Source organism: Pseudomonas sp. FYR_2, from assembly GCF_043106425.1.
In the GTDB taxonomy this organism is placed as follows: Bacteria; Pseudomonadota; Gammaproteobacteria; order Pseudomonadales; family Pseudomonadaceae; genus Aquipseudomonas; species Aquipseudomonas monteilii.
Window position 1 is genome coordinate 1 of sequence record NZ_JBICMM010000038.1, and the last position, 57,671, is coordinate 57,671.

38 protein-coding genes (1 of these 38 running past the window's edge) are annotated in these 57,671 nt (G+C 62.4%); 27 read left to right on the plus strand and 11 right to left on the minus strand.

The annotated features are described in order from the left end of the window. The 3 genes from ACF8R4_RS15945 to ACF8R4_RS15955 form a co-directional block, all read left to right on the plus strand. A partial coding sequence (locus ACF8R4_RS15945; protein WP_392492878.1) for an amino acid adenylation domain-containing protein occupies positions 1 to 5,133 on the plus strand: 5,133 nt, incomplete at its 5' end. Further along, positions 5,130 to 14,246, plus strand: coding sequence for an amino acid adenylation domain-containing protein (locus tag ACF8R4_RS15950; protein ID WP_392492880.1), 9,117 nt, complete (start codon positions 5,130 to 5,132; stop codon positions 14,244 to 14,246). The genes ACF8R4_RS15945 and ACF8R4_RS15950, both read left to right, overlap by 4 nt. 37 nt (positions 14,247 to 14,283) lie before the next feature. Next, positions 14,284 to 15,255: an alpha/beta hydrolase gene (locus tag ACF8R4_RS15955; protein WP_104834268.1), complete on the plus strand. Its 972-nt coding sequence runs from the start codon at positions 14,284 to 14,286 to the stop codon at positions 15,253 to 15,255. Positions 15,256 to 15,338: 83 nt separating this feature from the next. On the opposite strand, the gene ACF8R4_RS15960 is transcribed toward ACF8R4_RS15955, so the two are convergent. From ACF8R4_RS15960 to ACF8R4_RS15980, 5 genes are all read right to left on the minus strand, one after another. Then, complete coding sequence (locus ACF8R4_RS15960; protein ID WP_392492882.1) at positions 15,339 to 17,753, minus strand: TonB-dependent siderophore receptor; 2,415 nt, start codon at positions 17,751 to 17,753, stop codon at positions 15,339 to 15,341. 118 nt (positions 17,754 to 17,871) lie between these two features. Further along, positions 17,872 to 19,521 carry a cyclic peptide export ABC transporter gene (locus ACF8R4_RS15965; protein WP_104834270.1) on the minus strand — a complete coding sequence of 550 codons (1,650 nt, stop codon included), beginning with the start codon at positions 19,519 to 19,521 and terminating at the stop codon, positions 17,872 to 17,874. A 113-nt stretch (positions 19,522 to 19,634) separates the two neighbouring features. Continuing rightward, positions 19,635 to 20,729: an aminotransferase class I/II-fold pyridoxal phosphate-dependent enzyme gene (locus ACF8R4_RS15970; RefSeq protein WP_060501531.1), complete on the minus strand. Its 1,095-nt coding sequence runs from the start codon at positions 20,727 to 20,729 to the stop codon at positions 19,635 to 19,637. Positions 20,730 to 20,750: 21 nt separating this feature from the next. After that, positions 20,751 to 21,626 (minus strand): formylglycine-generating enzyme family protein, encoded by an 876-nt coding sequence (locus ACF8R4_RS15975; protein ID WP_105946482.1) that lies wholly within the window; start codon positions 21,624 to 21,626, stop codon positions 20,751 to 20,753. An 8-nt stretch (positions 21,627 to 21,634) separates the two neighbouring features. Next, positions 21,635 to 22,999 carry a dipeptidase gene (locus ACF8R4_RS15980; RefSeq protein ID WP_186723319.1) on the minus strand — a complete coding sequence of 455 codons (1,365 nt, stop codon included), beginning with the start codon at positions 22,997 to 22,999 and terminating at the stop codon, positions 21,635 to 21,637. Positions 23,000 to 23,145: 146 nt separating this feature from the next. Here ACF8R4_RS15980 and ACF8R4_RS15985 point away from each other — a divergent pair, with 146 nt between their 5' ends. Beyond that, a complete protein-coding gene (locus ACF8R4_RS15985) occupies positions 23,146 to 24,756 on the plus strand; it encodes a PvdJ/PvdD/PvdP-like protein (protein ID WP_104834272.1) in 1,611 nt (536 codons plus the stop codon). Positions 24,757 to 24,812: 56 nt separating this feature from the next. On the opposite strand, the gene ACF8R4_RS15990 is transcribed toward ACF8R4_RS15985, so the two are convergent. Genes ACF8R4_RS15990 through ACF8R4_RS16000 form a run of 3 tightly spaced genes read right to left on the minus strand, consistent with a single transcriptional unit; the run spans position 24,813 to position 29,378 of the window. Further along, positions 24,813 to 26,231, minus strand: a complete 1,419-nt coding sequence (locus ACF8R4_RS15990) for an efflux transporter outer membrane subunit (protein ID WP_060500793.1) — start codon at positions 26,229 to 26,231, stop codon at positions 24,813 to 24,815. Next, entirely contained in the window at positions 26,228 to 28,195 is a 1,968-nt protein-coding gene (locus ACF8R4_RS15995; protein WP_104834273.1) for a MacB family efflux pump subunit, read from the minus strand. The genes ACF8R4_RS15990 and ACF8R4_RS15995 overlap by 4 nt, the downstream gene beginning before the upstream one ends. Position 28,196: 1 nt before the next feature. Further along, positions 28,197 to 29,378 carry an efflux RND transporter periplasmic adaptor subunit gene (locus tag ACF8R4_RS16000; RefSeq protein ID WP_019096324.1) on the minus strand — a complete coding sequence of 394 codons (1,182 nt, stop codon included), beginning with the start codon at positions 29,376 to 29,378 and terminating at the stop codon, positions 28,197 to 28,199. 139 nt (positions 29,379 to 29,517) lie between these two features. Between ACF8R4_RS16000 and ACF8R4_RS16005 the strand changes: the two genes are divergently transcribed. After that, positions 29,518 to 30,108, plus strand: a complete 591-nt coding sequence (locus ACF8R4_RS16005) for a sigma-70 family RNA polymerase sigma factor (RefSeq protein ID WP_256204580.1) — start codon at positions 29,518 to 29,520, stop codon at positions 30,106 to 30,108. Between the two features lie 37 nt (positions 30,109 to 30,145). Here ACF8R4_RS16005 and azu read toward each other — a convergent pair whose 3' ends face one another. Further along, on the minus strand, positions 30,146 to 30,607 hold the full coding sequence (gene azu / locus ACF8R4_RS16010) for an azurin (RefSeq protein ID WP_016711661.1): 462 nt from the start codon (positions 30,605 to 30,607) through the stop codon (positions 30,146 to 30,148). 299 nt (positions 30,608 to 30,906) lie between these two features. Between azu and ACF8R4_RS16015 the strand changes: the two genes are divergently transcribed. Together ACF8R4_RS16015 and ACF8R4_RS16020 are read left to right on the plus strand one after the other, a co-directional pair. Next, positions 30,907 to 31,386, plus strand: a complete 480-nt coding sequence (locus tag ACF8R4_RS16015) for a histidine kinase (protein WP_183674452.1) — start codon at positions 30,907 to 30,909, stop codon at positions 31,384 to 31,386. Between the two features lie 72 nt (positions 31,387 to 31,458). Continuing rightward, positions 31,459 to 32,784 (plus strand): MFS transporter, encoded by a 1,326-nt coding sequence (locus ACF8R4_RS16020; RefSeq protein WP_025753269.1) that lies wholly within the window; start codon positions 31,459 to 31,461, stop codon positions 32,782 to 32,784. Between the two features lie 178 nt (positions 32,785 to 32,962). Here the strand turns inward: ACF8R4_RS16020 and ACF8R4_RS16025 are convergent, their stop codons facing one another. Continuing rightward, the gene (locus ACF8R4_RS16025; protein WP_080578077.1) at positions 32,963 to 34,645 is read right to left on the minus strand and encodes an electron transfer flavoprotein-ubiquinone oxidoreductase; all 1,683 of its coding nucleotides are present in this window, start codon (positions 34,643 to 34,645) and stop codon (positions 32,963 to 32,965) included. Between the two features lie 532 nt (positions 34,646 to 35,177). Here ACF8R4_RS16025 and ACF8R4_RS16030 point away from each other — a divergent pair. The 9 genes from ACF8R4_RS16030 to ACF8R4_RS16070 all read left to right on the plus strand — a co-directional run bounded on the left by ACF8R4_RS16030 (position 35,178) and on the right by ACF8R4_RS16070 (position 42,105). Beyond that, on the plus strand, positions 35,178 to 35,927 hold the full coding sequence (locus ACF8R4_RS16030) for an electron transfer flavoprotein subunit beta/FixA family protein (protein ID WP_016498683.1): 750 nt from the start codon (positions 35,178 to 35,180) through the stop codon (positions 35,925 to 35,927). Continuing rightward, positions 35,928 to 36,857: an electron transfer flavoprotein subunit alpha/FixB family protein gene (locus ACF8R4_RS16035; RefSeq protein WP_016711657.1), complete on the plus strand. Its 930-nt coding sequence runs from the start codon at positions 35,928 to 35,930 to the stop codon at positions 36,855 to 36,857. A gap of 75 nt (positions 36,858 to 36,932) precedes the next feature. Next, on the plus strand, positions 36,933 to 37,754 hold the full coding sequence (locus ACF8R4_RS16040; protein WP_019096321.1) for an ABC transporter substrate-binding protein: 822 nt from the start codon (positions 36,933 to 36,935) through the stop codon (positions 37,752 to 37,754). A 9-nt stretch (positions 37,755 to 37,763) separates the two neighbouring features. Continuing rightward, positions 37,764 to 38,117: a DUF4398 domain-containing protein gene (locus tag ACF8R4_RS16045; RefSeq protein WP_019096320.1), complete on the plus strand. Its 354-nt coding sequence runs from the start codon at positions 37,764 to 37,766 to the stop codon at positions 38,115 to 38,117. Then, on the plus strand, positions 38,114 to 38,926 hold the full coding sequence (locus tag ACF8R4_RS16050; protein ID WP_019096319.1) for an OmpA family protein: 813 nt from the start codon (positions 38,114 to 38,116) through the stop codon (positions 38,924 to 38,926). Before ACF8R4_RS16045 ends, ACF8R4_RS16050 begins: the two co-directional genes overlap by 4 nt. 174 nt (positions 38,927 to 39,100) lie before the next feature. Then, a complete protein-coding gene (locus ACF8R4_RS16055) occupies positions 39,101 to 40,543 on the plus strand; it encodes a PLP-dependent aminotransferase family protein (RefSeq protein ID WP_012273358.1) in 1,443 nt (480 codons plus the stop codon). Positions 40,544 to 40,607: 64 nt separating this feature from the next. Next, positions 40,608 to 41,081 (plus strand): hypothetical protein, encoded by a 474-nt coding sequence (locus ACF8R4_RS16060; protein ID WP_027608712.1) that lies wholly within the window; start codon positions 40,608 to 40,610, stop codon positions 41,079 to 41,081. Between the two features lie 130 nt (positions 41,082 to 41,211). Further along, complete coding sequence (locus tag ACF8R4_RS16065; RefSeq protein ID WP_009684718.1) at positions 41,212 to 41,466, plus strand: YkgJ family cysteine cluster protein; 255 nt, start codon at positions 41,212 to 41,214, stop codon at positions 41,464 to 41,466. 33 nt (positions 41,467 to 41,499) lie between these two features. Beyond that, the gene (locus tag ACF8R4_RS16070) at positions 41,500 to 42,105 is read left to right on the plus strand and encodes an START domain-containing protein (protein ID WP_025753288.1); all 606 of its coding nucleotides are present in this window, start codon (positions 41,500 to 41,502) and stop codon (positions 42,103 to 42,105) included. A 99-nt stretch (positions 42,106 to 42,204) separates the two neighbouring features. Here ACF8R4_RS16070 and gltA read toward each other — a convergent pair whose 3' ends face one another. After that, on the minus strand, positions 42,205 to 43,494 hold the full coding sequence (gene gltA, locus ACF8R4_RS16075; RefSeq protein WP_016711651.1) for a citrate synthase: 1,290 nt from the start codon (positions 43,492 to 43,494) through the stop codon (positions 42,205 to 42,207). 352 nt (positions 43,495 to 43,846) lie between these two features. On the opposite strand from gltA, the gene sdhC reads away from it, so the two are divergent. From sdhC to ACF8R4_RS16130, 11 genes are all read left to right on the plus strand, one after another. Further along, positions 43,847 to 44,233, plus strand: coding sequence for a succinate dehydrogenase, cytochrome b556 subunit (gene sdhC / locus ACF8R4_RS16080; protein WP_012315350.1), 387 nt, complete (start codon positions 43,847 to 43,849; stop codon positions 44,231 to 44,233). Then, on the plus strand, positions 44,227 to 44,595 hold the full coding sequence (sdhD, locus tag ACF8R4_RS16085; RefSeq protein ID WP_003254214.1) for a succinate dehydrogenase, hydrophobic membrane anchor protein: 369 nt from the start codon (positions 44,227 to 44,229) through the stop codon (positions 44,593 to 44,595). Before sdhC ends, sdhD begins: the two co-directional genes overlap by 7 nt. A 3-nt stretch (positions 44,596 to 44,598) precedes the next feature. Continuing rightward, positions 44,599 to 46,371, plus strand: coding sequence for a succinate dehydrogenase flavoprotein subunit (gene sdhA / locus ACF8R4_RS16090; protein ID WP_392492889.1), 1,773 nt, complete (start codon positions 44,599 to 44,601; stop codon positions 46,369 to 46,371). Positions 46,372 to 46,382: 11 nt separating this feature from the next. Next, positions 46,383 to 47,087, plus strand: a complete 705-nt coding sequence (locus ACF8R4_RS16095; RefSeq protein ID WP_012315348.1) for a succinate dehydrogenase iron-sulfur subunit — start codon at positions 46,383 to 46,385, stop codon at positions 47,085 to 47,087. A 246-nt stretch (positions 47,088 to 47,333) separates the two neighbouring features. Beyond that, complete coding sequence (locus ACF8R4_RS16100; protein ID WP_164524849.1) at positions 47,334 to 50,165, plus strand: 2-oxoglutarate dehydrogenase E1 component; 2,832 nt, start codon at positions 47,334 to 47,336, stop codon at positions 50,163 to 50,165. Between the two features lie 42 nt (positions 50,166 to 50,207). Further along, complete coding sequence (gene odhB / locus ACF8R4_RS16105) at positions 50,208 to 51,431, plus strand: 2-oxoglutarate dehydrogenase complex dihydrolipoyllysine-residue succinyltransferase (protein ID WP_392492891.1); 1,224 nt, start codon at positions 50,208 to 50,210, stop codon at positions 51,429 to 51,431. 93 nt (positions 51,432 to 51,524) lie between these two features. Then, positions 51,525 to 52,961, plus strand: a complete 1,437-nt coding sequence (gene lpdA, locus ACF8R4_RS16110) for a dihydrolipoyl dehydrogenase (RefSeq protein WP_003254207.1) — start codon at positions 51,525 to 51,527, stop codon at positions 52,959 to 52,961. Between the two features lie 172 nt (positions 52,962 to 53,133). Continuing rightward, entirely contained in the window at positions 53,134 to 54,300 is a 1,167-nt protein-coding gene (sucC, locus tag ACF8R4_RS16115; protein WP_003254205.1) for an ADP-forming succinate--CoA ligase subunit beta, read from the plus strand. Continuing rightward, complete coding sequence (gene sucD, locus ACF8R4_RS16120; protein WP_003254203.1) at positions 54,300 to 55,184, plus strand: succinate--CoA ligase subunit alpha; 885 nt, start codon at positions 54,300 to 54,302, stop codon at positions 55,182 to 55,184. The genes sucC and sucD overlap by 1 nt, the downstream gene beginning before the upstream one ends. A gap of 375 nt (positions 55,185 to 55,559) precedes the next feature. Then, on the plus strand, positions 55,560 to 56,873 hold the full coding sequence (brnQ, locus tag ACF8R4_RS16125; protein WP_392492894.1) for a branched-chain amino acid transport system II carrier protein: 1,314 nt from the start codon (positions 55,560 to 55,562) through the stop codon (positions 56,871 to 56,873). 211 nt (positions 56,874 to 57,084) lie between these two features. Beyond that, positions 57,085 to 57,671: the 5' portion of a DUF599 domain-containing protein gene (locus tag ACF8R4_RS16130; RefSeq protein WP_060500834.1), read on the plus strand. Its footprint extends 163 nt past the window's final position; the window shows 587 of its 750 coding nt (coding positions 1–587); its start codon is at positions 57,085 to 57,087; its stop codon lies off the right edge, out of view.

A 57,671-nucleotide genomic window follows, 5' to 3' on the forward strand; every position in this document is an offset into this window, starting at 1 on the left:
GTGCGCGAGGCGGTGGTGCTGGACATCGACGGGCCGGGTGGCAAGCAACTGGCCGCGTACCTGGTCATGGCCGGCGACCTGCCGAGCGACCCACAGCAACAGAGTGCGCTGCGCGGCGAACTGCGCGAGCACCTCAGGCTCGGCCTGGCCGACTACATGGTCCCGACCCACTTGCTGTTCCTCGAGCGCCTGCCCGTGACGGCCAACGGCAAGCTGGACCGCAAAGCCCTGCCCAAGCCCGATGCCAGTGTGCTGCAAGACAGCTACGTGGCCCCGCGCAACGCGCTGGAGCAACAGATCGCGACGATCTGGGCCGAGGTGCTGAAGCTCGATCAGGTCGGTGTGACGGACAACTTCTTCGAACTGGGAGGGGACTCGATCATCTCGATCCAGGTCGTCAGCCGGGCAAGGCAGGCCGGTATCCGCTTCACGCCCAAGGCGCTGTTCCAGCATCAGACCGTACAAGACCTGGCCTCGGTCGCCACGCGCATGGAAGGCAACGGCCCGCAGATCGACCAGGCGCCGGTGATCGGCGAGACACGCTTGCTGCCGATCCAGCAGGCGTTCCTCGAACAGTCGATCGCCGAGCCACATCACTGGAACCAGGCGGTTCTGCTGACCTCGACCAAGGTCATCAATAGCGCCGCGCTGGAGAAGGCCTTGCACACGCTGCTTGAGCATCATGATGCGTTGCGCCTGCGCTTCACGCCACCCCAGGACGCGGGCGCTTGGCACGCCGCTCATTGTGCGCCGGGCGACGTCGAGGCCGGGTTGCTGTGGGCCGAGACCCTGACCGATCCGGACGCGCTACACGCCCTGTGCGAGCGCGCGCAGCGCAGCTTGAACCTGCAGCGGGGGCCGCTGTTGCGCGGTGTATTGGCGACCCTGCCCGATGGTAGCCAGCGCCTGCTGCTGGTGATTCATCACCTGGCGGTGGATGGCGTGTCCTGGCGCATTCTCCTGGAAGACCTGCAAAGCGCCTATGACCGTCACATGGCAGGTCAGCCTGCCGTGTTGCCTGCCAAGACCACCTCGACCAAAGCCTGGGCCGAACGGCTGCAGGCCTACGCGCAAAGCGAAGCGCTGCAGGCAGAGCTCGGCTATTGGCAGTCGCAGTTGCAAGGGGTTGACCCGCAACTGCCTCTGGACAGGGCGGATGGTTCGTTGCATGGCCGCCACGGCGCGACGGTGCATGCACGCCTGGACCGGCAGCAGACCTCGCGGTTGTTGCAACAGGCGCCGACGGCATACCGCACCCAGGTCAACGACTTGCTGCTGACCGCACTGGCCCGGGTGGTTGCCCGTTGGACCCAACGCAGAGACGTGCTGGTGCAACTGGAAGGGCACGGCCGTGAAGACTTGTTCGATGCGGTCGACCTGACGCGGACGGTCGGCTGGCTGACCAGCCTCTTCCCCGTGAAGCTGACCGCTGCGTCGGACCTCGGCGCCTCCATCAAGCGGATCAAGGAGCAACTTCGCGCCATCCCCGACAAGGGCATCGGCTATGGCGCGCTGCGCTACCTGGGGGATTCGCACGCACACGATGTGCTGGCTGGCCTGCCAGTGCCCCCCATCACCTTCAATTACCTGGGGCAGCTTGACAGTACCTTTGCCGAAGGCGCGGGCCCGGGCACCGAGCGATTCCTGCAGCCAGCCAGCGAAAGCAGCGGCGCCAGCCAGTCTGCCGAGGCCCTGCTGGAAAACCTGCTGTCGATCAACGGGCAGGTCTATGCCGGCGAGTTGAGCCTGGCCTGGACGTTCAGCCAGGCCATGTTCGACCGCGCCACGGTCCAGGCCCTGGCCGATGAATACATGACCGAACTCCAGGCGTTGATCGACCATTGCGTCAGCCAGGGCGCGGTCGGCCTGACACCGTCCGATGTGCCGCTGGCAGCGCTGGACCAGGCCCAGCTGGATGCGTTGCCGATCCCGGCGGCTGCCATCGATGACGTCTATCCGCTCTCGCCCATGCAGCAGGGCATGCTGTTTCACACGGTCTTCGAGCAGGGCCAGGGTGAGTACGTCAATCAGATGCGAGTCAACGTCTCGGGGCTGGATATCGAGCGTTTCAAGCGTGCCTGGCAGGCAATGCTGGATCGACACGACGTATTGCGCGCCGCATTCGTCGCCCATCTGGAACGCCCGGTGCAGGTGATTCGCAAGCAGGTCGAGCTGCCGTTCGACGTGCTGGACTGGGGCGACCAGGACCAGGATGACTTCGAGGGGCGTCTGGATGCCTGGGCCGAGGCGGATCGTCGGCGTGGCTTCGACTTGCAGGCCGCACCGTTGCTGCGACTGACGGCCATCCGTACAGGCAGCGGCCGGCATCACCTGATTTTTACCAGCCACCATATCCTGATGGATGGCTGGAGCAATGCGCAGCTGCTGGGCGAGGTGTTGCAACACTACGCAGGCGTTGCCCTGGAGCACCCGGCAGGCCGCTACCGCGACTATATCGAGTGGCTGCAGCGCCAGGACGCGGGGCAGAGCGAGACGTTCTGGCGCCAGCAATTGCTGCACCTCACCGAGCCCACGCGCCTGGCTCAGGCGCTGCGTCAGGATCGCAGCCGCGCCGACACTGGCCATGGCGAACATCATCAGACGCTCGACCCGGCGTGCTTCCAGGCGTTGAGCGCGTTTGCCAGGCAACGGCGGGTGACGGTCAATACCTTGCTGCAGGCTGCCTGGCTACTGCTGTTGCACCGCTATACCGGCCAGGAAGGCGTGGCATTTGGTGCCACGGTTGCCGGACGGCCGGCAGACCTGCGCGGTGTCGAGCAGCAGCTGGGCCTGTTCATCAACACCTTGCCGGTGGCTGGCAGGCTGCAGCCTGACCTGCGGGTGGGGGAGTGGGTCGAACGTCTGCAGGCGCAGAACCTGAGCATGCGCGAACATGAGCACACGCCGCTCTATGACATTCAGCGTTGGGCAGGCTCGGCCGGTGAGCAGTTGTTCGACACGCTGCTGGTGTTCGAGAACTACCCGGTCGGCGAAGTCCTGCAGCAGGGTTCCAGCGCAGGCCTGGTGTTTTCGGGCACGCAGAATCGTGAGCGGACCCACTATCCGTTGACGCTGATGATCGAGTCGGGCAATGCGCTGACGATCCATTACCACTACGACCGCAGCCACCTCGGCGACACCGGCGTGGAGCAGATCGCCCGGCACTTTGCCAATCTGCTGCACGCGTTGGTGCAACACGCCGATACCCCTGTCGGTGAACTGCGGATGCTCGATGACCAGGAACAACAGCGCATCGTCCACGACTGGAACCGTACCCAGATGCAGTACCCGCAGGCGCACTGCCTGCCCGAGTTGTTCGAAATGCAGGTTGTGCGTACCCCTGAGGCCCCGGCATTGCGGTTTGCCGAACAGACCTTGAGCTACCATGAGCTCAACCAGCGAGCCAACCGGCTGGCGAGCAAGTTGCGCACGTTGGGCGTCGGGCCAGATGTGCTGGTCGCGATTGCCGTCGAACGGTCGGTGGAAATGGTCGTGGGCCTGCTGGCGATTCTCAAGGCCGGCGGCGCCTATGTGCCACTGGACCCGGAATACCCCCGCGAGCGCCTGGCGTACATGATGGAGCAGAGTGGGGCGCACTTGTTGCTGACCCTCAGTCATCTGCTGCCGCAACTGCCCACGCACGGCGCGCAGGCCTGGTGCCTGGACAGCGACTGGCATCAGGTCGAGGCCTTCGATGGCGAGAATCTCGGCATCGTGCAGCACCCCGAGCATCTCGCCTATTGCATCTACACCTCCGGTTCCACCGGTCGGCCCAAGGGGGTCGAGGTACGCCACCAGGCACTGGTCAACTTCCTCGCCAGCATGGCTGTCGAGCCTGGGATCGACGCCAGCGACCGGGTCCTGGCGCTGACTTCGCTGTCGTTCGACATCGCCGGCCTGGAGCTATACCTGCCGCTGTTGGCCGGGGCTTCGGTGGTACTGCTCGGCGAGCGCCAGAACAAGGACCCGTCGGCGCTGCAGGCGGTGATCGAGCGCCACGCCATCACCACCATCCAGGCCACACCGTCGACCTGGCGCATGCTGTTGCAGGCGCTGCCGGCGCAGACCTTGCGTGGCTGTAAGGTCATCAGTGGCGGTGAGGCACTGCCTGTCGACCTGGCCGAGCAGCTCCTGCCGTTGTGCGGTCGCATCTGGAACCTTTACGGGCCAACCGAAACGACGATCTGGTCGGCGGCGTACTGCTTGGACAACGAACACCCCTTGCCGTTGCTGGGCAAGCCGATTGCCAACACCACCTTGCAGGTCATGGCGCACGATCTCTCGACAGCCGCGGCCGGCATGGCCGGGGAACTGATGATCGGTGGCGATGGCCTGGCCCGGGGGTATCAGCGCCGCGCCGCGTTGACCGCCGAGCGCTTCGTCCCGGACCCCTACGATCGTAGCGGGCAGGGCGGTGGCAGGCTCTACCGTACGGGTGACCTGGTCAGCTATCGCAGCGATGGCCTGCTCGAGTACGTGGGCCGCATCGACCACCAGGTAAAGGTGCGGGGCTATCGCATCGAACTGGGCGAGATCGAGGCAAGGCTGATTGATGATCCTGCGGTGCGCGAGGCGGTGGTCATCGACATCGATGGGCCTGGCGGCAAGCAACTGGCCGGCTACTTGGTCTCGAACGGCGAAGTGGTCGCGACGGAGGAGCAGCGCAGCGCCTTGCGTCGGCACCTGCGCGAACAGCTGCGCGCGGCCTTGCCGGATTACATGGTCCCCGCGTACCTGACCTGGCTCGATGCGCTGCCGCTGACGCCCAACGGCAAGCTGGACCGCAAAGCCTTGCCCCAGCCCGACCTTGGCGTATCGCAGCAAGGCCATGTCGCGCCGCAGAGCGCGGTCGAGCAGCAGGTCGCTGCCGTCTGGGCACAGCTGCTGAATGTCGAGAAGGTCGGTCTCAATGACAACTTCTTCGACCTGGGCGGGCATTCGCTGCTGGCGCTGTCGGTGCTCTCGCGCTTGCAACTTTCCCTGGGATTGACCGTGGAACCGGCCGTGCTGTTCCAGCACCCGGTCCTGGGCGATTTCGCCAGATACATCGAATCCATCGGCGACGCGTCGGCTTTCGACGAAAAACTGCAGCGTCTGGATATGCTTTTTGAAGAGTTCGAGGTGAATGAATGAGTAATGATGCCGCGCTGAATATCGCCAAGCGTTTTGTCACGCTGCCGTTGGCCAAGCGCAAGCTGTATCTGCAGAAGATGCACGCCGAGAACATTTCTCCGGCCAACTTGCCAGTGCCTTGCGTTCAAACACTGTTCGACGTCATCCCGGTTTCGTTCGCCCAGCAGCGCCAGTGGTTCCTTTGGCAGATGGACCCCCAGGGATCTGCCTACAACCTGCCAGTCGCCTTGAGGCTCAAGGGCGAACTGGATAGCGAGGCGTTGCGCGCGAGCTTCGAGGCACTGCAGGCACGCCATCAGACCCTGCGAACCACGTTTGGTCTGAACGACGATCAGGTGGTGCAGATCATTCATCCACAAAGCGTGTTCACGCTCGATGTCGAGCAGGTCGACCGCGAACCGGCAATCGATCTCGAACAGCGCCTGCAGGCGCTTGTAGAGGCCGAGGCCCGCGCGCCTTTCGATCTTGAGCACGAACGGCCTGTCCGAGTCAGGCTGCTACGGGTAGCAGAAGATGATCATGTGTTGATCATTACGCTGCACCATATCGCCACTGACGGCTCGTCGATGCACCTGATGGTCGAAGAGCTGATCCAGCACTACGGGCATCACTGCATGGGCCAGCCCCTCGCGCTTCCTGAGATGCCGATTCAGTACGCCGACTATGCCATCTGGCAAAGGCACTGGATGGAAGCGGGGGAGCAGGAGCGACAGTTGGCGTTCTGGAAGCAGCACCTGGGGACCGAGCACCCGGTTCTCGAGCTGCCCAGCGACCGCCCGCGCCCAGCGAACCAGTGTTTCGAGGGCGCCAGCGTGCACCTTGAGGTCGAACGCCGTCTGGCCGATGCCCTCAAGCAACTGGCGCAGCAGCAGGGTGCGACACTCTTCACGCTGCTGCTGGCCAGCTTCCAGACCTTGCTGCATCGATACTGTGGGCAGGATGACATCCGCATCGGCATCCCGGTCGCGAACCGCAACCGTGTCGAAACCGAGCGGCTGATCGGCTTTTTCGTCAACACCCAGGTGCTCAAGGCCGAGTTCGGTTCGCTTGTGCACTTCAGCGACCTGCTGGCCCAGACGCGCCAGATGACGCAGGATGCCCAAGCCCACCAGGACCTGCCTTTCGAACAACTGGTCGAGGCGCTGCACCCTGAGCGCAGCCTGAGCCACAGCCCGCTGTTCCAGGTCATGTACAACCACCAGAAAGTCGCCGCAGGTACGCAGCGTAGCCTGCCTGGCCTGCTGGTCGAGCACATTGCCTGGCAACGCAAGACGGCGCAGTTCGACTTGACCCTGAACACCGTCGAGCACGACGAAGGTATCTCGGCAGAGCTCAATTACGCCACGGCGCTGTTCGATGAGCCAACCGTGCAACGCATGGCGCGGCACTGGATCAACCTGCTGCAATCGATCGTTAACCATCCTCGGCAACGGATCGGCGAGCTGCCCCTACTCGCGGCCGATGAACAGCAGGAAATTCTCGAACACTGGAACCACACCCAGGCATCTTATCCCGCTGATCGGAGCGTGCATCAGTTGATCGAGGCGCAGGCAGGCGAAACACCTGATGCCTTGGCCGTTCTGTTCGGCGAACAGCAGCTCACCTATCGACAGCTCAATCAGCGCGCCAACCGCCTCGCTCACGCATTGCGCGAGCAGGGGGTAGGGCCCGACGTGCTGGTCGGCATCGCGGTCGAACGCTCGCTGGAAATGATCGTGGGCCTGCTGGCTATCCTCAAGGCCGGCGGCGCCTACGTTCCCTTCGACCCTGAGTATCCGAGGGATCGGCTTGCTTACATGATGGACGACAGCGGGATCGGGTTACTGCTGACGCAGCGTGCATTGCTCGAACACCTGCCGATCCCTTCCAGTGTGCGCAGCATTGTGCTGGATGACGACGACAGTTGGCTGACGGCTTTCAGCGCCAACGATCCCGTGCACCTCACCCACCCCGAACACCTTGCCTACGTGATTTACACTTCGGGCTCGACAGGGCGACCGAAAGGTGCAGCCAACGCGCACCAGGCATTGGTCAACCGCCTTATCTGGATGCAGAAGGCCTATGGTCTGGGCGCCGCTGATACGGTCCTGCAAAAGACCCCCTTCAGCTTCGACGTCTCGGTGTGGGAGTTCTTCTGGCCCCTGTTGACCGGCGCCAGGCTGGCGCTTGCGCAACCGGGTGACCACCGCGACCCTGAGCGCTTGGTGAGCACCATTCAGCGACACGGTGTGACGACGTTGCATTTCGTGCCATCGATGTTGCAGGCGTTCATGACCTGCGAGCATGTCGAGCGCTGCGATACCTTGCGACGTGTCGTCTGCAGTGGCGAGGCGTTGCCTGCCGATCTGTCGGAGCAGACCTTGGCCCGATTGCCACACGCCAGCCTGTACAACCTTTATGGCCCTACCGAAGCTGCGATCGACGTAACCCACTGGACCTGCCGGCCATCGTGTCCGGGCAGCGTCCCGATCGGCACGCCCATCGACAACCTCAAGACGCACATTCTCAGCCGCGATCTGCTTGCGCTTCCTCATGGCGCAAACGGCGAGCTCTACCTGGGCGGCGTCGGCTTGGCGCGAGGCTACCATCGCAGGCCGAGCCTCACCGCCGAACGGTTCGTCCCGGACCCTCACGATGCCAGCCAGCAGGGCGGGGGGCGGCTTTACCGCACCGGCGACCTGGCGCGTTATCGAACAGGGGGCGTGATCGAGTACGTGGGGCGTATCGATCATCAGGTGAAGATCCGCGGCTTGCGCATCGAGCTGGGCGAGATCGAATCCAGTCTGCTTGAGCATGCGGGTGTTCGCGAGGCGGTAGTGATCGACATCGATGGGCGCCATGCCAAGCAGCTGGCTGCGTACCTGGTGCTTGATGAAGGGGCGGCCAGTCATGAGGAAATCCTGCAACATCTCAAGGCGGCATTGCCCGACTACATGGTGCCGAGCTACCTGGTGGCGCTGCAGGCCTTGCCGCTTACCCCCAATGGCAAGCTGGACCGCAAAGCGCTGCCCAAGCCGGATGTGAGCCAGCAGCAGAGAGCCTACGTGCCACCGCAGAGCGCGCTGCAAGCGAAGCTCGTGAGCATCTGGGCCGATGTGCTGAAGCTTGAAAGAGTGGGCATCACCGACAACTTCTTCGAGCTTGGAGGCGACTCGATCGTGTCGATCCAGGTCGTCAGTCGGGCCCGTCGGGAAGGTATACGTTTCACGCCCAAGCAGTTGTTCCAGCACCAGACCATCCAGGGGCTGGCGTCCGTGGCAGAGCAGGATGACGGCGGCACGTCGACGTTCGACCAGGGGCCGATCATCGGCAAGGTGCCCTTGCTGCCCGCCCAGGCACGCTTTTTCGAACTGCAGGGCAATGGTGATGCGCCTGGCAGCGTGGTGATGACGCTCAGACCTACCCGTGCGCTTGACCCCGACACGACGGAAAAGGCCTTGCAGGCCGTATTGGCGCACCACGACGGGTTGCGGTTGGCGTTCAATGCCGCGCAGGAGGCGCACGGCGCGCCGCTTTGCGAACACCAGGCGCTTTGGCAGAAGGAGCCCGTGCTTTGGCATGCAGCCGTGCAGGACCCGGCACAGTTGGACGCGTTGGCCAGGCAGGCGGGTGCCAGCCTCGATGTCCATAGAGGCATCCTGGTCCGGGCAGTCCTGGCGACGCTGGCAGATGGCAGCCAACGGCTGCTGCTGGTAAACCATGCGCTGGCGATGGACGAGGCATCCCGGGACATCGTCCTGCAGGATCTGCGCCTGGCCTGCGAGCAGCTCGACGCAGGGCAACCTGTGGCGCTTCCCGCCAAGTCCACCTCGGTTCAGCGCTGGGCGTATTCCGTGCATGACTCGCTCGAGGATGCTCCGAGCGTATTGAGCCATTGGCAGAAGGCACTGGCCGGGATCAGTGACGAGCTGGTTGGCAGCCCACGAGAAGCAGGGGCGCCCGCCGACAGTGCAACGTTGGGTACCTGGCTGGACCTCGACCTGACCCGACGCCTGACAGAGCAGGCCGCCGCAGCCTACCGCGCCGAGCCCGGCGACCTGCTGCTGGTCGCGCTGACGCGTGTCTTGGCCCGCTGGACAGGCCAGGACAGGGTCTTGCTTGGCGTGCAGGCTGATACCCGTCGCCAGACATGCTCGGGTATCGATCTGAGCCGCACGGTTGGCTGCCTGGATTATCCGTTCCCTGTCGTTCTCGACATTGACAAGACCACGCTGGATGGCGCGATCAAGGGGCTCAAGCAACAGTTGCGTACGGCTGCAGACAAGCGCCTGTCGTTCGCCGCGTTACGCTATCTGGGAGACGAAGCCAGCAGGGAAACCTTGGCCGCATTGCCGGTGCCGCAGTGCTCCTTCAGCTACCGGAAGGCGCTGGCCAACGTGCTGTTCGAGCCATTGCAGAACGGGGAAGGGCGTGAATCGTCGTGCGGCAACGGTCTGTCGGTCGATGCTCGGGTATGGCCGGAGGGGTTGCGCATCGACTGGCGCTTCAGCTCACGGCGTTTCAGCGATTCCACCATTCAAGGCCTGGCTGAAGCGTTCCATCTGGAGCTTGTGGCGCTGATCGAGCACTGCACCCTGCCAGGCGTCGCAGGGGCCACCCCGTCCGACTTCCCGCTGTGTTCGCTCAGCCAGACGCAACTGGACGAGCTGCCGGTTCCGATCGCCGAGATCGCCGACATGTACCCGCTGTCGCCTGCACAGAAGGGCATGCTGTTCCATTCGATCGAAGACAGTGGCAATGATCTCTACATCAACCAGGTCAGCCTGCCAATCAGCGGGCTCGATATTGAGGCGTTCGTCGGCGCATGGGCAGCGGTCATCGCACGGCACGAGGTATTGCGCACCAGTTTCCACTGGGTCGGGCTGGATGAGCCGGTACAGATCGTGCACGCCCAGGCGCACATGCCGATGCGCGAAATCGACGCCCGGGCGGATGCAGCGCCGGACAGGTTGGCCGGTGAGGTCGCGCGTGAGGAGCTGGTGGCAGGTTTTGACCTGACGCAGGCGCCGTTGCACCGCATGGTGCTGGTTCGACTGACGTCGTCGAGTTACCAGATGATATGGACGAGCCATCACCTGTTGATGGATGGCTGGAGCAAGTCCAGGCTGTTTGCCGAACTGATGCAGCATTACGCCGGCCAACCGGTCACTGGCTCCAGCGGCCGCTACGGCGATTTCATTGCCTGGTTGCAGGCGCAGGACAAATCTCGTCAGGAAGCGTTCTGGCGCGCCAGCCTGGCGCACAGCGAGGTGACGTCGCTCAGTCAAGCCGTGTACCCACGGCACACTTCGGATGAACCGGGCCACCACGCGCTGTATACCCGGCGTGACGCCGCATGGACCAAACGTCTTCAGCAGTACTGCCGAACGTTGCGTATTACCCCTAACACCCTGATCCAGGGCGCCTGGCTTCTGCTGCTGCAGCGCTACACGGGCAAGCGCAACGTCACGTTCGGCGCGACCGTGGCCGGGCGCCCAGAGTCGCTGCAGGATGCCGACACCACCTTGGGCCTGTTCATCAATACCTTGCCTGTGTCGCAGACGCTGGACCCTCTGATGCGCCTGGCGGACTGGCTGCAGGCCTTGCAGGCCTACAACGTCGAGCTGCGCAACTGGTCGCATACGCCGTTGAACGAGGTTCAACGCTGGTCGGCCGTGCCGGGGCAGAAACTCTTCGACAGCATCATCGTCTTTGAGAACTACCCCATCGACGAAGGTTTGCGTGAGGCGCCCGAGGCAGGTCTGGAGTTTGGTGATTCCAATGATGTGGGGGTCACCAACTTCCCCATGGACCTTGCGGTTCACCTCAACGATACGCTGATGATCGAGTACCTTTACCTGCGCAATGCGTTCAGCGAACAGGCGGTCGACGGTATTCGCCAGACCATGGAGTCGGTGCTTGAAACCCTGCTGCAGGATGCGCAGGTACGCCTTGGCAACCTGGACATTGTGCCCGCTGCGCAGCGCGCCCCTGTCGCCGACACTGCCACGCAAGCGCTGGCAAGCTACCGCCCGGAACGGATGGCAGAGCTGATCATCGAGCACGCCCACGATCGCCCCGATGCCATCGCCCTGGTCTGCGGTGATGAGCGCATCAGTTATGCGGAGCTGGACCGCCGTTCGGGGCGCCTGGCACTTGCCTTGCAGGCAAGCGGTGCCGGACCTGAAACGGTGGTTGGGGTGGCATTGCAACGCTCGGCGGAGCTGGTGGTCGCGCTGCTCGCCGTAATGCGCACAGGCGCTGCCTATGTGCCATTGGACCTGGAGTATCCGATGGAGCGCCTGGCCTGGATGATCCAGGATTCAGGCATGTCGTTGATGATCACTCGGCCAGAGTGCCGCGACGCTCTGCCGGAGCATGGCCACCTGCCCGTTCTCGCGCCTGATGCGCAGCCTGCCGATGCAGGCCCGGCGTTCGTCGACATTGCCGTGGACGAGCGTTGCCTGGCCTATCTGATCTATACATCGGGATCGACCGGCAGGCCCAAGGCCGTGGCGGTGTCTCAAGGCCCTCTGAGCCGGCATTGCCAGGCGATCATGCGGCTCTATGAAATGGGGCCTGCAACGCGAGAACTGCACTTCATGTCCTTCGCCTTCGACGGGGCCCAGGAGCGCTGGCTCAGCGTACTTGCGAGCGGGGGCGCTCTGGTTATTCGCGATGGCGAGATGTGGACCGCCGAACAGACGCTTCAGGCACTTTGGCAGCATGAAATCACGATCGCCTGCTTCCCTCCCGCCTACCTGAAACAGCTGGCAGAAGCAGTGCATGACGCGGGGCACGAGCCACCGCCAGTGGATATCTACTGCTTTGGCGGCGATGCCGTGCCCGAGCAGACCTTCGAGCAGGTCAAGGCTGCACTCAGGCCACGGCTGTTCACCAATGGCTATGGCCCGACCGAGACCGTGGTCACGCCGTTGCTCTGGAAGGCGGGCGGCGGCGCACGCTGCGAGGCTGCCTATGCACCCATCGGCCATGCGGTCGGCTGCCGTACGCTGCACATCCTCGACAATGACCTCAATCCGTCTGGTATTGGCTTTGCCGGTGAACTGATGATCGGCGGTGATGGCATCGCCCGTGGTTACCATGGCCGTGCGGGCCTGACGGCGGAACGATTCGTGCCGGATCCGGCTGGCGAGGGCGGGCGCATGTACCGCAGTGGCGACGTCGTCCGACAGCGCCTGGATGGATTGGTCGACTACGTGGGGCGTGCCGACCATCAGGTCAAGCTGCGTGGCTTCCGGGTCGAGCTTGGTGAAATCGAAGCGTGCCTGCGGGCGCAGCCTGGCATCCGCAATGCCCTGGTGGTGGTCAGGGAAAGCCCGGTAGGCAAACAGCTTGTAGGCTACGTTGTCAGTGAGCAGGCGGGTATCGCTGGCGAACTGAAGGCGCGCCTGGCCGACCACTTGCCCGATTACATGGTGCCTGCCTACCTGATCGAGTTGGCGCAATTCCCTGTCACGCCCAATGGAAAGATCGACCGCCTGCGATTGCCCGAACCCGAGTTCGTTTCGACGCAGTTCCAGCCAGCGAGAAACCAGCGGGAATCGATCCTGGTGGATATCTGGGAGCAGGTTCTGCAGGTCGACGATTTGAGCATTACCGATAATTTCTTCGAGCGGGGAGGGGACTCCATCCTCAGCCTGCAAGTCGTCTCTCGTGTCAGAAACCATCCGCAGCTTGACCTGGACCTCAAGCTGCGCGACTTGATGCGTTATCAGACGATCGAGGCGATCGTTGCCCATTGGGAGGCCGCGCCTGCGGTGGTTGAGGCGCAGCTGTCGACAGAGGTCGACCAGCGCCTGTTCAACCTGCTGCCTATCCAGCAGTGGATGTTCGAGCAGCAGCTGCCCGATCCGGCCCATTTCAACCAGGCATTGATGCTCAGGCCCCGGGCGGCCCTGGACCTCGTCGCCCTTGAGCAGGCGCTGCAGCATATCGAACTGCATCACGACGCGCTGCGGCTGCGTTTCTCCCAGCCGCACGGGCAGTGGATGCAGTGCTATGGCGAGCCTTCCGGTAGCACGACGCCCAGGCTGAACCTGCACCGTGTCGAGAGCATGGAGGCGATGACGGCACTGGCCAACCAGGCGCAACGCAGCCTCGATCTGGAGCAAGGCCCACTCTGGCGCACCCTGCATATCCAGCTGCCGGATGGGCAGGCGCGGTTGCTGTTGATCCTTCACCACTTGGTCATGGACGGTGTGTCATGGCGCATTCTCCTCGAGGACCTGCAGACTGCCTATGCGGCGTGCTGCCTTGGAACAGACCCTGTGCTGCCTGCACGGACCAGCAGCTACCGGTCATGGGTCGAGCGCCTGCAGGCCGAGGCAACATCCATTGAAGCGCAGCAGGGCGACTGGTGGCTTGATCAGGTTCGTCCTTGCGCCGGGAAGCTGCCCTGCGACAACCCGCGCGGTCGCAATCACTCCAGCCAACAGGCGGTGAGCCATTTCCGGCTGACGCCGCAACAAACGACGCAGCTCCTGAAGCAGGCGCCGGCTGCCTATGGCACGCAGGTCAATGACATCTTGTTGACGGCGCTCGGGCGTGCACTGGGCCGCTGGACCGGCCAAGAGGCGGTGATGGTGCAACTGGAAGGCCATGGCCGCGAGGACCTGTTCGAGGGCGTCGATGTCTCGCGTACCCTCGGCTGGTTCAACAGCCTGTTCCCGGTCCGCCTCACATCACGCCTGGACGACACGGCAGCGCAAGCCATTCGCAGCACGCAGCGGCAGCTGGCAGCCATCCCCGAAAAGGGTATCGGCTACGCGGTCTTGCGCCAGTTCGGTTCGGGTGAGATGCGTCGGCAACTGCTTGAAGGTGCCCAGGCCGAGGTCACCTTCAACTACTTCGGGCAGTTCGATCAGCACTTCGACGAGCATGCGTTGCTGGAGCCAGCCGCCGACGATCCGGGCGATTGCTACCACGCCGATGCCAACCTGGTGAACCAGCTGCAGACGGTAGGGCAGGTCTATGACGGGGTGCTCTCGTTCCGCTGCATCTACAGCAAACGCCGCTACAGAGCCGAGACGATAGAGCGGCTGATGGAACAGTTCCAGCGCGAGCTGGTGGCACTGATCGAACATTGTGTGGACGTGACTGTCCCGGCCTGAGGCCGAGGACAGCAGCGCCGAGCATTTAGGGAGTTTCATGTTGAATAACGCGTTGGAAGCCTTCCTCGACCTGGCTGGCTTGAACCTTGATATCAAACCGCTGCACACGCTTTCTCCGGCCCAGGCACGGGCAACCTTCGAGTCGTCTTCGCAACGACTGCGCTGGCCCGTGCCTTGGGATCTGCGGGTCGAAGACCTGTCGGCTGTCGTGCGCGATGGCAGTTCGCTTGCGTTACGGCTTTACCGACCCTCGGTTGACGCGGGCGAGAACTTGCCGGTGGTGCTGTATTTCCACGGTGGGGGCTACGTGGTAGGCAGCCTGGACTCGCACGACGGCGTATGCCGAGAGCTTGCCGGGCGTACCCGTTGCGCGGTGCTTTCGGTCGGTTACCGGCTTGCCCCGGAACACCGGTTCCCGACGGCCCACGAGGACTGCGCAGACGCCGTGCAGTGGCTGGCGACCCAGGGGCGCCGCCTGGGGCTCGACCCGGCCCGGGTCGTGTTCGCCGGCGACAGCGCAGGGGCCACCTTGGCCGCTGCGCTGGCGATCGAAGCGGCAAGGCAGGGCCCGCAGGCGGCGATAACACCTGTTGGCCAGCTGCTGTGCTACCCGATAACGGATGCAAGCTGCAAGCGTTCGTCGCACACCGTGTTCGGTGAAGGGTATTTGCTGGAAGACGAGACACTCGACTGGTTCTACGCGCAGTACGCGCAGTCCGACGAAGACCGCCGGGATTGGCGTTTCTCACCGTTGCTGGCGGATGAGCTTGCGGGGCTTGCACCTGCGATCATTCTGTTGGCAGGCCTGGACCCGCTGCTGGATGAAGGCAAGGCCTACGCGGCGCGGCTTGAGCAGGCCGGGGTGAACGTTGAATGTATCGTGGCAGAGGGCCTGACTCACGATCTGCTGCGAACACTGTCCATCGTGCCGGAAGTCACGGAGGTCTACGACCAGCTTGCCGTCGGCGTGCGCCGTTGGTTGCAGGCCGAAGGTACCGGCAGCCGATAACGCTGGCCGGGACGCAAAAAAATCCGATGCCCGTTTCCGGGCATCGGATTTTTTGCATTGCGGGCTAAGGTCAGCCCAGCGGCTCAGTTTTCGTAGCGCAGGGTAAGGCCGAAGTTACGCGGCGCTCCGAAGTAGTTGCCCAGGTTGCTGTTGAAGACAGACGAATAGTACTTCTTGTCGAACACGTTGTTCAGGTTGAGTTGCACGCTCAAGTTGTTGTTGATCTTGTACTGCGTGTTGAGATCGACAAGGTTGTAGGCGCTCTGCTTCACATCGCCCAGGTAGATCTTGCTCTGGTGGTAGACGTTGCCACCGACTCTCCAGTCCTGGAAGCGGCCAGGCAACTGATAGTTTGTCGCGACCTTGAACAGTCGTTGTGGGGCCGTTTCGGTCGAGTAGTCAGTACCTTTCCTGGCGCCGGCGACATACTCGGGATGGCTGTAGGTGTACCCCGCCATCACGTTCCACTGCGGCAGGACCTCACCCCCGACCTCGATGTCGAAACCACGGTTGCGTACCTTGCCGCCTTCCTCATAGCAACTGGAGGCACGGGTTGGTCCGCAGACGCGCTGTGCCCCGCTGATCACCTGAGGCATGTGGCTCTGGTCTACCTGGAAGAGCGCAATGGCGGTGTTGACGCGGCCACCCAGAAACTCGTTCTTGATCCCGACTTCGTAGTTGGTGCCGGTGATCGGGCTGAGCAACTTGTTATCCAGGCCATAGTTGGCCTGCAGTTGGTAGATTTCGGTGTAGCTGGCATAGACCGAGGTGTTGTCGGTGACATCGTAGACGATGCCGCCATACGGGATGATCTTGTTCTTTTCCTCGAACGGTTCCATCTCGTCCGGTGACTCGTACTTCACCGAGCTCAGGCGGCTGCCCAAAATCACGTGCAGGTCGTCGGTAGCGTTGAGGCGCGTCGCGGCATAAACCCCCTTGTCCTTGCGCACCGCCCGGTACTGCTCGCGCTCGCCACTGTACGTAGGGGTGGCGACCAGGTGAGGGTCGAAATCGAGAATGTCGACGGTCGTGGGGTTGTTGTTGTAACGCGATTCGTTGATGAAGCGATCCTTGCGTGCCGTGGCACCGAAGACCAGCTCGTGCTTGCGACCGAACAGGTCGAACGCACCATTGAGCGCCGCATCGAGGCTGATCTGCTCGTCGTCGTACTTGGTATCGTTGGTACGCAGTTGGAGCTGGTCGTTGCCCACGTTGGTGCCGTACAAGGCCAGGAAGTCAGCATTGGACCAGGTCATGCTGCCGTTCACGGTCAGCTTCCAGTCCTCGTTGAATTCGTGGCGAACGTCGCCGAACACGGTGCGGTTGATCTTGTTCAGGTGTGCCCAGCCCGGCGCGAAGGAAGTCGATCGGGAGAAGGGGTAAAAGCTGCCGCTTTTCTGAGTTGGCAAGCCGCCCCAGTCATATCCGCCATTGTTGTCCTTCTGCAACACGGTACCCAGGCTGACGGTTGTCCAGTCGCTCAGGTCGGCTTCGCCGATCGCATAGAACAGCTGGTTGTCCTTGTTGGCCCTGTCCACGAAACTGTTGCCGGCACTGTAGAGCATGACCGTGCGCCCGCGAAGGGTGCCTTCGGCATTGAGCGGGCCACCAACGTCGATCTGGCCGCGGTAGTTGTCCCACGACCCTGCGCCGATCTCGGCCTTCATCTGGTAGGTATCGCCCGGGCGCTTGCGCACCAGGTTGATCGCTGCCGAGGGCGAGCCGGCGCCTTGCATCAGGCCGTTCGCGCCGCGAACGATCTCGACCCGATCATAGATCGCCATGTTGTTCACCGAAGTGACGTCCATGGAAAAACTTTCCGAGATGCTGCTTGGCACACCGTCGTACTGCAGGTCGTTGACCTGGAAGCCCCGCGAGAAGTAACGCGAACGCTCGGTACCGAAGTCCTTCACGGTATTGATACCGGTGGCAGCGCGCGCGACATCGTCGAGTGACTGCATGTTCTGGTCGTCCATCTGGCGACGCGTCACCACACTGACCGACTGTGGGGTTTCGCGAGGCGACAGGGCCAGCTTCGTTGCGGTATTGGTGGAACCGGTGATGTAAGACCCTGTTCCCTCGGTCGTGGCACCCAGGGTTCTCGACTGGATACTCGTGGCATCGAGCAGCATCGCGCTGCCACCTTCGTAGGCCGCCTGCAAGGTCAAGGTGTTGTCGCGCAACTGATAGCGCAAGCCACTTTCCCTGAGCAGCACGCGTACCGACTCATCCAGATTGTAGCGGCCGCTCAACGCACCTGAGCGCAGGTTCTGTACGGCATCGGGCTCATACAACACCTGCACGTCGGTCTGCTCCGCAAATGCCTTCAGCGCCGCGCTCAAGGGCTGTGCCGGGATATTCAAGGTCAGTTGCTGATCTTGCGCCTGGACGGCCAAGGGCAGGGCCAGGCTCAGGGCCAGTGCTGGCAGTTGGGCGTTGAATGCGCGTCGAAGGCCAAGCGCCCGGGTCAAGTGATTCAATCGAAGGTGGGTGGGCATTTCGGTGCTCGTTGTAGAGGTTGAGTGGATAGGCTGGGCAGATCTTTTTTTAGGGTGACTAGGGGTATGACGCACGGCTGATGACAAACCGGAATGCAAATGTTTCGCTTTTATTGCATCAGGCGACGCACGCCTCGACGACCACCTTGCCGGCCGCCATGCGCACCAGCTGGTCGGCGACATCGAAATAGCGGTCATCGTGGCTGATGACGATGATGGTCTTGCCCAGGCGCTTCAGCTCGGGCAGCAGCTCGGTGTAGAAGATGCGCCGGAAGGTCGGGTCCTGGTCTGCAGCCCACTCATCGAACACCAGCACCGGGCGCTCTTCGAGCCAGGCATTGATCAGCGCCAGCCGCTTGCGTTGCCCGGTCGAGAGGTCGGTGGTGGTGAAGCTGCCGTCGCGGATGCTGACCTTGTGTGCGATTTCCAGCCGCTTGAGATAGACCTCGGCGCTCTCCGGCACCTGCTTGGCGCCCAGGAAGGGGTCGTCGAACAGGTAGTAATCGGAAAAGATGGTGGTGAAGAGCTGGCGATAATCGTCGCGATCTCGCGCGGTGATGGGCTGGTCGTTGATGCGAATCTCGCCTTGTTGCGGCGGGTACAGGCCTAACAGCAGCTTGATCAGGGTGGTCTTGCCACAGCCGTTCTCGCCAACGATGAAGACGATATCGCCCTGGCGGATCTGCAGGTTTACCGGCCCCAGGGTAAACGGTGCGTTGCCGTCGACCGGGGGGAAGGCGAAGCGCACATCACGCAGCTCGAGGGTGCGCAAGGCGGGCAGCTGGCTGGCCTTGTCTTCGAGCAGCAGGTGCGGCTCTGGCGAGGAGAACCGTTCGGACAGCTCGGCAACCCGGCGGAAGGCGATCTGGGCGCGGCTGATGATTGGCAGCGTGCCTATCAGGTATTCCAGTGGGCCTTTCATGTACAGCAGCACCAGGACGAAGCCGCTCATGACCGCTTTGTCGCTGTTGGGCCATAACGATTGCAAGGCGAGTGCCAGGCCGATGACCACGAAGAACAGCATCGAGCCGAAGGTCTTGGCGATGACGAAGGTATTGATGGAGCGGATCTGGGTATCGCGAATCAGGTCGGCCGTGCCCTGGATGTTGCGGCTGAACATGCGTTGACGGCGAGCGCGGTGGATGCGCAGCTCCTTGGCGCCACCGGCGATCGCATTGTAGTGTCGTTGCAGCTCATCCTCGGCATCACGCGCCGCGACGAACCCCTGCATGCCCCGGGCCCGTGCGATGTACTGGACGACGGTGCCGAGGGCGATAGCGGTCAGGATCAGCAGGAACATGGGCAAGGACAGCATGGCCAGGTAGCCCAGGCAGCCCAGGGTGACGGTCAGGGCGATCGCCAGGGGCGCGAAGGCGAAGGCGAAATCGCTGATGGTGTCCACGTCGTGCGTCAACACCGGAATCAGCCGATGGCTGCGATAGCGCTCGATTTGTTCGATGGGGGCCGACAGCACCTTCTCGCCCAGCGTTTTGCGCAAGGCGGCAATGATGTGCTGGCCCACTCGGTTGCTACCGATGTCGGAAAACACCGAGCTGGCCAGGGCCACCAGGCAAAGCCCGGCGAAGCCCCAGACCACACCTTGGGTCAGGCCGGAATCGTCGTGCAGGGCCCGGTTGATGGTGGCCAGCAGGAAGGTGATGCTGAGGCCGCCGACCATGCCCAGGATGACGGAAAGCGCGACGGTGTATTTAAACGGCTTGAGCAGGGCGAAGAGGTCCTGCACGGCGCCGCGGGTGGGCTGGGACATGATGTGCTCCTGAGTAGATCAGCCGACGCTGGCGGGGGGAGCAGCGCCTTGCGTGCGCTGCTGTTGGGTAGGTGTTAAACGAAGCCGCGGAGGGTGGATTTAGGCGGCTGCCTTCAGCCGTGCATGACGTCAAGAAACGCCTTCAGGAAGGTCTGCATCTGCGCCGGTGTGCCGACACTGACACGCATCCATTGCGGCCACGCCTCGAATACCCGCCCGACCCGGATGTTGCGTTGCGCGAGCGCCTCGATCACAGGTTTGGCGGGGCGGCCGAGGGCCACCATGAAGCAGTTGGCCTGGGCGTCGGTGCAGCGGTAGCCGGCCTTTTGCAGGGCGTCGATCGTGTTTCGCAGAATGCCTCGATTGATGTGTTTTCGTTCGCTGACCAGGTCTTCTTGTTGCAGGCTGGCGATGCCGCCCATGGCAGCGGCAAGTGGCACGAAGTTGTAGCCGTTCAGGCGTTGCAGGTCGGCGAGCAATGCCGGTTTCCCGACCACCAGCCCCAGGCGGGCACCGGCCATGCCATAGAGCTTGGAGAACGTTCTCAGGACCATGACGTTGTCATGGCTGACCGCCAGGTCCAGGCAGGATGGCGCGTCGGTAAAGTGGATATAGGCCTCATCGATGATCGCCAGGCTGCCTGCCGGCTTGTGGGTGATCAGGTGCTCGATGTCGGCGCGTGGGGTCAGCGTGCCCGTGGGATTGTTCGGGTTGCACAGGTACAGCACCCCGGGTTGCCGGGTGGCGGCGAGCATGCCGCGTACGTCATGGGCGTGACGAGCATCGAGCTGCACCTCATGCACGGTTGCGCCGACAGCCCTGGCGCCATTGGCCACCGAGTCATAGGTCGGCGCGGCGGTGACCACGGTGCGCTTGTCGGCGTGGCGAGCCAAGGCGTATTGCAACGGCGAGCGGGAGCCGCAGAAGACCGCCACATGGTCTTCGGGTACCTGGTTTTGCCGGGCGAACAGCTCAGCCAGGCGGTATTCGTGTTCCGGAAAGTAGTGCCCACTCTGGCGAGCGCCCTGGTGCATTGCTTCGAGTGCCGAAGGGCAGGGGCCATACGGGCTCTCGTTGTAATCCAGGCGGATGATGGCGTCGTCCGCCGGTGGATCGCTCGCTGCGCCCGCCGCCCAGACGGGCATGGCGGGGGCAAGGCCGGTCAAGGTAGCGGCGGCGACGAAACGGCGTCTGCTCAAGGTGGGCATGGTCACTCTCCCTGTGGATTGTCAGTTGGGTTCACCGTCCTGAAGGGCGCGGGCTACTCGAAAGCCCAGCCAGTCGCCGCGCACGTCGGGTTCGCGCTCGTTGCGGTTGCCCGAGCGGGAGAAGATGGGCGGTTCCAGGTAGTCGTTGCCGCGAATCTGCCGGTGTGTGCAGGTACCACCGGTGGTCCAGGCGCTGCCGTCGGTGGGCGCGCCAACATAATCGGTATGCCAGCAGTCCTCGACCCACTCGTAGACGTTGCCATGCATGTCGTACATGCCGAATGCATTGGCAGGGAAGCTGCCGACCGGTGCCGTGTAGGTGAAGCCATCACGCGGCCCGTAGGTGTTGGCATGCTTGCTGATCTGATAGTCCCCTTCCTGGTCGAAGGGGAACGGGAAGGGGCCGGTGGAGCCGGCGCGGCCGGCGTACTCGCGTTCGGCCTCGCTGACCATGCGGTAGGGCTTGCCGGTCTTCTTGGCGAGCCAGGCGATGTAGCCGCGCGCCTCATCCCAGGTCATGCAGACCGCAGGCTGCGTCGGGCCTTGCGGGTAGCTGGGCTTGCCGTTCTTGCACAGCCGCCCCGGGCGGTCGTCGCCGTCGGGCAGCACCGTGTGGGTCTCCTTGGCATAGGCCTGCCATTGCCCGGCAGTCACATGGAAGCGACTCATGGCGAAGGCCTTGGCGAAGGTCACGGTGTGCAACGGACCTTCATCGTCCTGTTTGCCCAGTTCGTCATCGGGGGTGCCCATCACGTAGCTGCCGGCAGGCAGCACGACCATTTCCGGGCAATCCTTGCAGTCTTTGAAAACCTTGCCCGGTGCAGCCGGGTCGGCAGCGAGGGCTTCGAGCGACAGCGAGAGACAACCGAGGGCAATCAGTGAGGTCAGCCGTTTCATGGGTTTCCTTACGGGTAGTGGGCAACGGGAGGAGGGGCCGGCCTGGCGGCCTTCTGGGCGGCTTCCCACACACGCAGGAAGTTGGCGCCCCAGAGCTTGGCGATGTCTTCGTCGGAATAGCCGCGCTGCATCAGTTCGGCAGTGACGTTGCGGCTCTGGCTGACATTTTCCCAGCCAACCACACCGCCGCCGTCGTTGAAGTCGGAACTGATGCCGACATGGTCGATACCGATCTTCTTCACCGCGTAGTCGATCGAGTCGACGTAGTCGGCCAGGGTCGCTTCGGGCTCGGCGCCGAGGATGTCGTAGAACGGCGTGAGGTATTCACCGAACTTTTTCTCCGACCAGATCGAGAACACCGGGTCGGTGGTGGTGCCCATCTGGGTCTGGTTCTGTACGTCCGGCAGGCCATACTTGGCGCGTAACGCGTTCATCTTTTCGATGGTCGGACGCGAGAACGGCTTGAGGTAGTGGGAGTAGGCCACGATGTTGACCAGCCCGTCGGTGGCCTTGATGTGTGCCAGGTCCGCGTCGCTGAGGTTGCGGCGAATGTCCATCATGCCTTGCACCCCCGTGTGCGAGGCCATGACCGGTGCGCGGCTCAGCTGGGTGACCTGGGTCAGGGCCTGGCTGGACATCTGCGAGACGTCGATGACCACGCCAAGGTCGTTGAGCCGGGTGATGGCGCGACGACCGATGTCGGAAAGACCGCCCAGCGGGTCGACCGAATCGCCCAGGAAGGGCAGTGGGCGCGCCGAGTCGACCCAGCTGTTGTTGCCAACGTAGCCTGGCCCGAACACCCGCATGCCGCGTGCGGCCCAGTGGTCCAGCTTGTCGATGTCGTCGCCAAGGGGGGCGGCGTTGAGCAGGCTGATGATGATGGCGAACTTGCCTTCACTGACCAGCCGGCGGAAGTCGGCAGGGGTGTAGGCGATGCCGGCCTGCGCAGGGTAGTCCTTGGCGATGCTGGTGATGATCCGATAGCGAACTTCCAGTTCGTTGGCCATCGCCGCCTCGAACCCGGGTGTGGGGCGGTGCGGCCAATTGGGCCCACTCCAGAACTCCGGCCATGACCAGATTGCGATCGAGGCGCCGCTCAGACGGCCTTTGGCGGCTTTCACCAGGTCGAACTGGGTCGGGCCATCACGGTTTGCTTCCTCGCCATCGGTGCCATAGCTCAGCGGCACGTCAAGGTGCGCATCCAGGGCCGGGATGCGCGCCTGCAGGGCGTTGGCCCGCTGTTCGATTTCCCGGCCGTAGGGGTGTTTGGCAAGGTAGACCCAATACCACCAGGCGCCTGCGGCCGCCAGGAGCAAGAGCAGAAGGGCCAAAGCCCATGGCCATCTGCGCGAAAAAAAAGCCTGTTTCTTCATTGCGTACTCGACCGCCTGCACGACGGCCCCATGCCGTTCGAACTTGCTGGGTGAAACGAGCCGAGCCCAAGAGAATTTAGCAACCCTCTAAATCGCTTCCTCAACCATTCGTTTTCGCAGCAGGAGTCACGTCATGAGTACAGTGGATGAAAGTGTCACGTCGTAAGATCCTGGCGGGCCTGGTGGCCGCCGGTGTAGCACTGCCTGCCGGGTATTACGCACGGCAGGCGTGGCAGCGGGCCGAGGAAGCGGAGCTGAGCAGTGACGAGCCTGCGGTGCCGGTCGATGACCTGCCCAATGCGCTGTTGGGTGAACGGCTGGTCGGGATCTGGGACTGGCGCATGACGAGCGATCACCCGGCGCTGGCCGGGCTGGCCCGACCGCAGCAGCTGCTGCTCGACGTAGGGCAGGGTGCCCGTGCCTTGCGCGGCTACCTGGGTACTGCGCCCTATGGCGGTCAGGGTTTGCAGGTATACGGCCCGTTGGCTGCCGACCGGCTGCCGAAGGTGCAACTGAAGATGATGGCGGGTTCTGGCGAGGCCTATGACTGCGATGCCGTGCTGGATGAGATATGGGGCGACTGGAGCGAGGGGGGAGGCAGCGCGACCCTGAGTGGGCACGTGCGCCTGGCAGGGGCGCAGGCAGGGCATTCCGGGGCGCAGGCGAGCTTTGTCGCCGTCCGCCGACCGTTCGTGCTGGCACGTGAGCGGCTGCCGTACGTGGCGGCGCTGCACGAGGACCTGATTTCACCGCAGCGTCGCTACTATCACCAGCTCTGGCACGCCAGCCGCGATCGCTGGCACCGCATCGATGAATCCCGGCGGCAGATGGTGCGTGCGCTGGGTTGGCAGGTCGGCCCGTTGGGCAAGGAGCGCAACGCACGCGGGCATGATCGCCATCGCAACGGTTCCGGCGAGGATTTTCTGTTCATGCATCGGCACATGCTGCATGGCGTGCGCGAGGTCCAGGACCTGCGTTCCTGGGCAAGCCTGCCTGCGGCACGCCCATCGATCGGGCAGGGCGTTCAGGCGTTTTTCGATTACCTCGACAACCGCGACGGCTACAGCGTCCCGCCCAACTGGCAGGCGGCCGGCGATGAAGCCTTCAGCCAGTGGCTGTACTACGTCAAGAGCAGCCAGGGGCTGCACGCCAACTTCCAGCTGTGGGAAGCCCAGCTGCATGATCCGCAATACCTCAGCACCCTGTGTCTGGGAGAGTTGGGTTCACGCATCGAATTGGGCATCCATGATTGGCTGCACATGCGTTGGGCATCCCTGGGGCGTGACCCGAACTCGGATTACCCGATGCCTTACGGGCGTCGCAACTACGATTTTTCCGAACGCTGGTTCCGCGCCGAGAACGACTTCCTAGGCGATCCGTTTTCCTCCCACGTCAACCCGGTGTTCTGGGCCTTTCATGGCTGGATCGACGACCGCCTGAACGATTGGTACCTGGCCCACCAGCAGGCGCACCCGGGGGAAGTGAAGCCGAAGATGATCGATGGCATTCCGTGGTTTGCGCCAGGGCGCTGGGTGCGTGTGGCCGAGCCTTGGCTGGGGCCTACGCGTGAAGGTTGCGGTGCCTGGGGGCTGGGCAATGGCGGCGGCACCGGGAAACTGGACATCGAGACCATGAAGCTGGCCTTGCAAGTCATTTTCAGCCCTGAAGAAGACGGCGATCGCCTGGCCGGCAGGGTGCCTCAGCGGCCTTGGTATGCCCGCCATCTGGCACCCGGCCCGCGACGTGACGGTTTGTAGTGGTGACGATTTTGGGCCGGTGTTGCAGCAGGTAGGGCTCCCGTCGGGGGGCTTGCCTACCTCGCTGTCATCAGTGTGTCCGACGCTGTCCAGCCGCCGCCCAACGCCTTGTAAAGCGCAACACTGGCCTGCAAACGCGCCTTGCGCAGCCGTACCCGTTCGGCCTGTGCTGTAAACAGGCTGCGTTGCGCTTCCAGCACGCTGAGCAGGTCTTCGGCCCCGGCCCGGTAGCGGTTCTCGGCCAGATCGAACGCGCGTTGCGCTTGGGTGAGCGCTTCATGCTGCCAGTGTGTCTGGCGGTCCAGGCCGTCGACGCTGTTCAAGGCCTTCTCGACTTCGCCGAAACTGGTGATCAGCACGTTGCGATAGGCCTCGAGCAGCTCGTCCTGGCGAGCGATGGCGCGATCACGCTCGGCGCGCAAGGCGCCATTATTGAAAATGGGCGCCGTCAGACCGGCACCGAGGTTGAGCGCCGGATTGCGCAGCAGGTCGATGGCTTTTCTGTCGCCAGTGGCCAGGCTGGCCGTCAAGCTCACCGTGGGGAACAGTGCTGCCCGCGCAACGCTGACATCCGCCTGAGCCGCAGCCAGGCGCGCCTCTGCGCCAGCGATATCCGGGCGGCGCGTCAGCAGTTGGCTGGGAATGCCGGCGGCAATGCTCGGGCCGCTCAGTTGATCGAAAGGCTGATCGGCCAGTTCCAGCGCCTGCACCGGCGCGCCAAGCAGGGTTGCCAGGGTGATCTGCGCATCGCGGGCCTCTTGTTGGTAGAGCGGTAACTGTTGTCGCTGGTTGGCCACAAGGCTCTCTTGCTGTGCCAGTTCCAGGGCAGTCGACGACCCGGCCTGGAATCGTGTGCGCACAAGGCTCAGGACCTTCTCGGCGTTTTCCAGGTTAAGCGCGGCGATGCGTGCCTGCTCACGAGCGGCGAGGGCGCTCAGGTAAGTATCGGCAACGCTGCTCGTCAGGCTCAGTTCGAGCGTGTCTCGGTCACGTGCAGTGGCTTGCAGGCCAAGGCGGGCACTGTCACGCGCAGCGGCATTTTTACCCCAGAAGTCCAGCTCGTAGCGGGTCGTCAGGGCCGTGTTGAAGTAGCGGTAGGTCCGCTCGCGGTTCGACGTGTCCTGCTCGCTGTACCCTTGGCCTCGTAGCAAGCGCTGGTGATAGGCGTCGGCGCTGGCGTCGAGGCGCGGTAGCAGGGGGGCGCCGGCAATACGCAGGTCGGCCTGTGCCTGCCTGACCCTGGCCATGGCGGCGCGCAGGTCATGGCTGCCCTGGCGAGCCTGCTCGATCAGTTGGCTCAGTTGAGCGCTATTGAACGTTGTCCACCACTGCGCGGAGGCCGCCGTGCCGCCAGCCGGACTTTGCCAGCTGGCAGGTGCAGCGATACCGCTGTCCAGTGGCGCGGGGGTGTGGCTGCAAGCACTCAGGATGGTCAGCAGCGGTAGCAGTAAAAACGGGGTTCTGGTCATGGTCATTCACTGGTCAGGGCGGCGACAGGGTCGAGGGCGGCGGCTTTGCGCGCGGGCATGAAACCGAAGATGACGCCCGTGGCTACCGAGCAGGCGAAGGCACCCACTATCGCCAGGGCAGAAAACGCCACGGCCACCTTGGCCAGGCTGAGAACCACGCCGATCAGCAACGCCAGGCAGACGCCGATCAGGCCGCCGGTCAGCGAAAGCACCACGGCTTCAGTCAGGAACTGGCGCAGGATGTCGCGCTGTCGGGCGCCGGTGGCAATGCGGATGCCGATTTCGCGGGTGCGTTCGCGGACGGTCATGAGCATCACGTTCATGACGCCGATCCCGCCGACCAGCAGCGAAATGGCGGCAATGGCGCCAAGCATCAGGGACAACCCGTTGCGTGTCGCCGCCTCGGCCTGGATCATCGCCGCGCTGTTGTCGATCTCGAAGTCTTCAATGCCACCGTGCAGGCTCAGCATCAGTTGGCGTATTGCGCGTTCGGTGTCATGCACCTGGGTGCTGTCGGCGGCACCGATGATCACGTATTCCGGGTGTTGCGTGCCGGAAAGACGTATGGAAACCGCTGAGTACGGCACGGCGATGCGCAGGTCGTTTCGCTGGTTGGCGCCACTGGAGCCTTTGCTGGCGAGCACGCCGATCACCTGAAACGGCACGTTCTCGATGAGGATGTACTGGCCGATCGGGTCCTGGCCGTCGACGAACAGCTTCTTGCGCACCTCCGAGCCGATCACCGCCACGGTCGCAGCCGTGGCCAGGTCGTTGTCGGTAAAGAAGCTGCCTTCGCTGACGGGCCAGCTCATCAGCGTCGGGAACACAGGCGAATAGCCACCGATGGTCGACTCCAGGTCACGATTGCCAAAGCGCACCTGCGCCTCCACTGTCATGGCCGGCATGATGGACTTCACTTGCGGTAGCTCGGCCAGCGCCTGCACGTCGCTGAGGCGAACGTTGCCGGGCGGAGCGCGCGGTGTTGGAGGGGCACCGTTCATGAAGATGATGTTCGAGCCGAACGCGCCCATCTGGGCCATGACCTGGCGCTTGCTGCCTTCACCCACCGCCAGCATGACGACCACCGACGCGACGCCGATGATGATTCCCAACAGGGTCAGCGCGGTGCGTGTGCGGTTGCTCCACATGACCCGCCAGGCGGCTTGCAGGGCGTCCCAGGTTTCGCCCAGCCATGGGCTGCCCTGGCTGTCGGCACGCACCAGGCGCCCGGCCAGATCGACGGCTTGCAGCGCACCTGGGCGACGCGGTGGCGGCGCCTGGTCGGCGCCGCTGTCACTGATCACTTCGCCGTCGCGGATCTCGATGATGCGCTGCGCCCGAGCGGCCACATCGCGGTCGTGGGTGATCAGGATCACCACATGGCCTTGCTCGGCCAGTTCATCCAGCAGGCGCATGACCTCGGTGCCACTGTGGCTGTCCAGCGCACCGGTGGGCTCGTCCGCCAGGATGATGTGGCCGCCGTTCATCAATGCCCGGGCGATGGACACCCGTTGTTGCTGGCCGCCTGAAAGCTGGCGCGGGCGATTGCCGGTGCGCTCGCCCAGGCCCAGGCGTTGCAGCAGGGCCTTGGCCCTTTCGGCGCGCGGGGCCGCCGTGGTTCCGGCGTAGATCGCCGGCATCTCCACGTTCTCCTGCGCCGAGGCGGAGGGGATCAGGTGATAACCCTGAAACACGAACCCGAACGCTTCGCGGCGCAACCAGGCCAGTTCGTCATTGCTCAGGCCGGCAACATCCTGGCCGGCGAAGCGATACTGCCCGGCGCTTGGGCGGTCGAGGCAACCCAGGATGTTCATCAGGGTCGACTTGCCAGAGCCTGAGGTGCCGACGATGGCGATGAATTCGCCGGCATGGACTTTCAGGTCGATGCCGCGCAACACATCGACCTTGGGGCTGTCGCCGCCCCCGTAGGATTTGCGGATGCCGACCAGCTCTATCAGCGGAGTGCTCATGTCAACCCTCACCGCCGACAGGGCCGATCAGCAGTTTGTCACCTTCGGCAAGCCCATCGAGTATCTGCACGCGCAGGCGGTCGCTGAGCCCGGTACGTACCTGGCGCGTCTGTACGTCGCCTTTGCCGGTCAGAACATGGGCAGTCTGCAGCCCCTCGCCCTGGCCGCGTCCCTGAAGCGCCGCGATGGGCACGGTCAACACATCCTTGGCAGATCCGGCGACGAAGAACACTTGGGCAGTCATGTCGGCCATCAGCGCGTTGTCATCGTTGTCGACATCCAGCAGCACGGTGTAGAGCACCACGCGGCCGGTCCCGCTGCCGCTTGCCGTACCGGCGGCAACCGGGCTGCCGCCGCCCTGGCTGAGCTGATCCAGCGGTTTGGGCGGGATCGGCAGAATCTGCCTGACGGTGCTGGTCCAGCGCCTGCCGCCGCTGCCCAGGGTGGTGAAGTAGGCTTGCATGCCGGTCTTGACCTGGCCGATGTCGGCTTCAGAGACCTCGGCCCATACCGTCATCGGCGACAGCTTGGCGATCCGCAGGATCAGCGGGGTGCGCTGTTGCGCGTTCAGGGTTTGCCCTTCTCGGGCATCGACAGCGACCACGGTACCGCCGATCGGGGCGTAGATGCGGGTGTAGCCGAGCTGAGCCTGCGCGCTGCGCAACGTGGCCTGCGCCTGGAGAATCTGCGCCTCATACATGTCGATGCGCGCCTGGGTTGTCAGCACCTTGGCCTGGGCCGTCTGCACATCCTCTTCACGCGTGGCGCCGTCGCTGGCCATCCGCTGCTGGCGACGCAACTGTTGTTCGGCCAGGACATGCTCGGCACGCTGCTCCTTGACCTGCGCTTTCAGGGTCTGGATGGCATAGCGCTCGGCATCCAGCTGGGCCTGTTGCGTGGCAGGGTCGATTTCCACCAGCAACTGCCCCTGCTCGACGGTGTCACCGACTTCTACGTGCAACGTGCGGATCTGCCCGGAGGCCTGTGCGCCCACGTCGACGTACTGACGGGGCTGCAGGGTGCCCAGCGCGGTGACACTGGATTCGATGTTGCCACGGCTGACGCTGACGAACGGCCGCTGCTCGGCCGCGGCGGGCAACAGTTGCCAGGTGGCGAATGCGGCCACGGGGATCAGGCACAGCGCGAGCGTTAAGGCACGACGGGTAAGGCGTTGAGGGATCATGCAGGATTTCCGACCATGAGTGGGCCGCTGTCACCAAGGATCAGCTAGGGAGGCTGCCGATTAAACGAAAGCGATCAGGGCGGATTTAGCGGGGAGCACGCGTTGCGGGCGTGGAAATGTAACAACGTCTTTAAGCTTGATGAGAATTATTATATTTTATGCGCTCGCGGTGCCACTACTTGGCCTGCAGCGGTCTTCTACCATCATCGACAACAGGGAAAGCGCTTCGATGCCGTCTTCGGGTGTACTGCTCGAGCATTACTACCGTGAACTGGTCGGGTTCCTTCGTTCGCGTCTGGGTAGCCGCCATGCTGCCGAAGATATCGCGCAGGAGGCGTATCTGCGGGTACTCGAGCGGTGTGATGACACGCAGATCTCCCATCCGCGCGCTTTCCTTTACCGCACCGCCCTGAACCTGGTCACCGATGGTCATCGGCGCAATCAGCTTCGTCGCGCCGAGCCTCTGGAGGTTCTGGAAACCGATGAGCGATTCTTCGTCGCCCCCGTGCACGGCGCCTGTCGCCAGGAAGAGCGCCTGGAGTTGCTGCAGCGTGCAGTGGCGGAGCTGAGCGAAACCTGCCGGGCGTGTTTCTTGCTGCGCAAGCTCGAAGGCCTGTCACATGGGGAGATTGCCGCGCGTCTGGGCCTGTCCAAGGCCATGGTGGAGAAGCACATCGTCAACGCCATGAAGCATTGCCGGCTGCGTATGCGCGAGTGGGCCGAGGCCTGAGCGCACGTTCGGCTGTGCGGCCCACTTTCCGATAGCGTCAGCTGCCTGACGAGGTACCGAATGTGAGGGTGCCCTTCATCATGGTGGAGTGGAAAGGGTAGGAGCAGAAAAACGCGTACGCCTGGCCTGCCTGCAGCATGCCGGTGTCGAAAGTGACCGAATCTTTTTCGCCACCCCCGATCAGTCGGGTATGGGCGAGCACGCGCTTGTCGCCCGGCTGGAGGTAGTTATCGGCCTCACCTGCCGCAGCGCCATCGGTGGTCACGCCTTTGATGTCGTCCTTTTTGGCCAGCACCCAGTTGTGGCCCATGATGTTCCTGGGCAGTGTGCCGGTGTGCAGCAAGTTAACGGTAAAGCGTTGGCAGGTCTGCGGTACGGTGATCGTTTTCAGGTCGTAGGTCATCTGGTCAGTACTGTGAATGTCTACCGAACAGGGCTCGGCGGACCATGCGACGCTGGACAGGGTCAGGGCGAAAAAGGCTAGGGCCGGGCGAAACATCTGGGTTCTCCGCGAATGTAAGAGGCGATGCCTTGGGGCATGAGCCTCCTTTAAACGAAGTGCGAGCGTCGGGGTTTAGGCGCGCGGTTACCTGAACGGCTTGACGGGGTGAGCGCAAGTGGCAAACCGGAGTACCGGGCTAAAGGCAAATGCAAATTCCGTCAGTCAATCACTTGATTTATGCGGCTTTCCCGACTTCTATCAAAGTAGACCGCTGCCAGGCATGGCCTTGGCAGTCGCCATAACGGGCGCAGTAAGGTCATGGAATGTACCCATTACCCAGCTGCCCAGGCCCGACCATGGCAAACAAGACCCTGCGCATTCTCATTGCCGACACCCACCCCTGCCAGCGGCTGCAGTTGGAGCGGCTGCTCAATGGCCTGGGCTACTATCGGATCGCCCCCGTTGACAGTTTCGAGGAGCTGCAGCGTTTGGTGCAGTGCGCCTTGCAGCCTTTTCACTTGCTGCTGGGCAATATCGAACTGGCCAGCCATGCCGGGGTTGACCTGGAGCGTTTTTGTCGCGTCAGTACCCAGATCCAGCACGCCCTGCTTTACCATTCCAGCCAGTTGAAAGTGCCTGCGGTGCCGCAGGCCGAGCGCCAGGCGGTCAGCCTGAGCCTGCCGCAGGTGCCCGATAACGAGGCGCTGGAGTCATTCATGGCGATCATCGACGGACCGGTGCTGGTCGGCAAATTGCCGCTGCCGGGCGCCATGCCGGCGGCTACGGCCAGGCCACGGCCGCGCGCCAACTTCGCGCATACGGTGTTCCACCGCTAGCCGCGCAGCAGGCGGGGCAACGGGGCAGCTATTTGCTATCCTCTTGCCCTTTGCCGATTTGCGGACCCTGCCATGACTGCCATCGATACCGCTCGCCCGCCCCGGTTCAGCCGCGGCGACCATCGGACCCTGGGCCTGGCGGCACTGGGCGGCGCGCTGGAAATCTACGACTTCATCATTTTCGTATTTTTTGCGCTGACCCTCAGCCAGCTGTTCTTCCCGCCCGAGATGCCAGAGTGGCTGCGCCTGCTGCAAAGCTTCGGGATCTTCGTCACCGGCTACCTGGCGCGGCCGCTGGGCGGCATCTTGATGGCGCACTTCGCCGACCACCTGGGGCGCAAGCGGGTGTTCAGCCTGAGCATCCTGATGATGGCCCTGCCATGCCTGCTGATCGGGGTAATGCCGACCTATGCCGACATCGGCTACGCCGCACCGTTGATCCTGCTGGCGCTGCGCATCCTCCAGGGCGCGGCCGTGGGGGGCGAGGTGCCAAGTGCCTGGACCTTCGTCGCCGAGCACGCGCCTGCCGGGCGGCGCGGGTATGCGTTGGGCTTCTTGCAGGCCGGGCTGACCTTCGGCTACCTGCTGGGGGCATTGACCGCGACGTTGCTGGCGCAGGTGTTCACGCCGCAGGAGATCCTCGACTACGCCTGGCGCTACCCGTTCCTGCTGGGTGGCGTGTTTGGTGTGATTGGCGTGTGGCTGCGCCGCTGGCTTAGCGAAACACCGGTGTTCCTTGCCCTGCGTGCGCGCCAGGAACAGCCGGTGAAATTCCCGCTGCGGCGGGTGCTGGGCGAGCACCGTCGGGCGTTGATTCCGGCGGCATTGCTGACCTGTGTGCTGACCTCGGCCGTGGTGGTGCTGGTGGTGATCACCCCCACGGTAATGCAGCAACGCTTTGGCATGAGCGCCGGGCACACCTTCGCCCTGAGCAGCGTGGGTATTGTTTTCCTCAACATCGGCTGCGTGCTGGCCGGGTTGCTGGTCGACCGCGTAGGGGCTTGGCGTGCGCTGATGCTCTACAGCGTGTTGCTGCCGCTGGGGATCGGTGCGCTTTACGCCAGCCTGGTGGGGCAGTGGGAGATGACCTGGCTGGCTTATGCGCTGGCGGGGCTGTCCTGCGGCGTGGTCGGTGTGGTGCCGTCGGTGATGGTTGGATTGTTCCCGGCCGAGATCCGTGTGTCGGGGATTTCCTTCACCTACAACGTGGCCTACGCGCTGTGGGCCAGTACCACGCCGCTGGCGCTGATTGCGCTGATGCCGTGGAGCCCGTGGGTGTGTGTCGGGTTTTGTCTGGTCATGGGCACGGTGGGGCTGCTGACGGCCTTGTATTTCGGGCGGCGTGAGCCATTGGCGTTTGCGGCGGAGCCGATGCCGATCATGTGCGGTGACAAATGAGCCGGTGCATGTCTTGGGTTGTGCAGCAGGGCATAAACCGAGCGCCGCCCGCGCGGCGCTCGATCTGATAAGCGCTGAGCCTCTCACGGCGAACACCTCGCAGCCCAGACGCAATTCACAACAAAAAGCCCCCGGCTCGTGAGAGCCGGGGGCTTTTTGTTACGGCAGGGCCGGGGCCTTACATGTTCGGGTAGTTCGGCCCGCCTGCGCCCTCAGGGGTAACCCAGGTGATGTTCTGGGCCGGGTCCTTGATGTCGCAGGTCTTGCAGTGCACGCAGTTCTGCGCGTTGATCTGGAAGCGCTTGTTGCCGTCTTCCTGGGTGACCACTTCGTACACGCCGGCCGGGCAGTAGCGTTGTGCCGGCTCGTCGTACAGCGGCAGGTTGCTGGCGATCGGCACGTTCGGGTCGGTCAACTTCAGGTGGCAGGGTTGTTCCTCTTCGTGGTTGGTGCTGGAGAGGAATACCGAGCTGAGCTTGTCGAAGCTGAGCTTGCCGTCCGGTTTCGGGTAGTCGATCTTTTTCGAGTCGGCCGCGAGCTTGAGGCAGGCGTAGTCCGGCTTGGTGTCGTGCAGGGTGAACGGCAGCTTGCCGCCGAACCAGTTCTGGTCCACATAGTTGAACGCAGCGCCCAGCAGTGGGCCGAACTTGTGCATGGCCGGGCCGAAGTTGCGGCTGGCGAACAGTTCTTCGTACAGCCAGCTGGCCTTGAAGGCGCTGACGTAGCCGTTCAGCTGGTCACCGCCCTCGCTGCCGGCGAGCAGCGCGTCGGCCACCGCCTCGGCGGCGAGCATGCCGGACTTCATCGCCGTGTGGCTGCCTTTGATCTTGGCCACGTTCATGGTGCCCAGGTCACAGCCGATAAGTGCGCCGCCGTTGAACACCATTTTCGGCAGCGAGTTGATGCCGCCCTTGGCCAGGGCGCGGGCGCCGTAGCTGATGCGTTTGCCGCCTTCGAGATACTGGCTGATCACCGGATGGTGCTTCAGGCGCTGGAACTCGTCGAATGGCGACAGGTACGGGTTGGCGTAGGACAGGTCGACGATCAGGCCGACCACCACCTGGTTGTTTTCCAGGTGATAAAGGAACGAACCCCCGGTGTTGTCCTTGGCCATCACGTCCAGCGGCCAGCCGGCGGTGTGCACCACCAGGCCCTGCTCGTGCTTGGCAGGGTCGATTTCCCAGATTTCCTTCAGGCCGATGCCGTAGTGCTGCACATCGGACTCGCTGTCCAGGTTGAAGCGCTTGATCAGCTGCTTGCCGATGTGGCCACGGCAACCTTCGGCGAACAGGGTGTACTTGCCACGCAGCTCCATGCCCGGGGTGTACATACCGTCTTTCGGGTTGCCTTCACGGTCCACACCCATGTCGCCGGTGACAATGCCACGCACCACGCCGTTTTCATCGAACAGCGCTTCCTGGGCGGCGAAGCCCGGGTAGACCTCCACGCCCAGGTTCTCGGCCTGCTGGGCCAGCCAGCGGCACAGGTTGCCCAGCGAGATGATGTAGTTGCCTTCGTTGTGCATGGTTTTGGGCACGAACAGGTCAGGCACCTTGGTGGCGCTGCCGGCATCCTTGAGCACGTAGATGTCGTCGCGCTTCACTTCGGTGTTCAGGGGCGCGCCGAGTTCCTTCCAGTCGGGGAACAGCTCGTTCAGGGCGCGGGGCTCGAACACTGCGCCGGAGAGGATGTGGGCGCCCACTTCAGAGCCTTTTTCCACCACGCAGACGCTGATTTCGCTACCGGCTTCGGCGGCCTTCTGCTTCAGGCGGCAGGCGGCGGACAGGCCCGCCGGGCCGGCGCCGACGATGACCACGTCGAATTCCATGTATTCGCGTTCCACTGGTTCTCTCCTACTCATCAAGGCTCGTGCTGTTGCTTTGTCTTATGGGTGCTTGCGCGCAGTGGCTCATCACGGGAGCGGAACTGTAGCTGCGCAAATGACGGACTACACCGTTTTGTCTTGGCCGCGCATTATATCTACACCACTTGGCGGGTCCAATACAAACGTTTGTTTGAATTTGCCGCAGGCCAGTAAAATCACAGGAGCGCGGCTGGAGGGTGACCGATTTGCCGTATTGACCGGATGGGGTGTTACGGTCAAGATACGAGCGGTTTTACGTTCGCCGTAGGCTTGCAGCCGGGCGCAGGTACACCTCTAAAGACCAGGTGTGGAGCAGGGTTTTGCGGCCTTTGGCCGGTTTGTAGTGGAGTTTACACGCCACGACAGAAAATGACCCGTGAGGATTTGTCGCAATGGTCCGAACAAGACTGTTCGGTCACTGTGAAGTTATTGCCTCCCGATACGTTTTTAGAGGTGCCCTTGTACCCACGCGCATCGCAGGGCTCAGTCCCAGGCGACTATCTATTCACCGGAGAGTAACGAGGAATCCATGAAGGTTCTTGTAGCTGTCAAACGAGTGGTCGACTACAACGTCAAGGTTCGCGTCAAGGCGGACAACTCCGGCGTCGACCTTGCTAACGTCAAGATGTCCATGAACCCCTTCTGCGAAATCGCCGTGGAAGAGGCTGTCCGCTTGAAGGAAAAGGGCGTTGCGACCGAGATCGTCGTCGTTTCCGTCGGCCCGACCACTGCCCAGGAGCAACTGCGTACCGCCCTGGCCCTGGGTGCCGACCGCGCCATCCTGGTAGAAGCCGCTGACGAACTGAACTCCCTGGCTGTGGCCAAGGCGCTGAAAGCCGTTGTCGACAAGGAGCAGCCACAGCTGGTCATCCTCGGCAAGCAGGCCATCGACAGCGACAATAACCAGACCGGCCAGATGCTGGCTGCGCTGACTGGCTACGCGCAAGGCACCTTCGCCTCCAAGGTCGAAGTGGCTGGCGACAAGCTGAACGTCACCCGTGAAATCGATGGCGGTCTGCAGACCGTATCGCTGAACCTGCCAGCCATCGTCACCACCGACCTGCGCCTGAACGAGCCGCGCTACGCGTCGCTGCCGAACATCATGAAGGCCAAGAAGAAGCCGCTGGAGACCGTTACTCCGGACGCGCTGGGCGTTTCCCTCGCCTCCACCAACAAGACCCTGAAGGTTGAAGCCCCGGCTGCCCGCAGCGCTGGCATCAAGGTCAAATCGGTGGCCGAACTGGTCGAGAAGCTGAAGAACGAAGCGAAGGTAATCTAAATGACTATCCTGGTTGTCGCTGAATACGAAGCCGGTGCCGTAGCTCCGGCCACCCTGAACACTGTTGCCGCTGCCGCCAAGATCGGTGGGGATGTGCACGTACTGGTCGCTGGCCAGAACGTCGGCAGCATTGCCGAATCTGCTGCCAAGATCGCTGGCGTGGCCAAGGTGCTGGTTGCCGATAACGCTGCCTACGCCCATGTGCTGCCAGAGAACGTCGCGCCGCTGATCGTCGAGCTGGCCAAGGGTTACAGCCACGTGCTGGCTCCGGCCACCACCAACGGCAAGAATATCCTGCCGCGCGTTGCCGCGCTGCTGGACGTGGACCAGATTTCCGAGATCATCTCGGTTGAGTCCGCTGACACCTTCAAGCGCCCAATCTACGCCGGTAACGCCATTGCCACCGTGCAGTCGAGCGCTTCGGTCAAGGTCATCACCGTGCGTACCACCGGCTTCGACCCTGTCGCCGCCGAAGGTGGCTCGGCCGCTGTTGAGGCTGTTGGTGCTGCGCACAACGCTGGCATTTCTGCCTTCGTTGGCGAAGAGCTGGCCAAGTCCGACCGCCCAGAGCTGACCGCTGCCAAGATCGTCGTATCCGGCGGCCGTGGCATGGGCAACGGTGACAACTTCAAGCACCTGTACAGCCTGGCCGACAAGCTTGGCGCTGCAGTCGGTGCCTCGCGCGCCGCAGTCGACGCCGGCTTCGTGCCGAACGACATGCAGGTCGGCCAGACCGGCAAGATCGTTGCGCCACAGCTGTACATCGCCGTCGGTATCTCCGGCGCGATCCAGCACCTGGCCGGCATGAAAGACTCCAAAGTGATCGTTGCGATCAACAAGGACGAAGAAGCGCCGATCTTCCAGGTAGCCGACTACGGCCTGGTCGCAGACCTGTTCGAAGCGGTTCCGGAGCTGGAAAAGCTGGTCTGATCCGCCTGCTTCACTTATAAAGAACCCGGCCCTCGTTTCGAGGGTCGGGTTTTTTTATGGGTTGAGGAGTGAGGGATGACGTTGCGTGAAACGGGCAGGGCGCTGGCATGCATGGCGGCGCTGTTCTCACCGCTGGTCATGGCGGCAGGCAAGTGCGAACGCCTGGTGGCAACCGGCAGCCCTGATGCACCGCCCTATTCATGGCAAGACCCACAAGACCCTGAACACCTGATCGGCGCCAACGTAGACCTGTTGCGTCAGGTGGCTGGCGAGTTGGGTGTAAAAGTTGAAGTACTGAGCGCAGGTCGTCGCGACCAGGCACTGGAGGAAGTGCGCAGTGGCCGCATGGATCTGCTACTCGACACCCCCATGCAGGTGGAGCAATTGACCGCGCTGGACTACATCCACCCGCCGTTGCAGCTCAACGAGTACCTGGTGTGGACGCGTCATGATGCCCAGCTGACCTTCGACGGGCCGGCGGACCTGGCCAGGTATCAGGGCAGCTTGTCCGAGCGCGCACGGCTGACACCGGCCTTCACCGCCTTCGCCAAGGCCCAGCTCAAGCTGGTGCCGGCGCAGAACCTTACCCAGGCCTTCCAGAAACTGGTGCTCGGCCAAGTGGACTATGTGCTGGCTGGCCGCTATTCAGGCATGGCCATGGCCCAGAGCCTGGGTATGAGCAATGACCTGATCGCCCGTGGCCTGCCGGTGGACCGGCCAGGCCTGTACTTGGCCCTTTCACACAACTCGGCCTGCAATGACAGCTGGTTGCGTGGGCAATTGGCGAAAAAACTGACAGAATTGCCGATCTCCGGTGCGTCCGAGGCGGTCCTGCAACGAAATGTCGAGCGCTGGAAAGCGCAGTTGCAGGTGCCGGCGGACGCCCCCAAACACTAGGAAGATTGCGTGAGAACCCAACCACTAATCCTTGCCTTGGCCATGCTTGGCCTGGCTGGCTGCGCCAATGATCCGGCCCCTGACGAGCAGATGCGCATTTCCGAACAGGCCCTGGAGCAGGCCAAGGCCGTAGGTGCCACCGAGCAGGTCGAAACGCTGAAGCTGGCTGAAGACAAGCTGGCCCGGGCCAAGGCCAACATGCTGAGCGAAGACTATCGCGATGCGCGCATGCGTGCCGAACAGGCCGAGCTGGATGCGCGTCTGGCCGAGGCCCAGGTGCTGAACCAGAAGAGCGAAGAGCAGCTCCAGCTGTTGCAGTCGCGGGTCAAGCGCCTGCGCAAGCAACTGGAGGTGCAGCCATGATCCGCCGCACACCGTTGGCTGCGCTGGTAGTGCTGGCGCTGGCCGCAGGCTTGCAAGGCTGTGCCAGCCAGCGCAGTTCTGCAGCGCTGGATGAAGCCAGTGCCGCCTTCGCCAAGGTCAAGGATGATTCCGATGTGCTGCGCAGTGCGCCGCGCGATGTGATCCGCGCGGGCGAGTCGCTGGCCCGTGCCGAGCGTTTGTCCAGCTACATCGGCACCGGTTCCGATGTGCGCCATTACGCTTACCTCAGCCAGCGCTACAGCGAGATTGCCCGTGAGCATGCCAAGCTGGCGCTGAACCAGGAGCGCCAGACCAAGCTCGATCTGGAGCGCCAGCGCCTGCAGCTGGCCTTGCGCGAGGCCAAGCTGGCCAGCGTGCAGCAGCAGGGCAAATGGGTCGAGTCGCAAATCGCGGCACTGGCCTCCGAGCAGACCGACCGTGGCTTGGTGATGACCTTGGGCGACGTGCTGTTCGATACCGGCCGTGCCGACCTGAAGAACTCGGCCAGCCGCACGGTACTCAAGCTGGTGCAGTTCCTTCAGCTTAACCCGCGTCGGGTGGTACGTATCGAAGGCTATACCGACAGCACCGGCGCGGCCGAGGACAACCTGAAACTGTCTCGCGATCGGGCGCAGGCCGTGGCTGACATGCTGGTGGACCTGGGCATCGACGAAAAGCGTTTGCAGGTCGAGGGCTATGGCGACCAGTACCCGATCGAGGCCAACGCCTCTGAGCGGGGCAGGGCGCAGAACCGTCGGGTAGAAATCGTGTTCTCCGACGACAAGGGCAGGCTCGCGCCTGCGCGCTGAGTTCGACTCAAAGAAGGGCCGCCATGCGGCCCTTCTTTTTGTCGGTTTAATCGTTTCGATAGTTATCACGCTGTTGTATTGTCGACTATGTTGCATTCTGTCCCAGTACACTTTGCAACTGTTACGGTATCCTTTACCGTCATCGAGCCGCACAAGAACAACGAGCCTGCCGCCATGACCAACCTGCTGCTGTACCAGCGTATCGCCCAGCAACTGGCCGATGACATCCGCCGCGGTGTCTACCAGCCAGGCGAGCGGGTACCCTCCGTGCGCAAGATGAGCGCCCAGCTCAATGTCAGCCATGCCACGGTGCTGCAGGCCTATGCCAACCTCGAAGATCAAGGCCTGATCCGTGCGCGGCCGCAGTCTGGCTACTATGTGCACCAGACGCCGGCCCTGACTGCGCAAACCCCCGACATTGCCCGGGTGGAGCGCCCTGGTCTGGTGACCCGTGCCAGCATCATCCAGCAAGTGCTCACCGAAGCGCGCCGCGATGGTGTATTTCCGTTCGGCGCTGCGGTGCCGCATGTCGACTACCTGCCGGTGCGTGCCCTGCACCAGCAAATTGCCAAGGTCACCCGCTTTCACAGCCCGCGCGCGTTCAGTTACATGTTCAGCCCGGGTTTCGAGCCGTTGCGCCGGCAGATTGCCATTCGCATGCGCGATGCCGGTGTACTGGTCGACCCGCGTGAAGTGATCGTGACCCACGGTTGCGTCGATGCGCTGCAAATGTCATTGCGTGTGCTGACGCGTCCGGGGGACTTGATCGCCGCCGAGTCGCCGACGTATTACGGCTTGCTGCAGCTGGCGGACCTGCTGGGCCTGAAGGTGATTGAAATCCCCAGCGACCCGTCCACGGGCATCAGCCTTGAAGCTTTGCAGCTGGCGGCCAACCAGTGGTCGATCAAGGCCCTCGTGCTCACCGCGCGGCTGAGCAACCCCTTGGGTGGCACCGTCCCGGAAGAGCGGCAGAAACAACTGCTGCGCCTGGCATCGGACTTCGATATCCAGATCATCGAGGACGATATCTATGGCGAGCTGATGTTCGAGCAGGGCAAGACCAAGGCGCTGAAGGCGTTCGACCGGCTGGACCGGGTAATCTATTGCTCAAGCTTCTCCAAGACGCTGTCCCCCGGCGTACGTGTTGGCTGGATGATTGCCGGGCGTTACCAGGACGAAATCCAGCGGCTGCAAACCTTCACTACCCACTCGGCGTGCAGCGTCACGCAAATGGGGGTGGCGGCCTACCTGGAGAATGGCGGCTACGACCGGCATCTGCGCTACATCCGTCAGGAGTATCGCAAGAACCTCAGCGCCTACCAGTTGGCAGTGCAGCAGCACTTCCCCGAAGGCACCCAGATGACCCGGCCTACGGGCGGTTTCATTCTGTGGGTGAGCCTGCCCGGGCGGGTCAACACGCAGGAGCTGCATGTGCGGGCGCTGGAGCAGGGCATCAGCATTGCGCCGGGGTTAATATTCAGTAATACAGAGCAGTTCAACCACTGCATCCGCCTTAATTGCGGTATTCCGTGGAACAAGGAGGCCGAGCGTGCCGTGATTACCCTCGGCTTGCTGGCTCAGCAGTTGTGCCGGGAGCCTGCGCTCACCCTTTTGTAAGGCTTGCCAGCTGCCTGTGGAACAGGGAGCATACGCACTTTTCCTGCCAGTCTGTCCATTTGCCATGAATGCTTTACGCCGTTTTGCCCTGATCTTGTGCCTCGCACCGTTCTGCTGTGCGCCAGCCATGGCTGCGCAGCCGGCCAGCCAGGCTCCGGTCACCCAGGGCAAGCCAGTGCAGAAAAAGGCGGCAGCCAAGCCTGTCCAGAAGCAGGCGGTAAAAAAAGCCGCCAACAGCAAGGCCAAGGCGCCCAAGCCGGTCAGCAAGGCGGTGGCCAAGCCGCTGCCAAAGGCAAAGCTTGACCTCAGCCTGCCGGTCGATATGGTCAACTCACTTGAGCCGAACGTTGGCACCCCGTCGCCGATTCAGCGACGCAAACCCTTGCTGCCGCCCATGTTCACCGAGAAACCAGAAACCAACGACAGCCCGTTCCAGCTCAATGGCCGGCTGATCAACAACGAAATGCAGTTGCAATTGCGCAACGACAGCCGTCATGACGTTGAAGGGGCGGCCATCGATTTCGAGTACCGGCAGTAGCAGTCAAACTGACTGCCGGGTCACTGCACATTTCATCGTGCCAGTAATTTCAAACGCCTGTTTGAGCGGTTACTATCCAGGGACGTTCGTCCCGTTTTGTTCCAGGGAGTCCTGATTTTGGTGAATAGCCATGAATTGTCGTGAGGGCTGCGGTGCCTGCTGCATCGCCCCGTCCATCACTTCTGCGATGCCGCGCATGCCCAATGGCAAGCCGGCGGGTGAGCGCTGCCTGCACCTGACGGCTGCCAACCTCTGCGACCTGTTTGGCAAGCCCGAGCGGCCGGCGGTGTGCGGTGGCTTCAAGGCGGATGTCGAGGTGTGCGGCAGCGACCGTGACGAGGCAATCAGGATTCTGGGTTGGTGGGAGCAGATGACGGCGGCGTGAGAGGCTGGATCTTCGACAACAAGGATAAACATGATGAGATCGTTCAAGCGTATTGCACTGCTGTGTGGCATGGGTGTTTTGCTGTCGCCGGTGGCCTGGGCCGAAAACTGGCAAGTGGCCAAGGACGAGGAGGGGATCAAGGTATCTCTCAGTGAAGTAGCCGGTTCCAAGTACAAGGCCTATCAAGGCGTTACCGTGATCAAGGCGCCGCTGGCCAAGGTGCAGGCGTTGCAGGAAGACGTGGTCGGCGCCTGTGCATGGATTCACGAGTGCAAGTCGCAAAAGCTGCTCAAGCATGAAGGCGACCAGAGCTGGACCTACACCCAGTTCAACACGCCGTGGCCAGTGACGCCGCGTGATTCGGTGTTGCATATCACCACGGTCAAGGGGGCTGATGGCAGCTTGACCCGTAATCTGGTCGAAGAGCCGACCTATGTCCCGGAAGAGAAGGGCTTTGTGCGGGTGGCGAAAGTGGAAGGCTTCTGGAAACTGGTGCCCAAGGGTGACAGCACCGAAGTGACCTACCAGGTGCACACCGAGCCGGGTGGTAGCGTGCCGGCGATGGTGGCCAACAAGTTCGTGGTGGATGCGCCGTTCAATACCCTGAAAGGGCTGCGGGAGCGGGCTGAGAAGAACTGAGGTTTGGTGTTGCCTGTGCCGGCCTCTTCGCTGGCACAGGAAAAAGCCAATAAAAAAAGGCTGCCCAAGGGCAGCCTTTTTGCGTTCGGCCAGTAAAGCTTACTTGCGGTCCTGCAGCGCAACGATGTCGCGCTTCTGCTCGCCGGTGTACAGCTGGCGCGGGCGGCCAATCTTGTACGGGCTGGAGAGCATTTCTTTCCAGTGCGAGATCCAGCCCACGGTACGTGCCAGGGCGAAGATCACGGTGAACATGCTGGTCGGAATGCCGATCGCCTTGAGGATGATCCCCGAGTAGAAGTCGACGTTCGGGTACAGCGAGCGCTCGATGAAGTAAGGATCGGTGAGGGCGATCTCTTCCAGGCGCATGGCCAGTTCCAGCTGCGGGTCGTTCTTGATGCCCAGCTCGCGCAGGACTTCGTCGCAGGTCTGCTTCATCACGGTGGCGCGCGGGTCGCGGTTCTTGTACACGCGGTGACCGAAGCCCATCAGCTTGAACGGGTCGTTCTTGTCCTTGGCCTTGGCGATGAACTTGTCGATGTTCGAAACATCGCCGATTTCATCGAGCATGGTCAGTACGGCTTCGTTCGCACCGCCGTGGGCCGGACCCCACAGTGCGGCGATACCGGCGGCGATACAGGCGAACGGGTTGGCACCCGACGAGCCGGCCAGGCGAACGGTGGAGGTGGAGGCATTCTGTTCGTGGTCGGCATGGAGGATGAAGATCCGGTCCATTGCCTTGGCCAGTACCGGGCTGATCGGTTTGATCTCGCACGGGGTGTTGAACATCATGTGCAGGAAGTTTTCCGCGTACGACAGGTCGTTGCGCGGGTACATCATCGGCTGGCCCATGGAGTACTTGTAAACCATCGCGGCCAGGGTCGGCATCTTGGCGACCAGGCGCACCGCGGAAATTTCGCGGTGTTGCGGGTTATTGATATCCAGGGAGTCGTGATAGAACGCCGACAGGGCGCCGACCACGCCACACATCACCGCCATCGGGTGAGCGTCGCGACGGAAACCGTTGAAGAAGGACTTCAGCTGCTCGTGAACCATGGTGTGGTTCTTGACGGTGCTGACGAACTGGGCCTTCTGCTCGGCATTCGGCAGTTCGCCGTTGAGCAGCAGGTAGCAGGTTTCGAGGTAGTCGGATTGTTCGGCGAGTTGTTCGATCGGGTAGCCGCGGTGCAGCAGGATCCCTTTGTCGCCGTCAATGTAGGTGATCTTCGACTCGCACGAGGCAGTCGCCATGAAACCAGGGTCGAAGGTGAAGTGACCAGTGGCCCCCAACCCGCGGACGTCGATTACATCAGGACCAACGGTGCCGGTTAAAATGGGCAGCTCGACGGGGGCAGCGCCCTCGATGACCAACTGCGCTTTTTTGTCAGCCATGTGGCCTCCTATTAATGCTAGAAATCATCAGACAGACCCCCCACGCAGGGCCCGCACCACTATAGAGGGATAAATTCAGATGTCAATTTGCCTAAAGGCTTGTTGAATCAAGCATTCAAGCCTGATTTTTCCCGAAATTCTCGCCCATTTACGCCTTTTGTTCGCTAAAGGCAATGCGCTATTTGGGCTACCCCGTCACGTTGTCATAAGCAGCCTAACTGTCTATACTCGGCACCCGACCGCCAGGGGCTTGCAAGCCCGAACTGCTGGGGGTCGCCGTTCCCTGGGTGGTGGGTACCTGACCAGTACACTTACCAACAACTTTGCCCTGATTCGCTAGGGGCTCTTCAGTGTGAAAAAAGCCGTGAAAAGCCAACGACCTGTAAACCTAGACCTAAGGACCATCAAGCTCCCCGTCACTGCGTACACGTCCATCCTGCACCGTATCTCCGGCGTCATCCTGTTCCTCGGCCTTGCCATCATGCTTTATGCACTGGGCAAGTCGCTGGGTTCCGAGGAAGGCTTCGGTGAGGTGAAGGCGTGTCTGACCAGCCCGCTGGCCAAATTCGTGACCTGGGGGCTGCTGTCTGCCCTGCTTTATCACCTCGTGGCAGGTGTTCGTCACCTGATCATGGACATGGGTATCGGTGAGACGCTGGAAGGCGGCAAGCTGGGCTCGAAAATCGTGATCGTCATCTCCGTGGTGCTGATCGTTCTGGTGGGAGTTTGGGTATGGTAACCAATGTCACGAACCTGTCGCGTTCGGGCCTCTATGACTGGATGGCGCAGCGCGTTTCTGCGGTCGTTCTCGCGGCTTACTTCCTCTTCCTGATCGGCTACGTGGTCGCCCACCCAGGCATCGACTACACCCAGTGGCATGGTCTGTTCTCCAACAACGCGATGCGGATCTTCAGTCTGCTGGCCCTCGTTGCCCTGGGCGCTCACGCCTGGGTCGGCATGTGGACCATTGCAACCGACTACCTGACGCCTATGTCGTTCGGCAAGTCGGCAACTGCGATTCGTTTCCTGTTCCAGGCGGTATGCGGCGTTGCGATGTTCGCTTACTTCGTCTGGGGTGTGCAGATTCTCTGGGGTATCTGATCCATGGCTAGCATTCCAACCATTTCCTTCGACGCCATCATCATCGGTGGCGGCGGCGCCGGCATGCGCGCCGCGCTGCAACTGGCTCAAGGCGGCCACAAGACTGCCGTAGTCACCAAGGTCTTCCCGACCCGTTCGCACACTGTATCCGCCCAGGGCGGCATCACCTGTGCCATCGCTTCGGCCGACCCGAACGACGACTGGCGCTGGCACATGTACGATACCGTCAAGGGCTCCGACTACATCGGTGACCAGGACGCTATCGAATACATGTGTCAGGAAGGCCCGGCTGCGGTCTTCGAACTGGACCACATGGGCCTGCCGTTCTCGCGTACCGAAACCGGTCGTATCTACCAGCGTCCGTTCGGTGGCCAGTCCAAGGACTTCGGTAAAGGTGGCCAGGCTGCCCGTACCTGTGCCGCTTCCGACCGTACCGGTCACGCGCTGCTGCACACCCTGTACCAGGGCAACCTGAAAGCAGGCACTACCTTCCTCAACGAGTACTACGCGGTTGACCTGGTGAAAAACCAGGACGGCGCGTTCGTCGGTGTGATCGCAATCTGCATCGAAACCGGCGAAACCATGTACATCAAGTCCAAGGCCACCGTTCTGGCCACTGGCGGTGCCGGTCGTATCTACGCCTCCACCACCAACGCCCTGATCAACACCGGTGACGGTATCGGCATGGCCCTGCGTGCAGGCGTACCGGTGCAGGACATCGAGATGTGGCAGTTCCACCCGACCGGTATCGCCGGCGCCGGTGTACTGGTAACCGAAGGTTGCCGTGGTGAAGGTGGCTACCTGATCAACGCCCACGGCGAGCGCTTCATGGAGCGTTACGCGCCGAACGCGAAAGACCTGGCCGGCCGCGACGTGGTTGCCCGTTCCATGGTCAAGGAAATCATCGCCGGCAACGGCGTGGGCCCGAACAAGGACCACGTACTGCTGAAGCTGGACCACCTGGGCGAGGAAGTGCTGCACAGCCGCCTGCCAGGTATCTGCGAACTGTCCAAGACCTTCGCCCACGTCGACCCAGTGGTCGCGCCGGTTCCGGTCGTGCCGACCTGCCACTACATGATGGGCGGCGTTGCCACCAACATTCATGGCCAGGCCATCACCATGGACGCCGAAGGCCAGGATCACATCATCCCGGGCCTGTTCGCCGTAGGTGAAGTGGCGTGCGTGTCGGTTCACGGTGCCAACCGCCTGGGCGGCAACTCGCTGCTCGACCTGGTGGTATTCGGCCGTGCTGCCGGCCTGCACCTGGAGAAGGCGCTGAGCGACGGCATCGAGCATCTCGACGCCAGCGACACCGACATCGATGTTGCCCTGAGCCGCCTGAACAACCTCAACGGGCGTACCACGGGTGAAGACGTTGCGAGCCTGAAGCGCGAGCTGCAGAGCTGCATGCAGAACTACTTCGGTGTATTCCGTACTGGCGAATACATGCTGAAGGGTATCGAGCAGCTGGCTGGCCTGCGCGAGCGTATCGCCAACGTCAAGATCAACGACAAGTCCCAGGCCTTCAACACCGCGCGTATCGAAGCGCTGGAGCTGCAGAACCTGCTGGAAGTCGCCGAAGCGACTGCCATCGCGGCCGAAGCCCGTAAAGAGTCCCGCGGCGCTCACGCCCGTGAAGACTTCGAAGACCGTGACGACGAAAACTGGCTGTGCCACACCCTGTACTACCCGGGTGAGAAGCGCGTTGCCAAGCGCGGCGTCAACTTTGCGCCGAAGACTGTTCCAGCCTTCGAACCAAAAGTCCGGACTTACTAAGGGTGGCTGCTATGTTGAAAGTCGAAGTTTATCGTTACAACCCGGACACCGACTCGGCGCCCAAGATGGAGTCGTTCGACGTCGATACCGGCGGCAAGGACCTGATGGTTCTCGATGTATTGGCGCTGATCAAGGAAAAGGACGAAGGTTTCTCGTACCGTCGCTCCTGCCGTGAAGGCGTGTGCGGTTCTGACGGCATGAACATGAACGGCAAGAACGGCCTGGCCTGCATCACCCCGCTGTCGGGTGTGGTCAAGGGCAACAAGCTGGTTCTGCGCCCACTGCCAGGCCTGCCGGTCATTCGTGACCTGGTGGTCGACATGAGCATCTTCTACAAGCAGTACGAGAAGGTGAAGCCGTTCCTGCAGAACGATACCCCGGCACCGGCCATCGAGCGCCTGCAGTCGCCGGAAGACCGTGACAAGCTGGACGGCCTGTACGAGTGCATCCTGTGCGCGTGCTGCTCGACGTCCTGCCCGTCGTTCTGGTGGAATCCGGACAAGTTCCTGGGCCCGGCTGCACTGCTGCAAGCCTACCGCTTCCTGGCTGACAGCCGCGACACCAAGACTCAGGAGCGCCTGGCGTCCCTGGATGACCCGTTCAGCGTATTCCGCTGCCGCGGGATCATGAACTGCGTAAACGTTTGCCCGAAAGGTCTGAACCCGACCAAGGCAATCGGTCACGTACGTAACATGCTGCTGCAAAGCGGCACCTGATACAACGTGTTGTACCTGCAGTAAGCCGAGGTGCGGGTGGTGAGCCCGCACTGAGGTAAAACCCGAACAAGGGCCCACAAAGCCTGCGTTCATTACCTATGAAGATATGAGACCAGCAGGGGCTTTCCGGGCTGGTACCCGGAAAATCAGCAGGATCCTAGTGGCGTGGTTCAGTCGCTGTATTCGGACTTTTCCAGGTTTGCTGTGGCTCTCGCCGATCAGTCCCCTAATCGAGGGTGACCAAGCATGCAAGAAAGCGTGATGCAGCGCATGTGGGAAAGCGCCCACCTTTCAGGTGGTAACGCTGCATATGTGGAAGAGCTCTACGAGCTCTACCTGCACGACCCTAACGCTGTGCCAGAAGAGTGGCGCACCTACTTCCAGAAGTTGCCCGCCGACGGCAGCACCGCTACCGATGTATCGCACTCGACAATCCGCGACCATTTCGTACTGCTGGCAAAGAACCAGCGCCGCGCCCAACCGGTATCCGCCGGGAGCGTGAGCAGTGAACACGAGAAGAAGCAGGTTGAAGTTCTGCGACTGATCCAGGCCTATCGTATGCGCGGCCATCAGGCTGCCAAGCTCGACCCGTTGGGGTTGTGGCAGCGTCCTGCGCCCGTAGACCTGTCGATCAATCACTACGGCTTGACCAATGCCGATCTTGATACGACCTTCCGTGCCGGCGACCTGTTCATCGGCAAAGAGGAGGCGAGCCTACGCGAGATCTTCGAGGCGCTCCAGAAGACATATTGTCGCACCATTGGCGCCGAGTTCACCCACATCGTCGATTCCGAGCAGCGCAGCTGGTTCCAGCAGCGCCTGGAAAGCGTGCGCGGCCGTCCGGAGTTTTCCGCTGACGTGCAGGCTCACCTGCTCGAGCGCGTGACTGCCGGTGAAGGCCTTGAAAAATACCTGGGCACCAAGTACCCAGGCACCAAGCGTTTCGGCCTTGAGGGCGGCGAAAGCCTGATCCCGATGCTGGACGAGATGATCCAGCGCTCCGGCTCCTACGGCACCAAGGAAGTCGTGATCGGCATGGCCCACCGTGGCCGTCTGAACGTCTTGGTGAACACCTTCGGCAAGAACCCGCGCGAGCTGTTCGACGAGTTCGAAGGCAAGAAGATGAACGAGCTGGGCTCCGGTGACGTGAAGTATCACCAGGGCTTCTCGTCGAACGTGATGACCGCCGGTGGCGAAGTGCACCTGGCCATGGCGTTCAACCCGTCCCACCTGGAAATCGTATCGCCAGTGGTCGAAGGTTCGGTGCGCGCCCGTCAGGACCGCCGCAACGACACCGTTGGTGACAAGGTACTGCCGATCTCGATCCACGGCGACGCAGCGTTCGCCGGCCAGGGCGTGGTCATGGAAACCTTCCAGATGTCGCAGACCCGAGGTTTCAAGACCGGCGGCACCGTGCACATCGTGATCAACAACCAGGTGGGTTTCACCATCAGCAACCCGCTGGACGCGCGCTCTACCGAGTACGCCACCGACGTTGCCAAGATGATCCAGGCGCCGATCCTGCACGTGAACGGCGATGACCCTGAAGCGGTGCTGTTCGTCACCCAGCTGGCGATCGACTACCGCATGCAGTTCAAGCGTGACGTGGTGATCGACCTGGTCTGCTACCGTCGTCGCGGCCACAACGAGGCCGACGAGCCAAACGGTACCCAGCCGCTGATGTATCAGCAAATCAGCAAGCAGCGTACTACCCGTGAGCTGTACGCCGAGGCACTGATCCAGGCCGGCCGCATTGATGCCGAGCGCGCCCAGGCCAAGATCGACGAGTACCGCAACGCGCTGGACAACGGCCTGCACGTTGTGAAGAGCCTGGTCAAGGAGCCGAACCGCGAGCTGTTCGTTGACTGGCGCCCGTACCTGGGCCATGCCTGGACCGCACGTCACGACACCCGTTTCGACCTCAAGACCCTGCAAGACCTGTCGGCCAAGCTGCTGGAAATTCCGGAAGGCTTCGTCGTTCAGCGCCAGGTGTCAAAGATCTACGAAGACCGCCAGAAGATGCAGGCCGGTGGCTTGCCGATCAACTGGGGTTATGCAGAGACCATGGCTTACGCCACCCTGCAGTTCGAAGGTCACCCGATCCGCATGACCGGCCAGGACATCGGCCGTGGCACCTTCTCGCACCGTCACGCGGTGCTGCACAACCAGAAGGACGCCAGCACCTACGTACCGCTGAAGAACCTGTTCCCGGGCCAGCCAATGTTCGAGCTGTACGACTCCTTCCTGTCGGAAGAAGCGGTACTGGCCTTCGAATACGGCTACTCGACCACCACGCCGAACGCGCTGGTGATCTGGGAAGCCCAGTTCGGCGACTTCGCCAACGGTGCGCAAGTGGTGATCGACCAGTTCATCACCAGCGGCGAGCACAAGTGGGGCCGTCTGTGTGGCCTGACCATGCTGCTGCCACACGGTTATGAAGGGCAGGGCCCGGAGCACTCCTCCGCGCGTCTGGAGCGTTACCTGCAGCTGTGCGCCGAGCACAACATCCAGGTGTGCGTACCGACCACCCCGGCTCAGATCTACCACCTGCTGCGTCGTCAGGTCATCCGTCCGCTGCGCAAGCCGCTGATCGTGCTGACGCCAAAGTCGCTGCTGCGCCACAAGCTGGCCATCTCGACCCTGGAAGACCTGGCCGAAGGCTCGTTCCAAACCGTGATCCCGGAAATCGACACCCTTGATCCGGCCAAGGTCGAACGTCTGGTCCTGTGCGGTGGCAAGGTTTACTACGACCTGCTGGAAAAACGCCGTGCCGAAGGCCGCGAAGACATCGCCATCGTGCGTATCGAGCAGCTGTATCCGTTCCCGGAGGACGACCTGGTCGAAATCCTGGCGCCGTACACCAACCTCAAGCATGCGGTCTGGTGTCAGGAAGAGCCGATGAACCAGGGCGCCTGGTACAGCAGCCAGCACCACATGCGCCGTATCCTGGGCCGCCACAACAAGGCGCTGGTCCTGGAATACGCCGGCCGCGACGCTTCTGCCGCGCCAGCCTGTGGTTACGCTTCGAAGCACGCCGAACAGCAGGAAAAACTGCTGCAAGACGCCTTCACTGTCTAACGCCTTCGCGCACCTGAAACCGAATTTAAGGAAACACTGATAATGGCTATCGAGATCAAAGCCCCAACCTTCCCGGAATCGGTTGCCGATGGCACCGTTGCCACCTGGCACAAGCAGCCGGGCGAAGCCGTCAAGCGTGACGAGCTGATCGTCGACATCGAGACCGACAAGGTCGTCCTGGAAGTACTGGCCACCGCCGACGGCGTGCTGGGCGCCATCGTCAAGGGCGAGGGCGACACCGTCCTGTCCGACGAAGTACTGGGTTCGATCGTTGAAGGCGGCGCTGTCGCCGCTGCACCTGCTGCTGCCCCGGCCGCTGCTGCTCCGGCTGCCGCTGCTGCCGATGCTGGCGAAGACGACCCGATCGCTGCCCCGGCCGCGCGCAAGCTGGCTGAAGAAAACGGCATCGACCTGGCTGCCGTTGCAGGCACTGGCAAAGGTGGCCGCATCACCAAGGAAGACGTCGTAGCTGCCGTCGCCAACAAGAAGTCGGCGCCTGCCGCTGCCCCGGCTGCCAAGCCTGCTGCCGCTGCTGCTGCCCCGGTTGTCGTCGCTGCTGGCGACCGCACCGAGAAGCGCGTGCCGATGACCCGCCTGCGTGCCAAGATTGCCGAGCGTCTGGTCGAAGCCCAGTCGAGCATGGCCATGCTGACCACCTTCAACGAAGTGGACATGACCGAAGTCATGGCCCTGCGTTCGAAGTACAAGGACCTGTTCGAGAAGACCCACAACGGCGTACGCCTGGGCTTCATGTCGTTCTTCGTCAAGGCCGCCACCGAAGCCCTGAAGCGCTTCCCGGCTGTCAACGCCTCGATCGACGGCAACGACATCGTCTACCACGGCTACGCCGACGTCGGTGTTGCCGTGTCCAGCGACCGTGGCCTGGTGGTACCGGTACTGCGTAACGCCGAGTCGATGAGCCTGGCTGAAATCGAGAACGGCATCGCCACCTTCGGCAAGAAGGCCCGTGACGGCAAGCTGGCCATCGAAGAGATGACCGGCGGCACCTTCACCATCACCAACGGTGGTACCTTCGGTTCGATGATGTCGACCCCGATCGTCAACCCGCCGCAGGCCGCCATCCTCGGCATGCACAACATCATCCAGCGTCCGATGGCCATCAATGGCCAGGTCGTGATTCGCCCGATGATGTACCTGGCGCTGTCGTACGATCACCGCCTGATCGACGGCAAGGAAGCGGTAACCTTCCTGGTCACCATCAAGAACCTGCTGGAAGATCCGTCTCGCCTGCTGCTGGACATCTAACCCTCTGGCTGCGTACCGTGCCGGCCCTGGCTTCGCAAGAAGCCATGCCGCGCGGTTCGCGGCTTGTAGCTTGTAGCTGATAAGGAATCTTTTATGACCCAGAAATTCGACGTAGTGGTGATTGGTGCAGGTCCTGGCGGCTATGTGGCTGCCATCAAGGCTGCCCAACTTGGTCTGAAGACTGCCTGTATCGAGAAGTACACCGACGCCGAGGGCAAGCTGGCCCTGGGCGGTACCTGCCTGAACGTAGGTTGCATTCCTTCCAAGGCGCTGCTGGACAGCTCCTGGAAATACAAGGAAGCCAAAGAGAGTTTCAATGTCCACGGTATCTCCACGGGCGAAGTGAAGATGGACGTCGCCGCGATGGTTGGCCGCAAGGCTGGCATCGTCAAGAACCTGACCGGTGGCGTTGCCACCCTGTTCAAGGCCAACGGCGTTACTTCGATCCAGGGCCACGGCAAGCTGCTGGCTGGCAAGAAAGTCGAAGTCACCAAGGCTGACGGCACCACCGAAGTCATCGAAGCCGAGAACGTGATCCTGGCTTCCGGCTCGCGCCCGATCGACATTCCGCCGGCTCCAGTCGACCAGAACGTCATCGTCGACTCCACCGGCGCCCTGGAATTCCAGGCCGTACCGAAGCGCCTGGGCGTTATCGGTGCCGGCGTGATCGGCCTGGAGCTGGGCTCGGTCTGGGCTCGCCTGGGTGCTGAAGTCACCGTTCTGGAAGCCCTGGACACCTTCCTGATGGCTGCCGACACCGCCGTGTCGAAAGAAGCCCAGAAGACCCTGACCAAGCAAGGCCTGGACATCAAGCTGGGCGCTCGCGTCACCGGCTCGAAAGTCAACGGCAACGAAGTTGAAGTGACCTACACCAACGCCGAAGGCGAGCAGAAGATCACCTTCGACAAGCTGATCGTTGCGGTCGGCCGTCGCCCTGTAACCACCGACCTGCTGGCGGCCGACAGCGGCGTGACCATCGACGAGCGTGGCTACATCTTCGTCGACGACTACTGCGCTACCAGCGTGCCGGGCGTCTACGCCATCGGTGACGTGGTACGCGGCATGATGCTGGCCCACAAGGCTTCGGAAGAGGGCATCATGGTTGTCGAGCGCATCAAAGGCCACAAGGCCCAGATGAACTACGACCTGATCCCTTCGGTTATCTACACCCACCCGGAAATTGCGTGGGTCGGCAAGACCGAACAGGCCTTGAAGGCCGAAGGCGTTGAGGTTAACGTGGGCACCTTCCCGTTCGCGGCCAGCGGCCGTGCGATGGCAGCCAACGACACCGGTGGTTTCGTCAAGGTCATCGCCGATGCCAAGACCGACCGCGTCCTGGGTGTACACGTGATTGGCCCATCGGCTGCCGAACTGGTGCAGCAGGGTGCAATCGCAATGGAATTCGGCACCAGTGCCGAGGATCTGGGCATGATGGTCTTCAGCCATCCAACCCTGTCCGAAGCGTTGCATGAAGCAGCGCTGGCAGTGAATGGCGGCGCCATTCACGTGGCCAACCGTAAGAAGCGTTAATTATAAGAAACCACGGCGGGCAGCCCGTCGTGAGTCTTGCGTGCATGACTCACCGCGGAACGTCCGCCGGACCGGATCACACGGGAAAACCCGGGGTCAACGGTCACAGGTGGTGCGGCGCCAGTAATGGCGCAGCGCCGAAGCGCAGTACCTAACGAAGACGGTAAAAAGCATGAATCTTCACGAGTATCAGGGTAAGCAGCTGTTCGCTGAATACGGCCTGCCAGTTTCCAAGGGTTTCGCAGTCGATACCCCTGAGCAAGCTGCAGAAGCCTGCGACAAGATCGGCGGGAACGAGTGGGTGGTAAAAGCCCAAGTTCACGCGGGTGGTCGCGGTAAAGCGGGCGGCGTCAAGCTGGTTCGCAGCAAGGAAGACGCCAAGGCGTTCGCTGCACAGTGGTTGGGCAAGAATCTGGTTACCTACCAGACTGATGCCAACGGTCAACCCGTCTCCAAGATTCTGGTCGAATCCTGCACTGACATCGCCAAAGAGCTGTACCTGGGCGCTGTAGTCGATCGTTCGAGCCGCCGTATCGTGTTCATGGCTTCCACCGAAGGTGGCGTGGACATCGAGAAAGTCGCTCACGAAACGCCTGAGAAAATCCTCAAGGCCACCATCGACCCACTGGTCGGCGCTCAGCCGTTCCAGGGTCGCGAGCTGGCATTCCAGCTGGGTCTGGAAGGCAAGCAAGTTCAACAGTTCGCCAAGATCTTCGTGGGCCTGGCCAAGCTGTTCAAGGATCACGACCTGGCGCTGCTGGAAGTGAACCCGCTGGTGATCAAGGCCGACGGCGACCTGCACTGCCTCGATGCCAAGATCAACATCGACGCCAACGCCATGTACCGTCAGCCTAAGCTGAAAACCTTCCACGACCCGTCGCAGGACGACGCCCGTGAAGCCCACGCTGCCAAGTTCGAACTGAACTACGTTGCCCTCGAAGGCAACATCGGCTGCATGGTCAACGGTGCCGGCCTGGCCATGGGTACCATGGACATCGTCAACCTGCACGGCGGCAAACCAGCCAACTTCCTCGACGTTGGCGGCGGTGCTACCAAAGAGCGCGTTACCGAAGCGTTCAAGATCATTCTGTCCGACAGCAATGTCGCGGCCGTTCTGGTCAACATCTTCGGCGGCATCGTTCGCTGCGACATGATTGCCGAAGGCATCATCGGTGCAGTGAAAGAAGTCGGCGTTAAAGTTCCGGTTGTTGTTCGCCTTGAAGGTAACAACGCCGAACTGGGCGCTAAAGTACTGGCAGAAAGCGGTTTGAACATCATTGCGGCAACCAGCCTGACCGACGCTGCTCAACAAGTTGTCAAAGCTGCGGAGGGCAAGTAATGAGCGTCCTGATCAATAAAGACACCAAAGTCATCTGCCAGGGCTTCACCGGCTCGCAGGGTACTTTCCACTCCGAACAAGCCATCGCCTACGGCACCAAGATGGTCGGCGGCGTAACCCCAGGCAAGGGTGGCACCACCCACCTGGGCCTGCCGGTGTTCAACACCGTCAAGGAAGCCGTGGAAGCTACCGGCGCTGACGCTTCGGTTATCTACGTACCGGCTCCGTTCTGCAAAGACTCGATTCTGGAAGCGGCCTTCGGTGGCATCAAGCTGATCGTGTGCATCACCGAAGGCATTCCTACCCTGGACATGCTGGATGCCAAGGTCAAGTGCGACGAGCTGGGCGTTACCCTGATCGGCCCTAACTGCCCAGGTGTCATCACCCCGGGCGAGTGCAAGATCGGCATCATGCCAGGTCACATCCACCTGCCAGGCAAGGTCGGTATCGTTTCGCGCTCCGGCACCCTGACCTACGAAGCTGTGAAGCAGACCACCGACGCCGGCTTCGGCCAGTCGACCTGCGTCGGCATCGGCGGTGACCCGATCCCGGGCTCCAACTTCATCGACATCCTGAAGCTGTTCCAGGAAGACCCGAAGACCGAAGCGATCGTCATGATCGGTGAGATCGGCGGTTCGGCTGAAGAAGAAGCTGCGGCCTACATCAAGGCCCACGTGACCAAGCCTGTTGTTTCCTACATCGCCGGTGTTACCGCACCTGCGGGCAAGCGCATGGGCCACGCCGGCGCCATCATCTCCGGCGGCAAGGGCACTGCGGACGAGAAGTTCGCCGCCCTGCAGGACGCGGGTGTGAAGACCGTGCGTTCCCTGGCTGACATCGGCAAGGCCCTGGCCGAGCTGACTGGCTGGGAAGCCAAGAAGTAATACTGCTACACCCCCCACGCGCACAGAGGCCACCTTCGGGTGGCCTTTGTCGTTTTAGCGTTGGGCATTTTTGTAAAGGTGGAAAATTCGATAGCCCTCATCAGGTTTTTCCACCAGACATTCGCACTAATTGGCAATAAATTATCGCCCGACACAGATATCCAGACGACAAACATGTACGCACATCGGACAAGCAGCACTGTAACAGTGCGTTTGTTGGGTAAAACGGTTAGTCTACGCGTTCACTCTGTGCCCGCTCCCCAAAAGGGAACGACACGCTAAACGGGTCTGGCCTATAAAGCCGGGCAGCATTTCCCTCACCCATAGGGAAATCCCCTCTCGAATCCCGATTTCAGCAGTGTGGTACTACCTTAAATGAAACTTCTCAAAGGCCAGGATATCCTGGCGCTTGGCTTTATGACGTTTGCGCTTTTCGTAGGTGCAGGCAATATCATCTTCCCGCCTATCGTCGGTCTGCAGTCTGGCCCGCACGTATGGATGGCGGCCCTGGGCTTCCTGGTGACCGCCGTGGGCCTGCCGGTCATCACCGTGGTCGCCCTGGCCAAGGTCGGCGGCGGCATGGATGCCCTGAGCAGCCCGATTGGCAAATTCTTCGGTGGCCTGCTGGCGGCCGTGTGCTACCTGTCGGTCGGCCCGCTGTTCGCCACCCCGCGCACAGCGACCGTATCGTTCGAAGTGGGTGTTGCGCCGCTGACCGGCGAAAGCCCGCTGGCGCTGTTCATCTACAGCCTGGTGTACTTCCTCGTGGTGCTGGCCGTGTCCATGTACCCAGGCAAGTTGCTCGATACCGTGGGCCGCTTCCTGGCGCCGTTGAAGATCATCGCCCTGGCGGTGCTGGGCATCGCCGCCTTCGCGCTGCCTGCCGGCACCATTGGTGAAGCGCAGCCGGCCTATGCCGCCGCAGCGTTCTCCAAGGGCTTCTCCGATGGTTACCTGACCATGGACACCCTGGGTGCCCTGGTGTTCGGTATCGTCATCGTCAATGCCATCCGTTCGCGCGGTGTCGAGTCGCCGAAGCTGATTACCCGCTACGCCATCATCGCCGGCCTGATCGCCGGTGTCGGCCTGGCGTTGGTGTACGTCAGCCTGTTCCGCCTGGGTGCCACCAGCCACGACATCGCGGCTGACGCCACCAACGGTGCGGCGGTTCTGCATGCCTACGTGCAGCACACCTTCGGTTCGTTGGGTAGCGGCTTCCTGGCCGTGCTGATTGCGCTGGCCTGCCTGGTGACCGCTGTCGGCCTGACCTGCGCCTGCGCCGAGTACTTCAGCCAGATTCTGCCGCTGTCGTACCGGGCACTGGTGGTGCTCCTGGCGGGCTTCTCGCTGTTGATCTCCAACCTGGGCCTGACCAAGCTGATCATGTTCTCGATCCCGGTGCTTACCGCCATCTACCCACCTTGCATCGTCGTGGTTGGCCTGAGCTTCGTGAAGGACCTGTGGAACTCGCCGACCCGCATTCTGGCGCCGGTGATGCTGGTGTCGCTGGTGTTCGGCATGGTTGATGCGATCAAGGGCAGCAGTATTGCCCATGTGCTGCCGGACTTCATGGCGCACCTGCCACTGAGCGACCAAGGCCTGGCCTGGCTGGTGCCTTCGGTGGTGACCCTGGTGGGTGCCGTGGCCTGCGACCGCATGCTCGGCAAGCCGCGCGAAGCGCTGGCCTGATAGTCGAAGCCTGAGGGCAGCACCGGCCACAAGCCAGAAGGGTGCCCGCCAACAGCCCAGACTCGAAAACCCCGTATCCGGAAGGATGCGGGGTTTTTTATTGGCGGCATGAACAGTGCGATTTTCAGGGTGGATGTGTGCCTTTTTCCGCTTGCCAGCGTCGAAACCCGGTCCCTATCCTCTAGGCATCTGGCCCACTCGGGAACCCTGCATGAACTTCATCCAAACCAACTTCAACAACCTGCTGGCCATCGCCTGGTTTGCCTTGTGCTGGGGCGGTTATACCCGTTATGCCATCTGGAAGGGGCGTGACACCGCGTGCCTGGCCAGCGTGCTGCACTTGTACCGTGAAGACTGGATGCGCCGCATGCTGTTGCGCGACAACCGAATCGCCGATGCCAGCGTAATCGGCAACCTTGAGCGCAACGCATCGTTTTTTGCGTCCAGCACGCTGATCATTCTTGCCGGCATCCTTACCGTGCTCGGTGCCTCTGACCGGGCGCTGTCGCTCCTGGCCGACCTGCCGTTGGTGCAACAGACCTCCCAAGGCATGTCGGAGATCAAGTTGCTGTGCCTGGCCACGGTTTTCGTCTACGCCTTCTTCACCTTTAGCTGGTGCATGCGCCAGTACAACTTTGCCGCCGTGCTGGTGGGCTCTGCACCGATGATCGGTGAACGGTTGGTCAATGAGCTGGAGCGCAAGGCCTTTGCCTCACGGGCGGCGCGTGTGCTGTCGCTGGCGGCCAACCAGTTCAACCTGGGGTTGCGCTCGTACTACTTCGGCATGGCCATGTTGAG

Bases quoted from the DNA above. Each gene is read 5' to 3' on its own strand.
- ACF8R4_RS16030 (WP_016498683.1), top strand. From the start codon at position 35,178: ATGAAGGTTCTTGTAGCTGTCAAACGAGTGGTCGACTACAACGTCAAG.
- sucD (WP_003254203.1), top strand. From the start codon at position 54,300: ATGAGCGTCCTGATCAATAAAGACACCAAAGTCATCTGCCAGGGCTTC.
- azu (WP_016711661.1), bottom strand. From the start codon at position 30,607: ATGTTTCGCCCGGCCCTAGCCTTTTTCGCCCTGACCCTGTCCAGCGTC.
- ACF8R4_RS15995 (WP_104834273.1), bottom strand. From the start codon at position 28,195: ATGAGCACTCCGCTGATAGAGCTGGTCGGCATCCGCAAATCCTACGGG.
- ACF8R4_RS16005 (WP_256204580.1), top strand. From the start codon at position 29,518: ATGAGAATTATTATATTTTATGCGCTCGCGGTGCCACTACTTGGCCTG.
- ACF8R4_RS16015 (WP_183674452.1), top strand. From the start codon at position 30,907: ATGGCAAACAAGACCCTGCGCATTCTCATTGCCGACACCCACCCCTGC.
- sdhD (WP_003254214.1), top strand. From the start codon at position 44,227: ATGGTAACCAATGTCACGAACCTGTCGCGTTCGGGCCTCTATGACTGG.
- ACF8R4_RS16040 (WP_019096321.1), top strand. From the start codon at position 36,933: ATGACGTTGCGTGAAACGGGCAGGGCGCTGGCATGCATGGCGGCGCTG.
- ACF8R4_RS16025 (WP_080578077.1), bottom strand. From the start codon at position 34,645: ATGAGTAGGAGAGAACCAGTGGAACGCGAATACATGGAATTCGACGTG.
- odhB (WP_392492891.1), top strand. From the start codon at position 50,208: ATGGCTATCGAGATCAAAGCCCCAACCTTCCCGGAATCGGTTGCCGAT.
- ACF8R4_RS16055 (WP_012273358.1), top strand. From the start codon at position 39,101: ATGACCAACCTGCTGCTGTACCAGCGTATCGCCCAGCAACTGGCCGAT.
- ACF8R4_RS15980 (WP_186723319.1), bottom strand. From the start codon at position 22,999: ATGAAGAAACAGGCTTTTTTTTCGCGCAGATGGCCATGGGCTTTGGCC.
- ACF8R4_RS15955 (WP_104834268.1), top strand. From the start codon at position 14,284: ATGTTGAATAACGCGTTGGAAGCCTTCCTCGACCTGGCTGGCTTGAAC.
- sucC (WP_003254205.1), top strand. From the start codon at position 53,134: ATGAATCTTCACGAGTATCAGGGTAAGCAGCTGTTCGCTGAATACGGC.
- sdhA (WP_392492889.1), top strand. From the start codon at position 44,599: ATGGCTAGCATTCCAACCATTTCCTTCGACGCCATCATCATCGGTGGC.
- gltA (WP_016711651.1), bottom strand. From the start codon at position 43,494: ATGGCTGACAAAAAAGCGCAGTTGGTCATCGAGGGCGCTGCCCCCGTC.
- ACF8R4_RS15960 (WP_392492882.1), bottom strand. From the start codon at position 17,753: ATGCCCACCCACCTTCGATTGAATCACTTGACCCGGGCGCTTGGCCTT.
- lpdA (WP_003254207.1), top strand. From the start codon at position 51,525: ATGACCCAGAAATTCGACGTAGTGGTGATTGGTGCAGGTCCTGGCGGC.
- ACF8R4_RS16050 (WP_019096319.1), top strand. From the start codon at position 38,114: ATGATCCGCCGCACACCGTTGGCTGCGCTGGTAGTGCTGGCGCTGGCC.
- ACF8R4_RS15975 (WP_105946482.1), bottom strand. From the start codon at position 21,626: ATGAAACGGCTGACCTCACTGATTGCCCTCGGTTGTCTCTCGCTGTCG.
- ACF8R4_RS15985 (WP_104834272.1), top strand. From the start codon at position 23,146: ATGAAAGTGTCACGTCGTAAGATCCTGGCGGGCCTGGTGGCCGCCGGT.
- ACF8R4_RS15970 (WP_060501531.1), bottom strand. From the start codon at position 20,729: ATGCCCACCTTGAGCAGACGCCGTTTCGTCGCCGCCGCTACCTTGACC.
- ACF8R4_RS16060 (WP_027608712.1), top strand. From the start codon at position 40,608: ATGAATGCTTTACGCCGTTTTGCCCTGATCTTGTGCCTCGCACCGTTC.
- brnQ (WP_392492894.1), top strand. From the start codon at position 55,560: ATGAAACTTCTCAAAGGCCAGGATATCCTGGCGCTTGGCTTTATGACG.
- ACF8R4_RS16020 (WP_025753269.1), top strand. From the start codon at position 31,459: ATGACTGCCATCGATACCGCTCGCCCGCCCCGGTTCAGCCGCGGCGAC.
- ACF8R4_RS15965 (WP_104834270.1), bottom strand. From the start codon at position 19,521: ATGTCCCAGCCCACCCGCGGCGCCGTGCAGGACCTCTTCGCCCTGCTC.
- ACF8R4_RS16065 (WP_009684718.1), top strand. From the start codon at position 41,212: ATGAATTGTCGTGAGGGCTGCGGTGCCTGCTGCATCGCCCCGTCCATC.
- ACF8R4_RS15990 (WP_060500793.1), bottom strand. From the start codon at position 26,231: ATGACCATGACCAGAACCCCGTTTTTACTGCTACCGCTGCTGACCATC.
- ACF8R4_RS16000 (WP_019096324.1), bottom strand. From the start codon at position 29,378: ATGATCCCTCAACGCCTTACCCGTCGTGCCTTAACGCTCGCGCTGTGC.
- ACF8R4_RS16035 (WP_016711657.1), top strand. From the start codon at position 35,928: ATGACTATCCTGGTTGTCGCTGAATACGAAGCCGGTGCCGTAGCTCCG.
- ACF8R4_RS15950 (WP_392492880.1), top strand. From the start codon at position 5,130: ATGAGTAATGATGCCGCGCTGAATATCGCCAAGCGTTTTGTCACGCTG.
- ACF8R4_RS16100 (WP_164524849.1), top strand. From the start codon at position 47,334: ATGCAAGAAAGCGTGATGCAGCGCATGTGGGAAAGCGCCCACCTTTCA.
- ACF8R4_RS16070 (WP_025753288.1), top strand. From the start codon at position 41,500: ATGAGATCGTTCAAGCGTATTGCACTGCTGTGTGGCATGGGTGTTTTG.
- ACF8R4_RS16095 (WP_012315348.1), top strand. From the start codon at position 46,383: ATGTTGAAAGTCGAAGTTTATCGTTACAACCCGGACACCGACTCGGCG.